The organism is Pseudomonas sp. NEEL19 (assembly GCF_028751975.1).
GTDB classification, from domain to species: Bacteria; Pseudomonadota; Gammaproteobacteria; order Pseudomonadales; family Pseudomonadaceae; genus Aquipseudomonas; species Aquipseudomonas juntendi.
Map to the genome: position 1 here is coordinate 4,932,499 of NZ_CP081491.1, position 57,671 is coordinate 4,990,169.

Below are 57,671 nucleotides of genomic sequence, written 5' to 3' on the forward strand. Positions count from 1 at the left end.
GGGAACGCAACGACATTGAAGGACACTCCTGGGAAGATGAGACAGGCGAGTGGCCTGCAGTGACCTTCGACGTGAAAATCCCTCCTTTGTTCCCTGCCCTGCCCCCCGTACCCCTACACCATTGGTCGGATGGCCACTACTGTGCGATTAATCACAAAGCATTAGTTAACGGCCAATAAAAAAGCCGCCCCTTATAGGGGCGGCCTTGTGTGGCGATGGCCTGCGCAGCAGTGCCCTGCAATCTCAGAACCTGGACCCGGGCTCCAGCAGGAAGTCCATCTCTTCGCTGGTGCTCGGGCGATCCAGCACCAGGTTGCGGTGCGGGAAGCGACCGAACCGAGCGATCACCCGCTGGTGCTGCACGGCGTAGTCGAGGAAGCCTTCGAACAACCGGCGGCTGGCCTCGGGCTGTTCGTCCAGCAGCACCTGAAAGCGCTCGACGCACAGGTTTTGCCAATCCAGCACCTCGGCGTGCTCCAGCACCACCAGCACGAATACCCGCTGGATCGGCAGCAGCTGGTAGTCCCAGTACCTCTGCAGGCCCTGCATGGCCACCACCTGGGCACGCCGGTCACCCTCGAAGGCGCGCGGCGTGTCGCGGTAGATCATGCGTGGCAACTGATCCAGCAGCAGCAGCAGGCCCAACCAGCCCTGCGGGCTTTGCTGCCACTCGTCGAGCCCGCCGGCCAGGGCCTGCTCAACCAGTTCACCGAACTGCGCATGGGCCTCGGCATCGTGGTGCTTGCCGAACCATAGCGTGCTCTTCTCGTCAGCCACGGCCTGGGCACTGGTGCCCCAACCGAACCACCATTCCAGCAACGGCTGCCAAGGTGCGAGCATGACTTACTCCTTGTGGTAGGCGGTAACGCGCTCGACCTCTTCTTTCGAGCCAAGAATGACCGACACACGCTGGTGCAGGCTTTCTGGCTTGATGTCGAGGATGCGATCGTAACCATTGGTAGAGGCGCCACCGGCCTGTTCGATGATGAACGACATCGGGTTGGCTTCGTACATCAGGCGCAGCTTGCCCGGCTTGCTTGGCTCGCGGGCGTCACGTGGGTACATGAACAGGCCGCCACGGGTCAGGATGCGGTGCACGTCGGCCACCATCGAGGCGATCCAGCGCATGTTGTAGTTCTTTTTCAGCGGGCCGGTCTCGCCTGCCAGCAACTCGCCGACGTAGCGCTGCACCGGGGCTTCCCAGTGACGCTGGTTGGACATGTTGATGGCGAACTCGGCGGTGGTTTCCGGCACGCGGATGTTCTCGTGGGTAAGCACGAAGCTGCCCAGCTCGCGGTCCAGGGTGAAGCCCTTCACGCCGTTGCCCAGGGTGAGGATGAGCATGGTCTGCGGGCCGTAGATGGCGTAGCCGGCAGCCACCTGCTGGGTGCCTGGCTGCAGGAAGGCGTTTTCGTTCAGGGTTTCGTTCTGGCTCAGGTACTCGTTAGGGCAACGCAGTACCGAGAAGATGGTGCCGACCGACACGTTGACGTCGATGTTCGACGAACCGTCCAGCGGGTCGAAGACCAGCAGGTAGGCGCCTTTGGGGTACTTGCCCGGAATCTGGTAGGCGTTGTCCATTTCTTCCGAGGCCATGCCGGCCAGGTGGCCGCCCCACTCGTTGGCCTCCAGCAGGATATCGTTGGAAATCACGTCCAGTTTCTTCTGGACTTCGCCCTGCACGTTTTCCGTGCCCATGCTGCCCAGCACACCGCCGAGGGCGCCCTTGGACACGTGATGGCTGATTTCCTTGCACGCACGCGCCACCACTTCGATCAGGAAGCGCAGATCGGCAGGGGTATTGTTGCTGCGGGTCTGCTCAATCAGATAGCGACTCAGGGTAACGCGGGACATGTATGGCTCCGAAAGGATGGGGGAGATGAAAAACCCCCGCAGTTTACAGGGAGAGTTGCAGGCTAGCGAGTGATGAGACTCGCCACGGCACTCTGACGGCACAATAGGTCGGTAGTTCAGCGTGTGCCAGGCCGGTGGTCGGCGCCCGCCTTCTTCACGAGCGAGCCCGTGAAGAAGGCGGTGCAGGCACCTTCAATCCAGCGCTTTCCAGATCTGCGTAGCATATTCGCGAATGGTCCGGTCCGACGAGAACCAGCCCATCCGCGCCGTGTTCAGCACCGCCATGCGCCACCATTGCTCCGGCGCGTGCCACAAGTCCTCGACGCGCTGCTGGGCATCCCAGTAGGCATCGAAATCGGCACATACCAGGAAGCGGTCATAGGCCACCAGCCCATCGATCAAGCCGGTGTAGCGCGAAGGGTCGTCCGGCGAGAACACACCGCTGCGAATCGCCTGCAGTACGTCGTTGAGGCGGTTGGACGCAGCGATTGCCGCCGTGGCGCCAAAATCACCCGCCCGCTTGCGCGCCTCGACCTGCTGGGCGGTCAGGCCGAATATGAACATGTTGTCGGCACCGACCTGCTCGCACATTTCCACGTTGGCCCCATCCAGGGTACCGATGGTCAGTGCGCCGTTCAGGCCGAACTTCATGTTGCTGGTACCCGAGGCTTCGTAACCGGCCGTGGAAATCTGCTCGGAGAGGTCCGCAGCCGGAATGATGCTCTCGGCCAGGCTGACGTTGTAGTTGGGCAGGAACACCACCTTCAACTGGCCACGCACGGTCGGGTCGTTGTTCACCACCCGGGCGATGTCGTTGGTCAGCTTGATGATCAGCTTGGCCTGGTGGTAGCTGGCCGCCGCCTTGCCGGCGAAAATCTTCACCCGCGGCACCCAGTTGGTGCCAGGGTCGTTGCGCATGGCCTGGTACAGGGCCACGGTATGCAGCAGGTTGAGCAACTGGCGCTTGTACTCGTGAATACGCTTGACCTGCACGTCGAACAGCGCTTCGGGGTTGACCGTCACGCCAACGCGATCCTGGATGATGCTGGCCAGGGCACGCTTGCTGTGCAGGCGCTGAGCCGCGAACTGCTTGCGGAAACCCGCCTTGTCGGCGAACGGCACCAAACCGGCCAGGCGCCCCTCCGGGTCGTCCTTGAGCTCCGGCCCCAGCGCCTCCACCAGCATGTCGGTGAGTTGGGGGTTGGACTGGTACAACCAGCGGCGGAAGGTAATGCCGTTGGTCTTGTTGTTGATACGCTGCGGATACAACTTGTGCAGTTCGGCGAACACCGTGCTCTTCATCAGCTGGCTGTGCAACGCCGAAACGCCGTTGACGCTGTGCGAGCCGAGGAATGCCAGGTTGCCCATGCGAACTCGGCGGCCGTTGTCTTCCTCGATCAGCGACACCGCCCGCAGCACGTCGAAGTCGTGCAGGCCTTTGGCACGCAGGCTGTCGATATGGTACGCGTTGATCAGGTAGATGATCTGCATGTGCCGCGGCAGCATGCGCTCCATCAACGCCACCGGCCAGGTTTCCAGCGCTTCGGGCAACAGGGTGTGGTTGGTGTAGGCCAAGGTGCCCACGGTCAGCTCCCAGGCCTTGTCCCATGGGATTTCGTGCTGGTCCACCAGCAAGCGCATCAGCTCCGCCACGGCAATGGACGGGTGCGTGTCGTTGAGCTGAATGGCGGCCGCATCGGGCAGGTTGAGCAGCGAGTCATGCTGGTTCAGGTGGCGGCGCAGCAAGTCCTGCAGTGATGCCGATACGAAGAAATACTCCTGGCGCAGGCGCAGTTCCTGCCCGGCCTCGGTACTGTCCGCCGGGTACAGCACCCGCGAAATGCTTTCGGCACGTGCCACCTCGGCCACTGCGCCCAGGTGGTCACCGGCGTTGAAACGCTCCAGGTGCAGCTCTTCCAGCGCCCGTGCCCGCCACAGGCGCAGGGTGTTGACGCTCGAACCCCGCCAGCCGACCACCGGCGTGTCGTACGCTACCGCACGCACGGTCTCGCCAGGTGACCACACCTGGCGTTGGTTGCCGTGGTTGTCGTGCACCGTTTCGACGCTACCGCCAAAGCTGATCGGGTAGATCACTTCGGCCCGCTCGAACTCCCACGGGTTGCCGAAGTCCAGCCAGTTCTCGGTCTGCTCCTGCTGCCAACCATCGACCAGTGCCTGGCGGAACAAGCCATGCTCGTAGCGGATACCGTAGCCATGGGCGGCAATGCCCAGGGTCGACATGCTTTCCATGAAGCAGGCGGCCAGACGCCCCAGGCCACCGTTGCCCAGTGCGGCATCGGGCTCCAGCAGGCGGATGCGCTCCAGGTCAACGTCCAGGTCTTGCAAGGCCTCTCGGGCGATGTCCAGCAAGCCCAGGTTGCTCAGGCTGTCGTAGAGCAGGCGGCCAATCAGAAACTCCAGGGAAAGGTAGTAGACCCGTTTCTGGCTACGTCGGTAGGCCTGGCGGGTGTGGTCCATCCAGTGGTCGACCATGTGATCGCGCGCGGCCAGGGCGATGGCTTCGAACCAGTCATGGTCGAAGGCGTGCTCCGGGTCCTTGCCAACCGCATAGGTCAGCTTGTTCAGTACGGCAGCGCGAAAATCCGCGACTTCGGCGTCACGAGCTTCAGGTTCCTGGGACATGGGGCATCCTCGGGCAAGTTGACGAAAGCGGAGGGAGAGTGTTCAGACTAGACCCTTCGACAGGGAGAGACAGTTACGGTTCGCAGTTTTCATGCCGACTTGGTGATTCCGGCAAAAGGTTGTTCATAAATTGAACAATTCCGGTATCATCGCGCGCCCCAAGACCGTGATCCGCCCCTTATAAAGATGAAAACGACCCTGATCGCCGCAGCCGAAGTCGACCGCCTGGAGACCTGGCAGCGCTACACCAGCAACATGTGCCATGGCTGCCATTCGACCTGCTGCACCCTGCCGGTGGAGGTGAAGATCAAGGATCTGATCCGCATCGGCGTAGTCGACGAATTCGAGAAAGACGAACCGCCGAAGAACGTGGCCAAGCGTTTGCAGAAAGAAGGCATCATCGAGCGCTTCAACCAGAAGTCAGGCATCTTCACCCTGACCCGGATGAGCAACGACGACTGCATGTATCTGGATCGTAAAAGCCGCCTGTGCACCATTTATGACAAGCGCCCGGACACCTGCCGCAACCACCCCAAGGTTGGCCCGCGGCCGGGGTATTGTGCGTACAAGCCCAAGGTGGTCGGGCGCTAAGCGTTAGCCGTCAAGGGCCTCTTCGCGGGCTTGCCCGCTCCCACAGGATCTGCGCGATCCTCAAGGCCTGTGCAGTACCTGTGGGAGCGGGCAAGCCCGCGAAAAGGGCCAACGCAAATTCTGCAAGCATAAAAAAACGCCCCCGGCCTTTCGACCGGGGGCGCTTTTATTCAGCCTGAGCTAACTCAGTTCTTGGCTTTCTTGGCAGCGCGGGTACGCTCGCCTTCGTCCAGGATCTTCTTGCGCAGACGGATCGACTTAGGCGTGACTTCGCACAGCTCGTCGTCCTGGATGAATTCCAGAGCCTGTTCCAGGGTGTGGCGAACTGGCGGTACCAGGGCGATGACTTCGTCTTTGCCCGAAGCACGCATGTTGTCCAGCTTCTTGCCCTTGGTCGGGTTCACACCCAGGTCGTTGTCACGGCTGTTCAGGCCGATGATCTGACCGTTGTAGATCTCCTGGCCGTGTTCAACGAACAGCTTGCCGCGAGCCTGCAGGGTTTCCAGCGAGTAGGTCAGTGCCTTGCCAGTCTCGACCGAAACCAGAACACCGTTCAGGCGGCCAGACATCTGGCCCGACTTCATGGTGTCGTAGCGATCGAAGATCGAGGTCAGGATGCCTGCACCGTTGGTCAGGGTCAGGAACTGGTTACGGAAGCCGATCAGACCACGGGCTGGAATGTTGTATTCCAGGCGAACACGGCCCTTGCCATCCGGCACCATGTTGGTCAGGTCACCCTTACGCAGGCCCATCTCTTCCATGACCTTGCCCTGGGATTCTTCAGGGATGTCGATGGTGACGTTCTCGAACGGTTCCTGCTTCACGCCGTCGACTTCGCGGATGATCACTTCAGGGCGGCCAACAGCCATCTCGAAGCCTTCACGACGCATGGTTTCGATCAGTACCGACAGGTGCAGCTCGCCACGGCCCGATACCTTGAACTTGTCAGGGGAATCGGTTTCCTGAACGCGCAGGGCCACGTTGTACAGCAGCTCCTTGTCCAGACGGTCCTTGATGTTGCGGCTGGTCACGAACTTGCCTTCTTTACCGCAGAATGGCGAGTCGTTGACCTGGAAGGTCATCGAAACGGTTGGCTCGTCAACGGTCAGCGGCTTCATCGCCTCTACCGCGTCCGGGGCGCACAGGGTGTCGGAGATGAACAGCTCGTCGAAACCGCTGATGCAGACGATGTCGCCAGCCTGGGCTTCTTCGACGTCGACGCGGTGCAGGCCGTGGTGGCCCATCAGTTTCAGGATACGGCCGTTACGCTTCTTGCCGTTGGTGTCGATGGCGACAACCGGGGTGTTCGGCTTGACGCGACCACGGGCGATACGGCCAACGCCGATAACACCGAGGAAGCTGTTGTAGTCCAGTGCGGAGATCTGCATCTGGAACGGGCCGTCACGGTCAACAGACGGTGCTGGTACGTTGTCGACGATCGACTGGTACAGCGCAGTCATGTCTTCGCCCATGGCGGTGTGGTCCAGACCGGCGATGCCGTTCAGGGCCGAGGCGTAGACGACTTTGAAGTCCAGCTGTTCATCGGTGGCACCGAGGTTGTCGAACAGGTCGAAGATCTGGTCCAGAACCCAGTCCGGACGCGCGCCCGGGCGGTCGACCTTGTTGATCACGACGATTGGCTTCAGGCCGGCTTCGAAGGCCTTCTTGGTCACGAAGCGGGTTTGCGGCATCGGGCCGTCCTGGGCGTCGACCAGCAGCAGCACCGAGTCGACCATCGACATTACACGCTCGACCTCGCCACCGAAGTCGGCGTGGCCGGGGGTGTCGACGATGTTGATGTGGTAGCCGTTCCAGTTGATGGCGGTGTTCTTCGCCAGAATGGTAATACCGCGCTCTTTTTCCTGGTCGTTGGAGTCCATGACGCGCTCGTCGTTGAGCTCGTTACGCTCCAGGGTGCCGGACTGACGCAGGAGTTTGTCGACCAGGGTGGTTTTACCATGGTCAACGTGGGCGATGATGGCGATGTTACGCAGATTTTCGATCACAAGTGTATCTCGATCAGAGGATTCGGTTGCCGCCCAGTGTAGGCGGCGAATATGTACTGTTTAAGGCTCAGCGGGCCCGGCGGTCGGGAGGGCGATGGCGGATACTGCCGCCATACAGCCCCGGCGTCTTATGTCGGACGATAAACACGCACATTGGCATGTCCCTCACTGAGCAGGTGGTGTGCGTGCAAACGGCTCATCACACCCTTGTCGCAATACAGCAAGTACTGGCGCGTGGGGTCCAGGTGCTTGAACTTGCTGTTGATGGCATAGAACGGCATGGCCTGGACCTCGATACCTTCCAGTGCCAGAGGCTGATCTTCCTGGGCGTCGGGGTGACGAATGTCGATGACGATCTGGCCTGGCAGCGCCTCGGCCACTTCCTCGATTTCGATGTCCTTGCCCAATTCATCGATCACGTGGTCGATGGAAATGAACTTGGCGCGCTCCAGGGCGCGCTCCAGCACGGCCATGTCGAACTGCTTTTCTTCGTGCTCCATGCGGTGGCGCTTGGCATGGGTGGTCGGGTTCACCGAGATCACGCCACAGTATTCCGGCATGTGCTTGGCGAAGTCGGCGGTGCCGATTTCGGTGGCCTGGTCGATGATGTCCTGCTTGTGCGTGGCCAGCAGCGGGCGCAGCACCAGCTTGTCGGTGGCCGAGTCGATGATCGACAGGTTCGGCAAGGTCTGGCTCGATACCTGGGAAATCGCCTCGCCGGTCACCAATGCGTCGATCTGCAGGCGGTCGGCCATATGCGCGGCGCCGCGCAGCATCATGCGCTTGAGGGTCACGCCCATGTAGCTGTTGTCGACCTTGTTGAGGATTTCGCCAACCACTTCCTCGAACGGCACGCTGATGAACAGCACGCGCTGGCTGCTGCCGTACTTCTTCCACAGGTAATGGGCCACTTCCATCACGCCCAGCTCGTGGGCACGGCCACCAAGGTTGAAGAAGCAGAAATGGGTCATCAGGCCACGGCGCATCATCTGGTAGGCCGCCACGGTGGAGTCGAAGCCACCGGACATCAGCACCAGGGTCTGCTCCAGCGCACCGAGCGGGTAACCGCCAATGCCATTGTGCTGGTTGTGGATCACGTACAGGCGCTGGTTGCGGATTTCGATGCGCACCATCACCTCGGGGTTCTTCAGCGCGATGCCGGCAGCGCCGCATTGCTGGCGCAGCTGGCTGCCGACGTAACGGTCGACGTCCATCGAGGTGAAGTCATGGTGACCACCGCGCTTGCAGCGCACGGCGAAGTGCTTGCCGGCCAGCAGGTGGCCAAAATGGTGCTTGCACTTGGCGACGATATCGTCGAAGTCACCCAGCGGGTATTCCTCTACCTGCAGGAAATGGGTAATACCCGGGGTGCAGGTGAGGCGCTCGATCATCTCGCGCTGGACTTTCTCGTCTTCGACGCGGGTAACCACTTCGAGGTTGTCCCACACACCATCCACCGCAAGCTCAGGGTCGAGGTCCTTGAGCACGTTGCGGATATTCTTGCCGAGCTGGCGGATGAAGCGCTTGCGCACCGGCCGGCTCTTGATGGTGATTTCTGGGAAGACTTTGACGATGAGTTTCATTGGTTAACAGCGCGCGCAGGGCCTGCCGAAAATGAGGGGCGCGAATTATATCGGAAATTGCTCAGGATTTGACCAACTTTTGTACAGAAGGTCGGATTTATATTGCCTGTGCCGCCCTCATCGCCGGCAAGCCGCCGCCCACAGGTCATCGCCAGGCCTCACGTGTTGCGCCCTACCTGTGAGAGATGGCTTGCCGGCGATGAGGCCCTCAAAGCAAGCACACCATCAAACCTGCGCACCATATCGGTGCGTAAATGCCAAAATCCGCATCTAAAGAGTGCACTTTCCCAGCGCAAGCCCCCGCAAAATGCCCGCAAACGCCCCCTTTTATCCCGCCCTCGCCATTTTCGGGCACTGGCATGCAATTTGCTCCCTTGTGAGGCAGGTAAGCTTGGCCGACTATCCGCGCCCGGCAACACCCTTTTTCCAGGGCAGCGGCCCACCGCGCTCTAGACCATCCGGAGGACAACATGTCGAAGTCGGTTCAACTCATCAAAGATCATGACGTCAAGTGGATTGATCTGCGTTTCACGGACACCAAAGGTACTCAGCACCACGTGACCATGCCGGCGCGCGATGCGCTGGACGAAGACTTCTTCGAAGTCGGCAAGATGTTCGACGGTTCCTCCATCGCTGGCTGGAAAGGCATCGAAGCTTCCGACATGATCCTGATGCCGGTTGACGAAACCGCCGTTCTGGACCCGTTTACCGAAGAACCAACCCTGATCATCACCTGCGACATCGTCGACCCGTCGAGCATGCAGGGCTACGACCGCGACCCACGTGCCATCGCCAAGCGTGCCGAAGAGTACCTGAAGAGCACCGGCATCGGTGACACTGTCTTCGCCGGCCCGGAGCCAGAGTTCTTCATCTTCGACGAAGTCAAGTTCCAGTCGGACATCTCCGGCTCGATGTTCAAGATCTTCTCCGAGCAAGGCTCGTGGATGACCGGCGCTGACGTGGAAGGCGGCAACAAAGGCCACCGCCCAGGCGTGAAAGGCGGCTACTTCCCGGTTCCGCCGTTCGACCACGACCACGAAATCCGTACTGCCATGTGCAACGCACTGGAAGAAATGGGTCAGACCGTCGAAGTTCACCACCACGAAGTGGCAACTGCCGGCCAGAACGAAATCGGCGTCAAGTTCAACACCCTGGTGAAGAAGGCTGACGAAGTCCAGGCGCTGAAATACGTTGTGCACAACGTTGCCGACGCCTACGGCCGTACCGCTACCTTCATGCCGAAGCCACTGTACGGCGACAACGGTTCGGGCATGCACGTGCACATGTCGATCTGGAAAGACGGCAAGAACACCTTCTCCGGCGAAGGCTATGCCGGCCTGTCCGACACCGCCCTGTACTTCATCGGCGGTATCATCAAGCACGGTAAGGCCCTGAACGGCTTCACCAACCCGTCGACCAACTCGTACAAGCGTCTGGTTCCAGGTTTCGAGGCCCCGGTGATGCTGGCCTACTCGGCGCGCAACCGTTCCGCTTCGATCCGTATTCCTTACGTTGGCAGCCCTAAAGCCCGCCGTATCGAAGCCCGCTTCCCGGACCCATCGGCCAACCCGTACCTGGCCTTCGCAGCGCTGCTGATGGCTGGCCTGGACGGTATCCAGAACAAGATCCACCCAGGCGACGCGGCCGACAAGAACCTGTACGACCTGCCGCCAGAAGAAGCCAAGAACATCCCGCAAGTGTGCGGCAGCCTGAAAGAAGCTCTGGAAGAGCTGGATAAAGGCCGTGCGTTCCTGACCAAGGGCGGCGTGTTCTCCGACGACTTCATCGACGCCTTCATCGAGCTGAAGAGCGAAGAAGAAATCAAGGTCCGCACCTTCGTGCACCCGCTGGAATACGAGCTGTACTACAGCTGCTGATCTGATCGGCGCCCGGCGCCGGTGAGCTGATCAAACGGCCTCCCTCGGGAGGCCGTTTTCGTTTCTGCCGTCACTATTTTCGGAAGCGTCCTACCCCCGAGGATCAGCCAACACCGCCACACTCGGGCCTTCACCCTACGCTCTGGAGGTCTGTCATGCGTCATTTCCCCTTCGCCGCAGTGGCTGTATTGGCCCTGACCGGTTGCACTGCAGAAGCCCCGCCGGATACGGCGCTGTCCGCGCTGCTCGACAACATCGAACGGCGCCTGGCCCTGGCTGAAGCCGTGGCGCTGCACAAGTGGGACACTGGCCAGCCCGTGCAGGCAACGCTGCGCGAGCAACAGGTGCTGGCCAATGTCCGTGCCGCCGCACCTGGCCACGGCCTGGCACCACAACGCGCCGAGGCGTTTTTCGCCGACCAGATGGAAGCCAACAAGTTGCTGCAATACACCCTGCTGTCCGACTGGCACCGCGAGGGCGCGGCGCCGCACACGCAACGCCGCGACTTGCAGACAGACATCCGCCCGCAACTGGATGACCTGCAGGGCACACTCCTGCAACGGCTGGCAGCCTTCGACCGTGAGCCCGGGGCAGGCTGCAGCACACGGCTGGCCAAGGAACTGGCCGGCCGGTCCGCGCCCCAACCACTGCACCAGGCCTTGGTTCGCGCCACCGGTCAATTGTGCGATAAATCCTGAAAGCTCTATGCTCCTTATTGGTGCATTCTTGCCAGCGACGCCCTTGAATGCACCCCAAAAAAGGTCACAAGAAACGTTAAACCAGAACATTCTGGTGCGAATCTGCGCGATTTCGGGTGCTGATCGGACAATTCCGCTTCTTTTCGGAGCTTTGGTTTGTTTCTTGCATTTTATGCACTGAAACTGGAATCAGCGGATTCACTGCGCCCCGGGTTCTGGCTGCACCCTGCCAGACAAGCGCCAAAAGAGGTCAACGACGCCTTATGACCATCAGCGATGCACAGCACCGTCTGCTTCTGGACAACCTGACCACCGCCACGCTATTGCTCAACGGTGAGCTGCGCCTGGAATACATGAACCCAGCTGCAGAAATGTTGCTGGCGGTCAGTGGCCAGCGCAGTCACGGGCAGTTCATCAGCGAACTGTTCACTGAATCGACCGAGGCACTCAGCTCGTTGCGCCAGGCGGTGGAACAGGCGCACCCGTTTACCAAACGCGAAGCACAACTGACGTCCCTGACCGGGCAGACGATCACGGTCGACTACGCGGTAACGCCAATCCTGCACCAGGGCCAGACCCTGCTGCTGCTGGAGGTGCACCCGCGCGACCGGCTGCTGCGCATCACCAAGGAAGAGGCGCAACTGAGCAAACAGGAAACCACCAAGATGCTGGTGCGGGGCCTGGCTCACGAAATCAAGAACCCCCTCGGAGGCATCCGCGGCGCCGCCCAGCTGCTGGCCCGCGAGCTGCCCGAGGACGGCCTGCGCGACTACACCAATGTGATCATCGAAGAGGCCGACCGCCTGCGCAACCTGGTCGACCGCATGCTGGGCTCGAACAAGCTGCCCTCGCTGGCCATGACCAACATCCATGAAGTACTGGAGCGGGTCTGCAGCCTGGTCGAAGCCGAAAGCCAGGGTTGCATCACATTGGTGCGCGACTACGACCCAAGCCTGCCGGATGTGCTGATCGACCGCGAACAGATGATCCAGGCCGTGCTCAATATCGTGCGCAACGCCATGCAGGCGATCAGTTCGCAGAACGAACTGCGCCTGGGCCGCATCACCTTGCGCAGCCGCGCCTTGCGCCAGTTCACCATCGGCCACGTGCGCCATCGCCTGGTGGCCCGGGTGGAGATCATCGACAACGGCCCGGGCATCCCGCTGGAACTGCAAGACACCCTCTTCTATCCCATGGTCAGCGGTCGCCCGGACGGTACCGGGCTCGGCCTGGCCATTACCCAGAACATCATCAGCCAGCACCAGGGCCTGATCGAGTGTGAAAGCCACGCTGGCCATACCGCCTTCTCGATCTACCTGCCTCTGGAACAAGGAGCCACCGCCTCATGAGCCGAAGTGAAACCGTATGGATCGTCGACGATGATCGCTCCATCCGCTGGGTCCTGGAAAAAGCCCTGCAACAGGAAGGCATGACCACCCAGAGCTTCGATAGCGCAGACGGTGTCATGGGCCGCCTGGCCCGCCAGCAGCCGGACGTGATCATTTCCGACATCCGCATGCCGGGGGCCAGCGGCCTCGACCTGCTGGCGCAGATTCGCGAGCAGCACCCACGCCTGCCGGTCATCATCATGACCGCCCATTCCGACCTGGACAGCGCCGTGGCATCGTACCAAGGCGGTGCTTTCGAGTACCTGCCCAAGCCGTTCGACGTGGACGAGGCGGTTTCGCTGGTCAAGCGGGCCAACCAGCACGCCCAGGAGCAGCAAGGGCTGGACGTGCCACAAAGCCTGGCGCGCACACCGGAGATCATCGGTGAAGCCCCGGCGATGCAGGAGGTGTTCCGCGCCATTGGCCGCCTCAGCCACTCCAACATCACCGTGCTGATCAATGGCGAGTCCGGTACCGGCAAAGAACTGGTAGCCCACGCCCTGCACCGCCACAGCCCGCGCGCGGCGGCACCGTTCATTGCCCTGAACATGGCCGCCATCCCCAAGGACCTGATGGAGTCCGAGCTGTTCGGCCACGAAAAAGGCGCTTTCACTGGCGCCGCCAACCTGCGCCGGGGCCGCTTCGAGCAGGCCGATGGCGGCACCCTGTTCCTCGACGAGATCGGCGACATGCCCGCCGAAACCCAGACCCGCCTGCTGCGGGTGCTGGCAGATGGCGAGTTCTACCGGGTCGGCGGCCACGTGCCGGTCAAGGTGGACGTGCGTATCATCGCCGCTACTCACCAGAACCTCGAGTCACTGGTGCAGGCTGGCAAGTTCCGCGAAGACTTGTTCCACCGCCTGAACGTGATTCGTATCCATATCCCGAGGTTGGCTGACCGGCGCGAAGACATCCCCGCACTCGCCCGCCATTTCCTTGCCCGTGCCGCTCAAGAGCTGGCGGTCGAGCCGAAGGTGCTCAAGCCGGAAACCGAGGAGTTCATCCGCAACCTGCCATGGCCGGGCAACGTGCGGCAGATGGAGAACACCTGCCGCTGGATCACCGTCATGGCCTCCAGCCGCGAGGTACTGATTGGTGACTTGCCGCCGGAGTTGCTGAACCTGCCCCAGGACGCTGCCCCCGTGACCAACTGGGAGCAGGCGCTGCGCCAGTGGGCTGACCAGGCATTGGCGCGTGGGCAATCCAACCTGCTGGACAGCGCGGTGCCAAGCTTTGAGCGGATCATGATCGAGACCGCCCTCAAGCACACCGCCGGCCGGCGCCGCGATGCGGCGCTGTTGCTGGGCTGGGGCCGCAACACCCTGACCCGCAAGATCAAGGAACTGGGGATGAATGTGGCGGGTGGCGATGACGAGGAAGGTGACGAGCACTGAGCGCTAGGTTAACCCTCGAGATCTTTGGGGCTGCTGCGCAGCCCTTTCGCGACACAAGGCCGCTCCTACACGGACCATCTCTGCCTCCGGGCTGATGGGTTACCTGCAGGAGCAACTGTCTTTCCCAAAATTTGAAAAGCTTGCGCTCCTACATCGATTGATGATGCCGGCCCGGCTCCGCAGGACTGCCGGCCACCCCCGCCCATTGTAAGCGGCCTTGTGCCGCGACAGGGCCGCAAAGCGGCCCCAGCTGTTTCAGCCTTCCGATGCACCGTTCCTGTGCCCGCTGCACCTCGCCAAGGCACAACCCCCCTCAAAAACCGGCCGAATCCCCCTCAAAGCCCAGTATTTCCGGGTTTTGCAAAATTGGCACGCCCCCTGCAATAGCTAATACATACCCAGTTTCGGGGGCCCTGGTACAGGCAGGCCGGGTGAACCCCTCTTTTATTAGCAACACCGCCGTTTTTGGGGACCTCGGTACAGGCAGGCCGGGCCATCCCCCCTTTACACGCAGTACGCCGTAGCCCTTTTGGGGACCCTGGTACAGGCAGGCCGGGATATCCCCTCTTTTATTCCTGCAGGCTCACCTGCAGCCGCCAGCGCCCAGCGTCTTCTGCACCGGCCCATTGGCCGTGCAGGGGGCGCGCGGCCACCACCGTCAGCAACAACCCTTCCTGGCTGTTCTGCAGCCGCCAGCTTACCGGTTTGCCGTTCAGGCTCAATTGGCCCTGCCGGGCCGTGCCTTGGGCCTGGAACAGCACAGCCACCGTGCCTTGGACGTTCTCGGCATGCAGCTTGGGTTCTTCGTTGAACCACAGCGCCAGCCCATTCGACAACACCTCTACCTGCTGCAACTGGCGCTCTACAGGGGCGGTCAGGCGGCCGATCATCAGCCCCACCATTACCCCGACGATCGCCAGCGACAGCAGCATGCGCGGCAACGCCTTCGAACGCACATCCGGTTCGGGGGTAGAATGCCCGTCATCCTCTTGCTTGGAGCCGTGCATGTTTCACGTCATCCTTTTTCAACCAGAAATTCCGCCGAATACCGGCAATATCATTCGCCTGTGCGCCAACAGCGGCTGCCACCTGCACCTGATCGAACCCATCAGCTTCGAACTGGATGACAAGCGCCTGCGCCGCGCGGGGCTGGATTACCACGAGTATGCCACGCTCAAGCGCCACCAGAGCCTGGCCGAATGCCTGGAAAGCCTGGGCAACCCACGGCTGTTCGCCTTTACCACCAAAGGCTCGCACTCGTTCCACGAGGTCGCGTACCAGCCGGGTGACGCGTTCCTGTTCGGGCCGGAGAGCCGCGGGCTGCCGGCAGAAGTCCTCGACAGCCTGCCCGCCGAGCAACGCCTGCGCCTGCCCATGCGCCCAGGCTGCCGCAGCCTGAACCTGTCCAACACGGTGGCGGTGACGGTGTATGAGGCCTGGCGGCAGAACGGGTTTGCCGGGAGCTGATGTGTAAGCCTGCACTGGCCCTATCGCCGGCAAGCCGGCTCCCACAGGGACCACGTGCGGCTTCCCACACAGCCAACAAAAAAGCGCCCCTAAAGGCGCTTTTCCGATACCGGCAGCAGTTACTGAACGGTTGGCGCTTCGCCGGCTTCCTGCATACGCTGCATTTCTTGCGCGTACAGGGCGTCGAAGTTGACCGGCGACAGCATCAGCGCCGGGAACGAACCACGGGTTACCAGGCTGTCCAGGGTCTCGCGGGCATACGGGAACAGGATGTTCGGGCAGAACGCACCCAGCGTGTGGCTCATCGAAGCAGCATCGAGGTTGGCGATGAGGAAGATACCCGCCTGCTGCACCTCAGCGATGAACGCGACTTCGTCGCCGTTCTTCACGGTGACCGACAGGGTCAGCACCACCTCATGGAAGTCGCCTTCCAGGGCCTTTTGCTTGGTGTTCAGGTCCAGGGCAACGCTCGGCTCCCAGGTCTGACGGAAGATCTGCGGGCTTTTCGGGGCCTCGAACGACAGGTCGCGCACATAGATGCGCTGCAGGGAGAACTGAGGGCTGTTGTCTTCAGCAGCAGCGCCGTTGGTCTGTTGGTCAGTCATGGCAGATCCTTATCCTAATGTTTTCGAATGCAGTGCAAATCAGGCCGCCAGCAACGCGTCGAGCTTGCCGGCGCGTTCCAGGGCATAGAGGTCATCGCATCCACCGACATGGGTACTGCCGATCCAGATCTGCGGCACCGACGTGCGGCCGGCTTTCTGGGCCATCTCGGCGCGCAGTTGCGGTTTGCCGTCGACCTTGATTTCCTCGAATGCCACGCCCTTGCTCTCGAGCAGGTACTTGGCACGCATGCAGTAGGGGCAGTAGTCGCTGGAATAAACGATGACGGGCTTCATATCACTTCACCAGGGGCAGGTTATCGGCTTTCCAGCTGGAAACGCCACCGCTCAGCTTGGCGGCGTTGTAACCGGCCTTGAGCAGATCGCGGCAAATGCTGCCGGACTGCTGGCCCATCGCGTCGACGACGATCAGGGTCTTCTCTTTGTGCTTGTTCAGCTCGGCCATGCGGTTGGCCAGCTTGTCCTGCGGAATGTTGACCGCACCCACGATGTGACCGGCGGAGTACTCCTTGGCCGGGCGGATATCGATCACCAGCGCCTTGTCGGCATTGACCAGGGCAGTCAGCTGACCGTTGCTCAGGCTCTGCCCGCCACGGCGGATTTCATTGATGAGCAGCAGGGCCAGCAGAATGAAGAAGATCGCAACCAGGATGTAGTGATCTGTCGCGAATTGAATCAGGTGAGCAACCATCAGCGGTGTTCCAGGCGATTGAAAATGCCGGCCAGTATACACAGCACCTTGGTACCACCAAAGCCCGACGGGCCGGCCACCAGACCAGCTTCATGTTGCCAGCGCACGCGCGCCGGTCGGGGGATGGGACGATTATTCGCCGCACGTGGCGTATTTGCCCTAAAATGCGTTTCTTTATCATCTTTGAACAACCGTGAGTTTGATTGATGACGAGTACGCCCAAACCCCTGGTCCTGATCATCCTGGATGGCTTCGGCCACAGCGAAAGCCCTGAATACAACGCCATCTATGCCGCTAACACGCCGGTCTACGACCGCCTGCGCGCCAGCCAGCCGCATGGCCTCATTTCCGGCTCGGGCATGGATGTCGGCCTGCCGGACGGGCAGATGGGCAACTCCGAAGTCGGTCACATGAACCTGGGCGCGGGCCGCGTCGTCTATCAGGACTTCACCCGGGTGACCAAGGCCATCCGCGACGGTGAGTTCTTCCAAAACCCGGTGCTCACCGGTGCGGTGGACAAGGCTGCCGGTGCCGGCAAAGCCGTGCACATCCTTGGCCTGCTGTCCGATGGCGGCGTGCACAGCCACCAGGACCACATCGTTGCCATGGCCGAACTGGCCGCGCAGCGCGGCGCGGAAAAAATCTATCTACACGCCTTCCTCGATGGCCGTGACACCCCGCCACGTAGCGCGCAGTCGTCCATCGAGCTGCTCGACGCCACCTTCGCCAAGCTGGGCAAGGGCCGCATCGCCAGCCTGATCGGCCGCTACTACGCCATGGACCGCGACAACCGCTGGGACCGCGTCAGCGCCGCTTATAACCTGATCGTCGACAGCAGCGCCGAATACACCGCTGACACCGCCGTGGCAGGCCTGCAAGCGGCCTACGCCCGTGACGAGAGCGACGAGTTCGTCAAGGCCACGCGCATTGGCGCAGCAGTCAAGGTCGAAGACGGCGATGCCGTGATCTTCATGAACTTCCGCGCCGACCGCGCTCGCGAGTTGTCGCGCGCCTTCGTCGAGCCCGATTTCACCGAATTCGCCCGTGCACGCCTGCCAAAAATGGCGGCCTACATCGGCCTGACCCAGTATTCGGCGAAAATCCCGGCACCCGCTGCCTTTGCCCCGTCCAGCCTGAACAATGTACTGGGCGAGTACCTGGCAAAGCACGGCAAGACCCAACTGCGTATCGCCGAAACCGAAAAATACGCCCACGTCACCTTCTTCTTCTCCGGTGGCCGCGAAGAGCCATTCGAAGGCGAAGAGCGCATCCTGATCCCATCGCCGAAGGTCGCCACCTACGACCTGCAGCCGGAAATGAGCGCACCGCAAGTGACCGACCGCATTGTCGAAGCCATCGAGCAACAGCGCTTCGACGTGATCGTGGTCAACTACGCCAACGGTGACATGGTCGGCCACACCGGCGTGTTCGAAGCGGCAGTCAAGGCTGTCGAAGCGCTGGACAACTGCGTTGGCCGCATTGTCGAGGCGCTGGACAAGGTCGGTGGCGAGGCGCTGATCACCGCCGACCACGGGAACGTCGAGCAGATGGAAGACGAGTCCACCGGCCAGGCCCACACCGCACACACCACCGAGCCGGTGCCGTTCATCTATGTCGGCAAGCGCAACGTGAAAGTGCGTGATGGCGGCGTGCTGGCCGATGTTGCGCCGACGATGTTGAAGCTGCTGGGGCTGGAAAAGCCTGCCGAAATGACCGGCACTTCGATTCTGGTAGACGCCTGAATCTGCGTATTGGGGCCGCTTTGCGGCCCATCGCGACGCAAGGCCGCTCCTACAGGGCCCCGATAACACCTGAATTCCAGACAAACGCCTCGCGACACTGGCAGCGAGGCGTTTTTTTTGCCCGCCCAGGCGGGCATACTAGGCCAGTCTCCATCCTTGGTACGCCAAACCCCATGCTTCGCGCCCTGATCCTCCTAGCCTTGTCATGCCTGCTCAGCCCGGCCTTCGCCGATGAGCGCGCGCAGACCCAGCAGCAACTGGACGCCACCCGCCAGGACATTGCCGAGCTCAAGAAAACACTGGGCAAGCTCCAGGAAGAAAAAGCCGGTGTGCAAAAGGACCTCAAAGCCACCGAGACCGACATCGGCAACCTCGAAAAGCAGGTGGAGGCACTGCAGCAAGCGCTAAAAAAGACCGAGGGCGAGCTGGAGCGCCTTGAAACCGAGAAAAAAAAACTCCAGACCGCCCGCGTTGAACAGCAACGGCTGATCGCCATTCAAGCCCGCTCGGCCTACCAGAACAACGGTCGCGAGGAATACCTCAAGCTGCTGCTCAACCAGCAGAACCCTGAGAAATTCGCCCGCACCCTGACCTACTACGACTACATGAGCAAGGCGCGCCTGGAGCAGCTGCGCACCTTCAACGAAACCCTCCGCCAGCTGGCCAGTGTCGAGCAGCAAATGTCTGCCCAGCAGCAACAGCTGCTGGCCCAGCGTGCCGACCTCGACAGCCGCCGCCAGGCCCTGGAGAGCGAACGCGGCAAGCGCCAGCAGGTGTTGGCCAAGCTCAACAGCGACCTGAAAGACCGCGACCAGAAGCTCCAGGCCCGTGAACAGGACCAGGCCGACCTGGCCAAAGTCCTCAAGACCATCGAGGAAACCCTGGCACGCCAGGCCCGCGAGGCTGAAGAGGCACGCAAGAAAGCCTTGCTGGCGCAGCAGGAAGCGGAAAAACGCCGGCAGCAAGAGGCCCTGGCCGCCGCTGCGCGCAACCAGGCGCGCGAGCCTGAAGCGCCGGCAGAGCCGCCGAAAAAGGCTCGTATCACCCTCGGGCCGATGGTTTCCAGCGACGGAGCCAACTACGGCGGAGCATTTTCTGCAGCACGGGGCAAACTTCCTTGGCCAGTCAATGGTCGATTGCTGGCACGCTTCGGCGATGCACGCGGCAACGATGCCCGGGCCAAATGGGACGGTGTGATGATCAGCGCCAACCCCGGCACACAAGTGCGCGCCGTGCACGGCGGGCGTGTGGTGTTCGCCGACTGGTTGCGCGGCGCCGGGCTTCTGGTCATTCTCGATCATGGCAACGGTTACCTGAGCCTGTACGGCCATAACCAGAGCCTGCTGAAAAGTGCCGGTGACATCGTCAAGGCCGGTGAAGCCATATCCACCGTCGGCGACAGCGGTGGCCAGGACGCGGCAGGCTTGTACTTCGCCATCCGCCAGCAGGGCCGGCCTACCGACCCTTCGCAGTGGTGCCGGGGTTAGTCAACTTTCTACGGCGCGGCCCAAACGCTGCACCGATGCTCCGCAGGGAGCGCTTACAGGATCAGGAGTCCGTTCGACATGCTGCACTCGCCTCGTCTCACCCAGTTGGCCCTGTCCATCGCCCTGGCGGTCGGCGCGCCCCTGGCCACTGCCGCGGAGCCGGCCAAGGCGGCAGCTGTGCCGGCCACCGAGGTCACTGCCAAGGCGCCACTGCCACTGGAAGAGCTGCGCACCTTCGCCGAAGTCATGGACCGCATCAAGGCGGCCTATGTCGAGCCGGTAGATGACAAGACCCTGCTGGAGAATGCCATCAAGGGCATGCTCAGCAACCTCGACCCACACTCGGCCTACCTAGGCCCCGAGGACTTCCAGGAACTGCAGGAAAGCACCAGCGGCGAGTTCGGCGGGCTGGGTATCGAAGTGGGCCAGGAAGACGGCTTCATCAAGGTGGTCTCGCCGATCGATGACACCCCGGCCTCGCGTGCAGGCGTCCAGGCCGGCGACCTGATCGTCAAGATCAACGGCGCCCCGACCCGCGGCCAGACCATGACCGAAGCGGTGGACAAGATGCGCGGCAAGGTCGGCGACAAAATCACCCTGACCCTGGTCCGCGACGGCGGTAACCCCTTCGACGTGACCCTGGCCCGCGCGGTGATCCAGGTCAAGAGCGTGAAGAGCCAGCTGCTGGAAAACGACTACGGCTATATCCGCATCACCCAGTTCCAGGTCAAGACCGGCGACGAGGTGGGCAAAGCCCTGGCCAAGCTGCGCAAGGACAACGGCAAGAAACTGCGCGGGGTGGTGCTCGACCTGCGCAACAACCCGGGTGGCGTGCTGCAATCGGCCGTGGAAGTGGCCGACCACTTCCTCACCAAGGGCCTGATCGTCTACACCAAGGGCCGCATCGCCAATTCCGAACTGCGCTTCTCGGCCGACCCGGCCGACGCCAGCGAAGGGGTGCCACTGGTGGTGCTGATCAACGGCGGCAGCGCCTCGGCTTCGGAAATTGTAGCGGGCGCACTGCAAGACCAGAAGCGCGCCGTGCTGATGGGCACCGACAGCTTCGGCAAAGGCTCGGTACAAACCGTGCTGCCATTGGCCAATGACCGCGCCCTGAAGCTGACCACCGCACTGTACTTCACCCCCAATGGCCGTTCGATCCAGGCCCAGGGTATCGTCCCCGACATCGAAGTACGTCAGGCCAAGCTCACTGCCGAGGTCGACACCGACAACTTCAAGGAAGCCGACCTGCAGGGCCACCTGGGCAACGGTAACGGCGGCGCCGACCGCCCGACCGGCAGCAGCAAGCGTAAGGAGCGCCCACAGGACGACGACTTCCAACTGAGCCAGGCACTGAGCCTGCTCAAAGGCCTCAACATCACCTCGGGCAAATGATCCAGCCCATGCGGTACCTGCTGTGCCTGGTGTTCTGCCTGTTGGCCGGGGTCGCGCAAGCGGCGCCGGCCGGCAAGGCCTACATGAGCATCATCATCGACGACCTTGGCCAGAGCCCCGAGCGGGACAGCCGCACCTTGGCCCTACCCGGCCCGGTGACCATGGCCATCATGCCCGACACCCCGCATGCAACCGACTTCGCCCGCCAAGCGCACAAGGCTGGCAAAACGGTGATCCTGCACATGCCAATGGACCCGGCCACCGGGCCCTATGCCTGGCACCCCGGCATCGCCGGCGAAGAGCTGGCCCGGCGCCTGGACAGCGCGCTGCTCAAGGTGCCTTACGCGGCCGGCATCAACAACCATATGGGCAGCCGCATGACGGCCCAGCGCGAACCCATGGCCTGGCTGATGGGCGAATTGCAACGTCGCCATCTGTTCTTCGTCGACAGCCGCACCAGTGCCGCCACCGTCGCGGCTGCAGAAGCACAGGCGCAAGGCCTGGCGCATGTCTCGCGGGATGTGTTTCTCGATGACGTGCGCACCACCGAAGCCATTGCCGGGCAGTTGCAACAAGGCGTGGCCCTGGCGCACAAGCAAGGCTCGGCAGTGTTGATCGGCCACCCTTACCCGCAAACGCTGGAGGTGCTGGCCCGCGAACTGCCCCGCCTGAAAAGCCAGGGCATCACGCTGCTGGGTCTGCCACAGATGATTGCCGAGCGCAGCAACCAGGCCATGCCGGCACATGGCCGGCAGGGCCGCTACAGCAACCGATGACCCGAACCTACTGTGCTGTTGGACGATCGAAAGGAATGATCCCCGTGGCTTGCTGTAGTGTCAGCTTGCCGCGGTAAAGCTGCTGCCCTGTATCCCTGGCAACCTGGCTGCTCAGGTAACGCTGGGCCCACACCTTCAGGTGCCCCGAAGTAAAATCCCGGGCGTAGGCAGCCTGCGACCGCAAATGGAAATGCACAGCCCAGAGTTTACGGTTGTTTGACAAGAGCTGGACCAGGTACTCATCGAAAGCGCTACCGTCCGCCATGACATGCCGCTTGAGGTATACGACCTTGATCGCCTTCAAATCGTAAAGAAAGCGCAGGGCTTCGGCAGTGGGGCGGCTGGTGTGGGTGTACAGGGTGGTAAGTTGCACCTCCTTCTCTGCACGCAGCGCATTCACTTCCTGTTCCAAGGTCTTGATCAGCGCATCGTCGCCACCGGCATCGCGCACTACGCTCACTGCCTCGGTCAGTTTGTTCAGCTGAAGATCGTATATCCTGGCCACCAGCGACCCGCTGATATCGATCTCGACATAGGCCTTGGCTGAGGCTCGATGGTCATTGCTCTTATTCAGTAGGGACTGCACCCAACTAGCGAGATCGGCTAGGGGGGCTTCGTCGGATAACGATGGCTGCTGGACCTCGCGCCACTCGCCATCTACTTGTTCAAAGGTGGCCAATACTTTATCGCTGATCTTCTCACGCACCTCAAGCAAGGATTGCCCTTCGATAAGGTTGCCGATGATCAGTTGGCCCTGGGCATTACGCACCAACCGCTGCGGCACGAGGGACGCCGGATAAGGCCTACGCCCGGCCGGTAGAAGGGGGTGATCCTGCTCATCATACGCTATGCCCAGACGTACGTTCACATCGAGCTTGAGTTTGCTGATGTGCTCCCGATAGCGCTCGATCATGGCCGGTTCGATCAACGCCCCACCCTCTCGGCGAACGCGATCGCTGTTGACCAGCGCAGCACTGTATTCGTCCCAGGCTTCGTGCAGGATGACGATCCTGTCCTGCGCCGGCAGGTTGGAGAAGGCCAGCTCGCCGTGGGCTTCGGCCGCGTTGCGCAGGCTTGAGCTGACCAGGGCAGCTCTGTAGCCTGCAATGACGTCTGGCCGGTCGCTTTCCAGGTGCAGCGCCAGCTCGGCCAGATTCACCACCTGGTGGAAACGCAGTTGAACTGTACTGACGCTGCGCTTGGCAATTATGTCTGCGACGGTGCGTTTGGCGTTGCTCCCCCAATCCTTTACCTCGAAATCTTCCGGCGTTTCGGTCAACAATTGATCCAGCTGCTCACTCCCGACCAACATGCGATCCTGCACGTCGATCACGACTTGCTGTTTGACGCGCAACTTCTCATACAAATCCGCGAATTCACGGACTGGCCGCCCATCCAGCGCGTTTTGCATCTCCACAAGTTCGGGGTAATTCGCAAGGCTCCAGAGCTCGGTGAAAGTAATCTCGGCATCGTTGATAGCGCTGTTGCGAACAACTTTAACGTGCTCGGCAAGCACCCCGTCCCAGCCCCCCTTTTCCCGCTCACGGGCAAATTTGTCTTCTCGCATGGTCGCGTGCAGCGCCAGTATTTCAATATCGGCGCCGACCGCAGCTTCCAGCTCCTTCAGCATCCGGTTCATCTGTGTGAAGTGGTTCTGCTCGAACGTAATCTTGCGCTCATCGTAAAGCGCGAGCGTTGTGCGCAACTGCGACTTACCCGCTTCGTCTTCGGCGGGCAACGCTGCCAGCTTTTCCGATGCGGTGGCCCGAAGCTCCCTGAGTTTCAGCAGTTTTTCGCGCAATTCCTGCGCAGCCCTGGCAAAAGGCCCGGCTTGCTCTCTGGCCTCCCGGGCGCGCTTGTCAAGGCGACTTATCTTTTGGTACATGTCGCGAAACCGAACCCCCAGCCGCTCTTGAGTTAATTTTGGCCCCATGCCGCCCCGCAGACCAAGCGCCGTGTCCACACGCCACACGCCGTCGACGAAACGCAGCCAGGGCCCCGCGGCTCCGCCACCATCGACCACCCGTACACCCTCTGGCAACCGCTCCACGCGGTAGGTATCACTGGCCAGGGCTACATAATGATCGCCGTCGATCAGGTACAAGCCCGTCGCCGTACCTTGGTTCAAGGGCTGCACGCCCGCAAGCGAGACCGGTGCACGCATGGCCCTGAGTGCTTCGCGCTGTTCGCGCGGCAACCAGTTGAAGCCACTCTGACCTCGCCATGAAAAATCGAGCCAGCGGCTCGGCAGCGCTTGGCCAGGCGCAGGCGTTTCCTCGATAGGCGCAATTGCAATTTCGGCAAATGCGCCGCGCTGCGCCTCAGGCCCCTCGACCTCCGCCGCACCGGGCAATGCATAGGAGGGAAAGGCTTTGGCGGGTTGCCTGGCATGCAGCAACACCATGCCCAGGTTCAATATCAGGTCAACCGTTGCCGCCGACCGATCAAACTCATTGCCACGCTCCAAGGCCTCAATGTCTTGCTGCAACGCGTTGAGCAATTGCACCAACCAGGCCACCGAGGCCACAGGCCCGCGAAGCGCCAAGGTCACGACATCGAACAACAGCCATGCCCCCTCGCACAATGTCTGCCAGCGGCTCTCGGCGTTGGACACAGACTGTTCATCAGCGAGCGTCAGCAGCAGGTCCCGATTGGCTGTATAAAGTTTCTCGTCAATGTTGCTACGCCAGAATTCGATCGCCAGCCTGGCAGGTTCCGGACGCTCAGGCAGCGCATAGGGGTCGATGCCGATGACACTGATGTGCGGTTCGCGGAAACCACCATGGTCGTAGATAGGCCTGACGCTGGGCTGCATCCAGTCAAGAATACTCTCCTGCAAAATCTCCGATTCACGCACGTGTTCGAGCAAAGCCGAGAGGCTGGAATATTCACGCAGCGTGTCTTTGGCAAACAAAGGCCGGTACAGCAACACCAGCGAGGGTTCCGCGCAAAACAGAATGTACATGCAGCGTACCGGGTCCGTGACCCTGGACGCTGCGCTACGCCTGAACGCCAGCGGAAACAGGATCATGCGCGGCGTGTCGGGGTCGACGTGCCCCGCACAATAGTCGACCACGCATTGCAGGCCTGGCTCTTTGATCTTGCCGTCCATCTTGGCAGTGAGTGCAGCGGCCAGCAGTGCTGCACGCCATTCCCGCCCCAGGCGCGTGACCCGGTCCGCGCGCTTGGCCGGATCGTCCAGTTGCACCGCGACATAGGCAGGATAATGGCTACCGATATCCACTTTGGTCACGAGGGCTCTGGCGGCGTCGGCATCGAGCCATGCCGGTGCCTCGCCCCCGCCACGCAGGTAAATGCGCTCGATCGCCGCCCCCTTGAGCGACGCGAGGTTGCCAATGGCAAATTCGGTGAGCGTCTTGCTCCCGGCGAAGGCCAATGGCTCGCCGCCGCCGGTGCCTGTGCCCGCCCCACCAGGGATCCCACGGGCCAGATAAAGGTCGAATACAAGATCGTCCGGCGAGCTGTCTGCCCCGTGATCCTCGCGGATCTGCCTGGTCAGCCGTTGACGGGCGTAATCGGTCAGCGACTGAACGCCATCCAGTGCTGAGACCCCACCCGAGTCGAGCTGGTAAAGCGCGAGCTGCAGCAAGGCAGCGCTGCAGGCAAAACTGTCCTGCGCACTGGCCATCAACCCAGGGGGAGGTTGCACTGCCGGGGTTTCATCAGGGTACCCCACGAACCACGAAGAAGGGTCGCCAAGCTGGTCAAAACGCTGCTCAAGGGCCGGAACATCCTGGATGTCGGCATAACGCGCAAGCTCGACCCTGGCGAGCACCGTATCGAGCAGCAGCGAGACCTGCTGGGCAAACACATTGCCGGTGGCGGGATAGCGTTGCCAACTCATCCGTTCGAAGGCGTAGCGTTGCGCCAGTTCGTCACGCAAGGCCAGGCCAAACGCGTGCAACGACTCGAAACTGCGTACTATCCCCGAAGGTGCGCACCACAGGATGACCTGACGCTCATCCCACTCGGCGGCTATCAGCATCTGGCATTGCAGTTGATCGTATTGCATGGAGGCACTGGTCAGCCGGGTCTGCACGAAGTACACCGCGGGCTGCTCATCACCGCCGTGCAGCAGGCCGCGGATACAGGCCTGCTCCTGCGGGTCCAGTCCCTGCCAGGGCAAGCTGCGCAGTAGCGCGAGCTTGAGCAGCAACTGCAACCATTCGTCGCGACTCACCCCGGCGCTGCCCTTGCCTCGCCAGAACTCGAGCTGGGCCTCGCAGAAGTGTCGTGGCAAGTCCTCAACCAGCTGGTTCAGGGCAGCTGACAAGTCAGGCAATTGCCGGGTGTCGAACTCGCTCGACGAGCCGGCAAAACGATGGCTGCCGGTGAGCCCGAGGTTGTAATGGCGCCCATCCGCCAGTGGCGCCAGGCTCAACGCCTGAGGGTCGAGCAAGGCTTCCAGAACCCGATCCAAAAAGGGTGTGGTGGTCCAATACGCAGTAGCGGGGTCTGGGCTGTCCAGCATCAGTGGGTCAGCATTTGTCAGGGCTGGCGTGGTGTTGGCCAACCATGGCAGGTGCGGCAGCAGCACCCGCAGTAGCTGCGCACTGGCGACCTGGCGCAGGGTCGGCCGGCCGTCGAACTGCCCGGCCACGGCCTGGCGGAAATCGAAGGGGGGTATCTTGTAACTCGTCATGCTGGGTGCCTCCGCTGAAAAAAACGCAGGCTGCGGTATTCAGGTGCGATACCCGCGCTACATATTGCTCAAAAAAAAGGCCTTGCACGGTGGGCAAGGCCTTTTCTTCATCGCAGCAGCGTCAGCTGTACACTCGCCCCAGCAACTGGCGATGGCTTTCGAACTGGTCCAGCACGTCACGCACGATCTGCTCGGGCGCAAAGCCCATCAGGTCGTACTCCTGGCTGCCGTCGTGCAGGTAAACCTCGGCACGGTAGAAGCGTTGACGGACTTCCGGCTCGCCTTCCACCGGCGCCTCGCTCGGTGCCGCCAGGTAGCCGTCCAGGCTCACTTCGTAGACGAACGGGTTACCCTCTTCCATCATCACCCGCAAGCCCATCATGTCGCGCGCCTGGCCAACACGGGACTCCACGTCGAAGCCCAGGGTCTGCAACTGGGCAGCAGCCTCCTTGAGGGCCGGGCTGACCTGCTTGTCCATGAAGCGCTGCACCACCGCCTGGGTCGGCTGCAGCTCCAGCTGGGTCAGCCGCTCACTGAACCCACGTCGGCCACGGGCAGCCAGTTCGGCGCGCTCCTGCTCTACCGCCACATCCTGTTTCATGGCCTTGTACAGGCCGAACATGAACAGCACCAGCACCACCGAGAACGGCAGGCCCGCCAGCACGACCATGGTTTGCATGGCCTCGAAATTACCGGCGAACAGCAAACCGATGGTCACCAGGGTGATCACCACCGACCAGAACACCACCATCCAGTGCGGGGCATCCTCGTCGACCTTGCCGCCTTTGCAGGACAGGTTGGCCATCATCACCGCACCGGAATCGGCCGGGGTCAGGAACAGCACGAAGCCAACGAACACCGCCACACCAATCACGAGCTTGGCTGCCGGGAAGTATTCCAGCAGTTGGTAGATCGACATCGAGGGTTGTTCCAGCGCAGTCTTGCCCAGCTCGACCGCGCCCTGGTTGATCACCAGGTCCAGCGCGGTGTTACCGAAGATCGACAGCCAGGCCAAGGTGAAGCCCAGCGGGATCAGCAGCACACCCATGACCAGCTGGCGCACGGTGCGGCCTTTGGAAATACGGGCGATGAACATGCCTACGAACGGACCCCAGGAGATCCACCAGGCCCAGTAGAACACGGTCCACAGGCCCAACCAGCGTTCGGACTTGCCAGCCTCGCCCTCATACACGTACAGGTCGAAGGTTTTCAGCACGATCCCGTTGAGGTAATCGCCTACGTTCTGCACGAAGCCGTTCAGCAGGTGCAGGGTTTCGCCGCCCAGCAGGACGAAGATCAGCAAGCCGCTGAACAGCATGATGTTCAGATTGGACAGGCGGCGAATGCCGTTTTCCACACCCGAAACCGCCGCCACGGTAGCCACGCCAGCCATCACCAGGATCACCACCAGCAGGTTGGTCTTGCTGTGGTCCATGCCGAACAGGTACTCCAGCCCGGACGATACCTGCATGGCACCGATGCCCAGGTTGGTGACCAGGCCCAACAGGGTGACGAACATGCCGAAGATGTCCACGGCATTGCCGGCGGCACCCTTGACCCAACGTTCGCCGACCAGGGGGTACAACGCCGAGCGCAGCGCCAGCGGCTGGTTATGCCGGTAGGCGAAGTAGCCCACGGCCAGGCCGACCAGCGCATAGATCGCCCAGCCATGCAGGCCCCAGTGCAGGAAGGTCAGCTGCAGGCCCTGGCGCGCGGCTTCCAGGCTTGCCGGGGTGCCCTCCGGTGGGTTGAAGTAGTGGTCCAGCGGTTCGGAGGCGCCAAAGTACAGCAGCGAAATACCGATGCCCGAGGAGAACAGCATGCCGGCCCAGGCGCCATAGCTGAAGTCGGGCTGGTCGTCCTTGCCGCCGAGCTTGAGGCTGCCGTAATCGGAGAAGGCCAGGTAGACGACGAACAGCAGGTAACCGCAGATCACCAGCATGTAGTACCAGCCAAAGGTGCGCGTCAGCCACTTCTGGGCCACGCCCAGCACCTGGCCGGCAGTTTCGGGTACAGCGATCAGCAAGGCAGTCAGAACAAGGATCATCAGCGCCGAGGTGAAGAACACCACGCGGTTGACCCGTACCCTCTCGGCGGGGGGCTTGGTAAGTGAGGCAGAACTCATTGCACGAATGCTCCGGGCAGTGCGGCTGTGGAGGCTAATCATTCTTTCCCGAGCAATTGGTGGAATATCCCCACTGCATCAGGTGTTATAAAAGCACCCTGGAAACCGTGATCCCGAATCGATACGTTGCAAAAAACAGACAGGTGGTCTGCTGCAAATGCCACGCTTTACCCGCTGGGTGCGCGCATTCGTCACAGATCACCCCGCCCGCTCCAAGGGCCCGCCGCAGGGCCGGGGCCACGTGGCAGAATCTGCATTTCGCATCGCTGATGCCCGTCAACGCCTTGTATTCCGGGGGTTACGCGATTTCCTGGGGTGTCAATTCGTGCCTGCTCGACGACCTGAAAGACTGTCAATGGCACAAATTGTCGCAGAGCTTATTCTTTATTGATTGAACGTTCAATCAAAACAAAATAGACTGGTCTTCGCCGAGTCAGCCGCCTGTCGCCTGCTCGCAGGCCTGAGGAGATAGCAAGATGCCCAAGGTCGGTATGCAACCCATCCGCCGCCAGCAGTTGATCGAAGCCACGTTGCAGGCTGTCGACCAGGTCGGCCTGGGGGACGCCAGCATTGCGCTGATTGCCCGTTTGGCCGGGGTGTCGAACGGCATCATCAGTCACTACTTTCGGGACAAGAACGGCCTGATAGCAGCGACGATGGGTTACATCATGAATATGCTCAACGAAGGCGTTCGAGCACGTCGCCAGGCCCTGACGGACGACAGCCCGCGCGCTCACCTGAAAGTGATCATCGAGGGCAACTTCGATGCCAGCCAGGTGAACGGCCCGGCGATGAAAACCTGGTTGGCCTTTTGGGCTTCCAGCATGCACCAGCCCGATTTGCACAGGTTGCAACGGATCAACGACCACCGTTTGTACTCCAACCTGTGTTGCCAGTTTCGCCGTGCCTTGCCGCTTTACCATGCGCGCAAGGCCGCCCGTGGCCTGGCAGCCCTGATCGACGGTCTGTGGCTGCGCGGTGCCTTGTCGGGCGATGCATTCGACACTGGCCAGGCAGTACGGATTGCTTACGAATACATGGATCTACAACTGGCTAAGCAGCACACCCTGGGCACCAACGACCCGGCTGCTGAACAAGCGCGCACGGCCCTTGCCCACCCGGCAGGAGCGTGACGCAAAGCCAAACCACACACTGCACTTGCGAGGACACTATGGCCCGTTTCGGAACGCAAAAACTCTACATTGATGGCGCTTACGTCGACGCTGGCAGCGATGCCACTTTCGAAGCCATCAACCCGGCTACCGGCGAAGTCCTTGCCCACGTGCAGCGTGCGACCGAGGCTGACGTCGAGAAAGCCGTCGAAAGCGCCGAGCGTGGCCAGAAAGTCTGGGCTGCGATGACCGCCATGCAGCGCTCGCGCATCCTGCGCCGCGCCGTCGACATCCTGCGTGAGCGCAACGACGAGCTGGCCATGCTGGAAACCCTGGACACCGGCAAGTCGTACTCGGAAACCCGCTACGTCGACATCGTCACCGGCGCCGATGTGCTGGAGTACTACGCAGGCCTGGTACCGGCCATCGAGGGCGAGCAGATCCCGCTGCGTGAGTCGTCCTTCGTCTACACCCGCCGCGAGCCGCTGGGCGTGACCGTAGGTATCGGTGCCTGGAACTACCCGATCCAGATCGCCCTGTGGAAATCCGCCCCGGCCCTGGCCGCTGGCAACGCGATGATCTTCAAGCCATCGGAAGTCACGTCGCTGACCACCCTCAAACTGGCCGAGATCTATACCGAAGCCGGCCTGCCCAATGGCGTGTTCAACGTGCTGACCGGCAGCGGCCGTGAAGTCGGTACCTGGCTGACCGAGCACCCCCGCATCGAAAAGGTTTCCTTCACCGGCGGCACCACCACCGGCAAGAAGGTCATGGCCAGCGCCTCGAGCTCGTCGCTCAAGGAAGTCACCATGGAACTGGGCGGCAAGTCGCCGCTGATCATCTGCGCCGATGCCGACTTGGACAAGGCCGCCGACATCGCCATGATGGCCAACTTCTACAGCTCGGGCCAGGTATGCACCAACGGTACCCGCGTGTTCATCCCGGCTGAAATGAAGGCTGCCTTCGAAGCCAAGATCGCCGAGCGCGTTGCGCGCATCCGTGTTGGCAACCCGGAAGACGAAAACACCAACTTCGGCCCGCTGGTCAGCTTCCAGCACATGGAAAGCGTGCTGGGCTACATCGCCAAGGGCAAAGAGGAAGGTGCCCGCCTGCTGTGCGGCGGCGAGCGTCTGACCACCGGTGAGTTCGCCAAAGGCGCCTTCGTGGCCCCGACCGTGTTCACCGACTGCAGCGACGACATGACCATCGTCAAGGAAGAGATCTTCGGCCCTGTGATGAGCATCCTCACCTATGAAACCGAGGAAGAAGTGATCCGCCGTGCCAACGACACCGACTACGGCCTGGCCGCCGGTGTCTGCACCAACGACATCACCCGCGCCCACCGCATCATCCACAAGCTCGAAGCCGGTATCTGCTGGATCAACGCCTGGGGTGAATCGCCGGCCGAGATGCCGGTCGGTGGCTACAAGCAGTCGGGCGTAGGCCGTGAAAACGGCGTCAGCTCACTGGCCCAATACACCCGTATCAAGTCGGTTCAGGTCGAACTGGGCGGCTACGCGTCGGTCTTCTGACCAACAGCTGCAAGTAGCTAGGCTCAAGCTGCAAGAAAGAGCCGGTAGGCGTATGCCACCGGCCCTTGCAAGTCTCATCCATTCGCGAGCTTCACACGGCTGCCTTTTCTTGCAGCTTGTAGCATGAAGCTTGCCGCTCAAATGGGAGAAACCCATGGAATACGATTACATCATCGTCGGTGCCGGCTCCGCCGGTAACACCCTGGCCACCCGCCTGACCGAAGATGCCGGCGTCACCGTACTGCTGCTGGAAGCCGGCGGCCCCGACTACCGCTTCGACTTCCGCACCCAGATGCCAGCAGCCCTGGCCTTCCCGCTGCAAGGCCGCCGCTACAACTGGGCCTACGAGACCGACCCGGAGCCGTTCATGGACGGCCGCCGCATGGAGTGTGGCCGCGGCAAGGGCCTGGGTGGTTCGTCGTTAATCAACGGCATGTGCTACATCCGCGGCAACGCCATGGACTTCGACGGCTGGGCGGAACTGCCAGGCCTGGAAGACTGGACCTACCTCGACTGCCTGCCGTACTTCCGCAAGGCCGAAACCCGCGACATCGGCCCCAACGACTACCACGGCGGTGACGGCCCGCTCAGCGTCGCCACGCCCAAAGCAGGCAACAACCCGCTGTTCAACGCAATGGTCGAAGCCGGTGTACAGGCCGGTTACCCGCGTACCGAAGACCTCAACGGCTACCAGCAGGAAGGCTTTGGCCCGATGGACCGTTCGGTGACGAAGAACGGCCGCCGCTCCAGCACCGCCCGTGGCTACCTGGACCAGGCCAAGAAACGCCCGAACCTGACCATCGTGACCCACGCCCTCAGCGACCGTGTGCTGTTCGAAGGCAAGCGCGCGGTTGGCGTCACTTACCTGGTGGGCGACAGCGAAGAGCGCGTAGAAGCCCGTGCCCGCAAGGAAGTGATCGTCAGCTCCGGCGCCATCGCTTCGCCGCAGCTGCTGCAGCGCTCCGGCGTCGGCCCGCGTGCCCTGCTGGAAAGCCTCGACATTCCGGTGGTGCACGACCTGCCGGGCGTGGGTGAAAACCTGCAGGACCACCTGGAGCTTTACCTGCAGTACGCCTGCACCCAGCCGGTGTCGCTGTATCCGTCGCTGCTGTGGTGGAACCAGCCGGCCATTGGTGCCGAGTGGCTGTTCAACGGCACCGGCATTGGCGCCAGCAACCAGTTCGAGGCTGGCGGTTTCATTCGCAGCCGCCCTGAATTCAAGTGGCCGAACATCCAGTACCACTTCCTGCCGGTGGCGATCAATTACAACGGTTCCAATGGCGTGAAGGAGCATGGCTTCCAGGCGCACATGGGTTCGATGCGCTCCCCTTCCCGCGGCCGCATCCAGGCCAAGTCGAAAGACCCGCGCCAGCACCCGAGCATCCTGTTCAACTACATGTCCTCCGAGCAGGACTGGCAGGAATTCCGTGACGGCATCCGCCTGACCCGCGAAATCATGGCCCAGCCGGCACTGGACCCATACCGTGGCCGCGAAATCAGCCCTGGCGCGCATGTGCAAACCGATGAAGAGCTGGACAAGTTCATCCGCGAGCACGCCGAAACCGCCTTCCACCCGTCCTGCTCGTGCAAGATGGGCACCGACGACATGGCGGTGGTCGATGGCGAAGGCCGTGTGCACGGCATGCAGGGCCTGCGCGTAGTGGATGCCTCGATCATGCCGTTGATCATCACCGGCAACCTCAACGCCACCACGATCATGATCGCCGAGAAAATCTCGGACAAGATCCGTGGTCGCAAGCCGTTGCCACGCAGCACCGCCGAGTACTACGTGGCTGGTGATGCCCCGGTCAAAGGCAAGCCGATGCGTGAAGTGAAGCAGGCGTAAGCCTGCACCGGCCGCATCGCCGGCAAGCCGCCTGCCACAGGTTGAGCACCGGCAACATGACAAAAGGCACCCACCGCGGTGCCTTTTGCACATCTGCAGAAACGCTTTACATGCTGCCAATTCATCAGGTTAGAATCGATTGGCACGCGACTTGCCAGTCATTCCCCTTTCCAGCGTTATCCCGGAGTACCTGCCTTTGGATGCCAGCACCATCAACAGCCTGTTCCTGATCGGCGCATTACTGGTGGGCGCGAGTATTCTGGTCAGTTCGCTGTCGTCGCGCCTGGGCATCCCTATTCTGGTCATCATTCTCGCCGTGGGCATGGTCGCCGGTGTCGATGGTGGCGGCATCATCTTCAACAACTACCCGACCGCCTACCTGGTGGGCAACCTCGCCCTGGCGGTGATCCTGCTCGACGGCGGCCTGCGCACACGGGTGGCGAGCTTTCGCGTAGCGCTATGGCCGGCACTGTCGCTGGCCACGGTCGGGGTCATGATCACCACAGCCCTGACCGGCCTTGTTGCTGCCTGGCTGTTCAACCTGAGCCTGATCCAGGGCTTGCTGATCGGCGCCATCGTCGGCTCCACCGACGCCGCAGCGGTGTTTTCGCTGCTGGGCGGCAAGGGCCTGAACGAACGGGTTACCGCCACCCTGGAGATCGAGTCGGGCAGCAACGACCCGATGGCGGTCTTCCTGACAGTTACGCTGATCGACATGATTGCCAGCGGCCAGACCGGCCTGCACTGGAGCCTGCTCACCCACCTGCTGCGCGAGTTCGGCATCGGCGGGTTGCTGGGCCTGGGCGGCGGCTGGCTGATGCTGCAACTGGTCAACCGGATCAACCTGGCCGGTGGCCTCTACCCCATTCTGGTGGTGGCCGGTGGCCTGGTGGTGTTCTCGCTGACCAACGCCCTGCACGGCAGCGGCTTCCTGGCTGTGTACCTGTGCGGCCTGGTGCTGGGCAACAAGCCGATCCGCAGCCGCCATGGCATCCTGCACATGCTCGACGGCATGGCCTGGCTGGCGCAGATCGGCATGTTCCTGGTACTGGGGCTGCTGGTGACACCGCACGACCTGCTGCCCATTGCCCTGCCGGCACTGGGCCTGGCGTTGTGGATGATCCTGGTGGCGCGGCCTCTGTCGGTGGTGGCGGCATTGCTGCCGTTCAAGGCCTTCCACGGCCGCGAAAAAGGCTTCATCTCGTGGGTTGGCCTGCGCGGCGCGGTGCCGATCATTCTCGCGGTGTTCCCGCTGATGGCCGGCCTGCCGGACGCCCAGCTGTTCTTCAACCTGGCTTTCTTCATCGTGCTGGTGTCGCTGCTGGTGCAAGGCACCAGCCTGCCGTGGATGGCCAAGCTGCTGAAGGTGACGGTACCACCGGATCCGGCGCCCATCTCCCGCTCTGCGCTGGAGGTGCACATCACCAGCGAGTGGGAAATGTTCGTCTACCGCCTGGGCAAGGAGAAGTGGTGCATCGGCGCCGCCCTGCGCGAGCTGAAGATGCCAGAAGGCACACGCATCGCCGCCCTGTTCCGCGGCGAGCAGTTGCTGCACCCCTCTGGCAGCACCGTGCTGGAGGTCGACGACATGCTCTGCGTGATCGGCCACGAACACAACCTGCCGGCGCTGGGCAAACTGTTCAGCCAGGCGCCGCAGCGTGGCCTGGACCTGCGCTTCTTCGGCGACTTCGTTCTCGAGGGCGATGCCGAACTGGGTGCGGTGGCCGCACTGTATGGCCTGAAACTCGATGGCCTGGACGCGAAAATGCCGCTGGCGCAGTTCATCCGACAGAAGGTCGGAGGCGCTCCAGTAGTAGGTGACCAGGTGGAATGGCACGGCACGATCTGGACCGTGGCGACCATGGTCGGGAACAAGATCCAGAAAGTGGGCGTCAGATTCCCCGAAGGAACGCGACCCGGACCAGGATTGTTCCTCTAAACTTCGTTTCTGCCGGATCCACAAGTAGTCTGCCTATGTCCCTGCGCGCATACCTTCGCACAGCCCTGCTCGGGCTGTGCCTGTCCCTTTCCTTCGCGGCCACCGCGGCAGAACCGCCAACGGCTGCCAGCATTCAGAACAGCCTCGACAAGATTGCCGAGCGCAAGCTGCCCGAGGCCGACCAGAAAGCCTTGCAGCAGGTACTGGAACAGACCCTGAGCCTGCTGGCCAGCAAGGACGACAACGAGAAGAAGCTGGCCGCCCTCAAGCAGCAACTCAGTGCGGCACCCAAGGAAACCGACGACAGCCAGAAAGAGCTGGCCCGGCTCAAGCAAACCAAGGTTCAGCCGGTTGCCCAGCGCTATGCCAACCTCAACGTGCAGCAGCTCGAACAGATGCTCAGCGAGCGCAACACCCAGCAGGGTGAGCTGCAGAAGTCGCTGTCCGACGCCAACAGCCTGATCATCAACTCGCAGACCCGCCCCGAGCGTGCCCAGGCCGAAATCAGCAGCAACCAGACCCGCGCCCAGCAGATCAACACCATCCTCAAGACCGGCAAGGACGGTGGCAAGTCGATCAACGCCGACCAGCGCAACCAGCTGAACGCAGAACTGGCTTCGCTCAACGCGCTGACCCTGCTGCGCCGCCAGGAACTGGCCGGCAACAGCGTGCTGCAGGACCTTGGCAACGCCCGCCATGACCTGCTGATCGAGCGTGCCGCGCGCCTTGAGCAGGAAATCCAGGACCTGCAGACGCTGATCAACGACAAGCGCCTGGCCCAGTCCCAGGAAACGGTCACCCAGCAATCGATCGAGGCGCAGAAGGCGGGCGGCAGCAGCCTGCTGGCCACCGAAAGCGCAGCTAACCTGAAGCTGTCCGACTACCTGCTCAAAAGCACCGACCGCCTCAATGAGCTGACCCAGCAGAACCTGCGCACCAAGCAGCAACTGGACAGCCTGACCCAGGCCGACCAGGCGCTGGACGAGCAGATCAACGTGCTCAAGGGCAGCCTGCTGCTGTCCAAGATCCTCTACAAACAGAAACAGACCCTGCCACACCTGAAACTCGACCGTGACCTGGCCGACCAGATCGCCGACACCCGCCTGTACCAGTTCGAGGTCAGCCAGCAGCGCGAGGTGATGAGCAGCCCGGTGACCTATGTCGACAAGCTGCTGGCAGCCCAACCGCAGGAACAGGTAACCCCGCAGCTGCGCAAGGCCCTGCTGGAGCTGGCGATCACCCGCAGCGACCTGCTGGAGCGTTTGAACCGCGAGCTTTCGGCGCTGCTCAACGAATCGATCACCCTGCAGCTCAACCAGAAACAATTGCTGGGCACTGCCCAGAGCCTGCGCACCACCCTCGACGAACAGATGTTCTGGATCCCCAGCAACAAGCCCCTGGACTGGGACTGGCTGCGCACCGTGCCGCAACGGCTGGCCGACCAGGTCGCCAACCTGCCGTGGGCCTCCAGCCTGAGCGAGCTGACCGACGGCCTCAGCCACCGGCCGCTGCTGTTCCTGCCGCTGTTGCTGGTGATCGGCGCTCTGTTGTGGCGGCGCAAGTACCTGTACCAACGGCTGGGCAAGGTGCACCAGGACATTGGCCATTTCCGCCGCGACAGCCAGTGGCATACGCCACAGGCGATTCTTATCAATATCCTGCTGGCGATGCCGGTCAGCCTTGTCCTGGCGTTGTGCAGCTACGCCCTGCAAATCGACGCCCGCGGGCAGAACGCCAACCTCGGCGCGGCCCTGTGGCAACTGGCCCAGGCGTGGCTGGTGTTCTATACCGCCTACCGCATCCTTGCACCCGGCGGCGTGGCGGAAGTGCATTTCCGCTGGTACAAACCCCAGGTCGAGTTCCTGCGGGGCTGGGTACGCCGCCTGGGCACCGTGGTGCTGGCCCTGGTCGGGGTAGTGGCGGTGGCCGAGCACCAGCCGTCGGCGCTGGCCGACGATGTACTGGGTATTGGCGTGGTGCTGGCCTGCTATGCGCTGATGGCCTGGCTGCTCAGCCGCCTGCTGCTCAGCAGCCCGGCGCACCGTGACACTTCGCTGTTCCGCAAGGCGGTCGGCGTGGCGTTCACTGCGCTGCCTATCGCCCTGTTCGTCGCGGTGTGCTTCGGCTACTACTACACCGCCCTGAAACTCACCGACCGGCTGATCTACACCCTCTACCTGCTGCTGTTCTGGCTGGTGATCGAGGCCGCTTTCGTGCGCGGCCTGTCGGTTGCGGCCCGCCGCCTGGCCTACCAACGGGCACTGAGCAAGCGCGCGGCGGCCAAGGAAGGGCTGGACGGCGAAGTGGTCGTCGAAGAGCCGACCCTGGACATCGAGCAGGTCAACCAGCAATCGCTGCGCCTGATCCGCCTGGCCCTGCTGGGCGGTTTCATCGCTGGCCTGTACTGGGTATGGGCCGACCTGCTCTCGGTGTTCGCCTACCTCAACAACTTCGTGCTGTACGAATACACCAGCGGCACCGGCGCCGCTGCCAGCATGGTGCCCATCAGCCTGGGCGACCTGTTGGGGGCACTGGTGATCGTCGGTATCACCTTCGCCCTGGCCGGCAACCTGCCAGGCCTGCTGGAGGTGCTGGTGCTGTCACGCCTGAACCTTGCCCAGGGCAGCGCCTACGCCACCACCACCCTGTTGTCGTACACCATCGTCGGCGTGGGTATCGTCAGCACCCTGTCGACCCTGGGGGTCAGCTGGGACAAGCTGCAATGGCTGGTGGCGGCGCTGTCGGTGGGCCTGGGCTTCGGCATGCAGGAAATCTTCGCCAACTTCATCTCCGGCATCATGATCCTGTTCGAGCGCCCGGTACGCATCGGCGACACCATCACCATCGGCAACCTGTCGGGCACGGTGAGCAAGATCCGCATCCGCGCCACCACCATCACCGACTTCGACCGCAAGGACATCATCGTCCCCAACAAGACCTTCATCACCGGCCAACTGATCAACTGGTCGCTGACCGACACGGTCACCCGGGTCACGCTGAAGCTGGGCATCGACTATGGCTCCGACCTCGACCTGGTGCGCGAGCTGCTGCTCAAGGGCGCGCATGAAAACCCACGGGTGCTCAAGGACCCGGAACCGATCGTGTACTTCCTCAACTTCGGCGAAAGCTCGCTGGACCACGAACTGCGCATGCACGTGCGCGACCTGGGTGACCGCAACCCGACGCTGGATGAACTCAACCGCTTCATCAGCCGCGAGTTCAAGGCGCACGACATCAAGATCTCGGTACGCCAGGTCGAGGTGTTCCTGATGGACGCAGCCGGCGGCAAGCAGCAGCTGATACCGATGGAGCAGCCCAAACCCGATGGCACCCAACCTGTGTGAGTGGACGCCATAGGGCATGAACGCCCAGAATGCCTGCGAGGGCTTGGCCCTCGATCGCCGGCAAGCCAGCCCCCACAGCTGGGCCCCGCAAAGCGGCCCCAATGGCACCGACTTCCAGGAGCAGCCCGTGAAAGCCCTCGACCAACTCACTTTCGACAACCGCTTCGCCCGCCTGGGCGATGCGTTTTCTACCCAGGTGCTGCCCGAGCCCATCGCCGAGCCCCGCCTGGTGGTGGCGAGCGAGTCGGCCATGGCGCTGCTGGACCTCGACCCGGCCCAGGCCGACCTGCCTCTGTTCGCCGAACTGTTCAGCGGCCACAAGCTGTGGGACCAGGCCGACCCAAGGGCGATGGTGTACTCCGGCCACCAATTCGGCTCGTACAACCCGCGCCTGGGCGATGGCCGCGGCCTGTTGCTGGCCGAGGTCCTGAACGACGCCAATCAGCACTGGGACCTGCACCTCAAGGGGGCCGGCCAGACGCCGTACTCGCGCATGGGCGACGGCCGCGCCGTGCTGCGCTCATCGATCCGCGAGTTCCTCGCCTCCGAAGCCCTGCATGCCCTGCACATTCCCACTAGCCGCGCGCTGTGCGTCATCGGCTCGAGCACCCCGGTATGGCGCGAAACACGTGAAAGCGCGGCCATGCTCACCCGCGTGGCGCAGAGCCACGTACGCTTCGGTCATTTCGAGTATTTCTACTATACCAAGCAGCCTGAGCAGCAGCGGGTGCTGCTCGACCACGTCTTGCAACAGCACTACGCCGAGTGCGGCACCGCCGAGCAACCTTACCTGGCGATGTTCCGCACCATCGTCGAGCGCAATGCCGACCTGATCGCCCGCTGGCAGGCCTATGGCTTCTGCCACGGGGTCATGAATACCGACAACATGTCGATCCTCGGCATTACCTTCGACTTCGGCCCGTACGCCTTCCTCGACGACTTCGACGCCAATTTCATCTGCAACCACTCCGACGACCGTGGTCGTTACAGCTACGCCAACCAGGTGCCCATCGCCCACTGGAACCTTAGCGCGCTGGCCCAGGCGCTGACCACGGTGGTCGAGGTGGAGCCGTTGAAGCAGGCGTTGAGCCTGTTCCTGCCACTGTACCAGGCCCATTACCTGGACCTGATGCGCAGGCGCCTGGGCCTGACCACGGCCGAGGATGACGACATGGCGCTGGTCGAGCGCCTGCTGCAGTGCATGCAGCGCGGTGGTGTGGACTACAACCTGTTCTTCCGCCGGCTGGGCGAGCAACCGGTGGCCGAAGCGTTGAAGGTGGTTCGCAATGACTTCATCGACCTGGCCGGCTTCGATGCCTGGGGCGCCGATTACCTGGCCCGGTGCGAGCGTGAAGCCGGTAATGCCGAGGGGCGCCGCGAACGCATGCACGCAGTGAACCCGTTGTACGTGCTGCGCAACTACCTGGCGCAGAAAGCCATCGAGGCAGCTGAAGCGGGGGATTACAGTGAAGTGCGGCGGCTGCACCAGGTGCTGAGCAACCCCTTCGAGGAGCAACCCGGGATGCAGGCCTACGCCGAGCGCCCACCGGAATGGGGCAAGCACCTGGAAATCAGCTGCTCTTCCTGATTGGCGCTTTACCCCTGTGGGAGCGGCCTTGTGTCGCGATGGGCTGCCAAGCAGCCCCAATAACCTCGAGGAACCAACATGTCCGAACCACTGGTCATCCCCTGCCCCCACTGCAACGGCCTCAACCGCTTGCCTGCCGAGCGCCTGGGCGACGCGCCGAAATGCGGCCGCTGCAAACAGCAGGTCCTGCTGAGCGCCCCTTTCGAACTCACCGAAGCCAGCTACGCCAGGCAAATCAAAGGCGACCTACCGCTGCTGGTGGATGTCTGGGCCGACTGGTGCGGCCCGTGCAAATCGTTCGCCCCCACCTTCGAACAAGCCGCCCGCCAACTGTCCGGCCGCTGCCGCCTGGCCAAGCTCGACAGCGAAGCCAACCGCAACCTGGCCGGGCAACTGGGCATCCGCTCGATCCCCAGCCTGCTGCTGTTCAAGAACGGCCGCGAAGTCAGCCGTCAGGCCGGGGCGTTTCCACTCCAGGCGTTGTTGGAGTGGGTGCGCAGCCAGGGGGTTTAGTTTTCAAGCGCTTGCCAGCAGCGACTCATAGGGAATGCGAAGGCCATCATGCAGGCGCTTGATCATGGAAAGGCTCAGCCCGCGCTTCCCGCTCAGTACTTCCGAAACTCGCCCGCTTGGACCGATGTACGGTTCAAGATCTCTTGGCGTGAGCCCCTGCTGATCCATACAAAACTTGATAGCTTCGATGGGATTGGCGGGGTGAATGGGATAGTGCCTGTTCTCGTACACTTCGATCAGTGTCACAAGCACTTCCATTTCATCAGCCTCAGGCGTGCCCGCTTCAGACTGAAATATGGCTTCGAGGCGCTGGAATGCTGCTCGAAGATCGTCCTCGTTACGAATCGGCTTAATATTCACAGATTGTCTCCACGTCAATCTCGTCATAGCGCTTGTGCGTACCGACGAACTTCACCCAGGCGATACCGGCGCGGTATTGCATCTCAACCACAAGCCGGTACTTGTTACCCCCAATGTTGAAGACCACGCGGTTGTTGCCACAGATGCTCGCGTTGCCAATCTGGTCCTTTACATCCTGCGGCGTTCGCCAGACGGCCTTGATCGCTATATCGTGCCAACTTTCCAAAGGGGCCTTGGCATCCTCGTATCCGGGCAGCTCCCAGAACTTCACCAAGGTGCTTTTGGCTATGACGCGCATGCAAGCAAATCTCCCGTTTTGGGAGATTATGCGTCGGAATCAGAGGTGGTGCAAGGAAGCGGGCTAGATGCCTACTCGCTGCGCTCCAGCAAATCATGCAACTCGACAAACTGCTGCGTCAGCTTGTGCCTGGGCTCCAGGTGAATCAGCGGCAGGCTGGCGTGGTGCGATTCACGCATCTTCACCGAGCTGCCAAGGTACACCGGCAGCACCGGCAGCCCTTCGGCCAGCAGTTCGTCGAGCATCTGCTGCGGCAGGCTGGCACGCGACTGGAACTGGTTGACCACGATGCCTTCGACTACGAGGTCTTCGTTATGGTCTTCCTTGAGGTCTTCAATTTCGGCCAGCAGGCCGTACAGGGCCTGGCGCGAAAAGCTGTCGCAGTCGAAGGGGATCAGCACACGGTCAGCCGCGATCAGCGCCGAAACCGCATAAAAATTAAGCGCCGGCGGGGTGTCGATGTAGATCCGCTCGTAATCCTCGTCCAGCTCATCGAGCAGCTTACGCAGCTTGTTGATCTTGTGCTTGGCCTCGAGCTTGGGCTGCAGGTCGGCCAGTTCAGGCGTTGCAGTCACCACATGCAGGTTGTCGAACGGGGTTTCATAGATATCCACCCTGTTCTTCTTGCTGAATGGCCCGCTGGACAGACTCTGCTTGAAGAAATCGGCGATACCCATGGGGATATCCTCACCCGTCAGCCCGGTGAGGTACTGTGTCGAGTTGGCCTGGGCATCCAGGTCGATCAGCAGGGTCCGGTAGCCTTCATTGGCACTGACCGCCGCCAGGTTGCAGGCGATGCTCGACTTGCCCACGCCACCTTTCTGATTGAACACCACGCGCCGCATGGTTGACCTCCGTGTTTCAACGAATGCCCGAGTATGTGGCGGTGTCGCCGCCATGGCCAGTGCCATTCGCCTGAAGCAGCTGCGCAAACGCCTTGGCCATGGCCGACCCGCCGCCTTCGCGCTGCACCAGCCACACCGCGGTCATCGCCCCCTCGTCGAGCAAGGTGCGGTACACCACCCCTTCGATACGCATGCGCTGGAACGAGGCCGGCAGCACCGACACCCCCAACCCCGCCGACACCAGGCCGATGATGGTCATCGCCTCCCCTGCCTCCTGGGCAAAATGCGGGCTGAACCCGGCCTGCCGCGCCAGGCTCAGCAACTGCGCATGCAAGCCGCTGCCATAGCTGCGCGGGAAGAATACGAACGGCTCATGGGCCAGCGCCGCCATGTGCACGCCTTGCCCGCTGGCTTCGGCCAGCGGGTGTGAGGCATTGATCACCGCCACCAGTGGCTCGCGAAACAGCTCGGTGGCCAGCAACCCTTCCGGCAGCGGCATTGGCCGCATCAGGCCGACTTCGATGGACTCATCGAACACCCCTTCGGCAACATCGCGGCTGCTCATTTCCTTGAGGTTCAGGTGCACTGCGGGGAAGCGCTGGCGAAAGGCATGAATGGCCTTGGGGATCTTCGATGTGAACGGGGCCGAGGAGGTAAAGCCGATCTTCATCTCGCCCAATTCACCCAGTTGTGCACGCCGCGCCACATCCGCCGCCTTCTCCACCTGCGCCAGCACCTGGCGCGCCTCGCCCAGGAACAGCCGGCCTGCCTCGCTCAGCTCGACCCGGCGGTTGGTGCGCTCGAACAAGCGCGCCCCCAGCTCCTGTTCCAGCGCCTGGATCTGCTGGCTCAGCGGCGGTTGCGAAATGCCCAGTTGCTGGGCGGCGCGGCCGAAGTGCAGCTCTTCTGCCACGGCAATGAAATAACGCAGATGGCGCAGTTCCATGGGTTGCTCCAAACAAGTCGCAAAACATCTCAAATAGGTCGAACAATATATTGGATCTAATCATTAGCCAGCTATATGCTTTTTTCATTGCACCAGAGGTACCCGCCGTGAAAACTGCTGTAGCCGCGCAGCCCATCGAACTCGAACCTGCCACCTTGACCGACATGTGGATCGAAAAAGGCACCCCCGCCTTCATGAAGACCGTGCTGGCCCTGTTCAGCGGCGGCTTCGCCACCTTCGCCCTGCTGTATTGCGTACAGCCGATGATGCCGTTGCTGTCTAAAGAATTCGCCATCAACGCCGCACAGAGCAGCCTGGTGCTGTCGGTGTCGACCGCGATGCTGGCGTTCGGCCTGCTTGTCACCGGCCCGATCTCGGACCGCATCGGCCGTAAGCCGGTGATGGTGTTCGCCCTGGTGTGCGCCGCGCTCTCCACCCTGGCCAGCGCGGTGATGCCGAGCTGGGAACTGGTGCTGGCCACCCGCGCGCTGGTCGGCCTGTCGCTGAGCGGCCTGGCAGCAGTGGCCATGACCTACCTGAGCGAAGAGATCCACCCCCAGCACATTGGCCTGGCCATGGGCTTGTACATCGGCGGCAACGCCATTGGCGGCATGAGCGGGCGGCTGATCACTGGCGTGTTGATCGACTTCGTTAGCTGGCACACAGCCATGCTGACCATCGGTGGCCTGGCCCTGGGCGCCGCCTTGGTGTTCTGGAAGGTGCTGCCGGAGTCACGCAATTTCCGCCCGCAAACGATGAGCCCGCGCAGCCTGCTGGACGGGTTCGTCATGCATTTCAAGGATGCCGGCCTGCCCTGGCTGTTCCTGGAGGCCTTCCTGCTGATGGGTGCCTTCGTCACCCTGTTCAACTACATCGGCTACCGCCTGCTGGCCGAGCCCTACCACATGAACCAGGCGCTGGTCGGCTTGCTGTCGGTGGTGTACCTGTCCGGCATCTACAGCTCGGCGCAGGTCGGCGCCTTGGCGGACAAGCTGGGCCGACGCAAGGTGTTCTGGGCCAGCATCGTGGTCATGGCGTGTGGTTTGCTGATGACCCTGGCCAGCCCACTGGCCATGGTGATCGTGGGCATGCTGGTGTTCACCTTCGGCTTCTTTGGCGCGCACTCGGTGGCCAGTAGCTGGATCGGCCGGCGGGCGCTGAAGGCCAAGGGGCAGGCGTCGTCGCTGTACCTGTTCAGCTATTACGCCGGCTCGAGCGTGGCCGGTACGGCGGGCGGGGTGTTCTGGCACCAATGGGGCTGGAATGGCATCGGCCTGTTCATAGGCAGCTTGCTGGCAGTGGCGTTGCTGGTGGCGCTACACCTGAGCAAGTTGCCACCGAAGTCGGGGTGAGGCATTCGCGGGCACGCCCGCGAACTGGCCCGGGGATCAGTTGATGATTTCGACGATATCCACATCCACTTCACGGCTCATCAGGTGTTTCTCCACCTCACCGGTCAGCTTGACCTTGGTCTTGTCGTTGAACGGCGTCGGTGGCAGGTCTTCATCATCGATTTCCACGGTGATGGTGCCGGTGTTGTCCTTGAATTCGTATTTGTCGTCGTTGTTGATCTTCTTGGTGACGAAGCCCTGCAGCACCACCGGCGTGTCATCGGCGGCATCGTTCGCAGCGGCCACGGTGGTTACTGCTTGCGCACCCGGGCCGGTATAGCCGGCAGCCAGGGCAGCAGTGCTGAACAGCGGGGCGAGGATCAGGGCAAGGTAACGGGTTTTCATGGAGGCAGGTCCTGTTTCGGTTTGGATGGGAACAGCCTACCGAAGCTGGCTGAATCCAATCTTAATCGCCCCAGGCTTCGTACAGTTCCAGCGCCAGCTGCACCTGCAACTGCTCGCCAGTCACCTGTAGCTGCACACTGCGCAGCTGTGCGCCGTCACGTTCCAGCGTGTGTAGCCAGCTCAGCACTGCCGTGGGCTGGCCTTCGAGGCTGACGTCGAGCTGCGTGGCCCGAGCCTGCAGCCCGAGAACGCGCAACCCGGCGGCCAAGGCACGCTCATTGAGCGCGGCGGGCGTCAGTGCCCGCACCGCTTCGCGCCCCCCGACCGGCGCTGACGCCACCTGCTGCAACTGCCCGGCCAGCTCCAGCGCCTGCCCATGGGCAAGCTCGGCCTGCAGCGAACGCTGCTTGCCAGGCACCCAGGCCAGTTGCCAGAGCACCAGCATGGCCACACCCCATAGGGTGACCCTGATCAGTGCCCGGCGAGTGGCAGGTAGCGTTTGCCATTGGCGCACAAGGGCCTGCTCAAACCTGCGCTTCATCGAGTCCCGCTCCAGGTCAGGGTTGCCCGCACCCCTTGGGCGGTCTGCCGGGCCTGGTCCATCAGCACGGCAGGGGCCAGCAGGCGCAAGCGCTCGAGGTCATCGAACCCTAGGGCCAGCACATCCATACGCCACCCTTGCGCCGGACTGAACGCGGCCCGCTCGAGGGTGATGTTCCCGGTTTCCACCAGCGGCTGCGCGACGGCCGCCAGGCCTTCCATGCGGGTGGTCGCACGAGGGCCGGCCTGCAACGCCCTGACGCGCACCGCCAGGTCACCGGTGACGGGCTGCCCGGGCGCCCACCGCTGGAATGCCTGAACGTTTTCGGCATGCTGTTGAGCCACGCGTTGCAACAGCCCCTCGACACGCCAATGATCGGCCACGCACAGCATGGCGAAGCCTAGCAGCACTGCGCCCGACAACGCCGACCAGGGTAACGCCAGGCGCTGACGGCGGAATGGCCCCTGGCGCAGGTCCAGCGCCTTGGCTCGCCCTTGCAGCAAGGTCTGGAAGGCATTGTCGACCCTGTGGTTGACCAGCGGTTGCCCGCCATCGGCAGCGGCGGCCTGCCAGGCCATCGGCGGCAATTGCCGCGCCACGATTTCGGCTGCCTGGGGCGTGGCGACCAGCCACGGCCCACCTCCGCCGCCCACCAGCCAGCGCCCATCAAGCCACAGTGCACTGGGCTGCTTGCCACCCAGCAGGTCGGCATCGACATGGATCGCGACCGGGTCGATACCCAGCGTTTGCAACAGGGTCAAAACATTGCGCAGCACCTGACGCTCTATCACCAGCGCACGGCGGTGCCCTTGCATATCTGCTGCGGCAAAAACCAGGTGCACCGATTCCAGCGCCGCTGCCAACTGCTCTTCGGCGGCGTAGGCCAATGCTTCAGGCTTCGGCCGCTTGCCTGGCACGGGGCCGATTTCGCAACTGCCGAGCATTTCCATCGGCAAGACAAGGATCACAGGGCCGGCCAGGGTCGCCCCGAGCGCGTCCAGACGCGTCTTGCGCACGCTGCCATCGCCTGCTCGCAGCCACACCGGCCACTGCGCATCGGCCGCCGCAACGCCCGCGGGCAATAGGTACAGCCAGGTTTCACTCATCTGCTCTTCGCTCCCGCATTGCAGTAAATACACGCCGCACCACACGAACCTGGTGCGTGTTCAAATCGATCTCCAGGTCGCTGTACAGGTACATGCGCCTACCCGCCTGCTGTGCCTGCACCTCAAGGCGAAACCAGCGGCTGGTCACGGCAAGCCCGCGCCGGTTCACGCCCACGCCGTCCAATTGCGCAGAGGCCAGAAAACGCTCCACTGTCGGGTAGCCCGCCTCGGGGCGTTGCCGTACCAGGTCGGCAGCCACCGCTGGCGACAACTCGGCCAGTGCTGCCAACAGACGTGCCGGGGCCGTATTGATGTTGAGCCGCGCCTCCTTGGGCAACACCACTACCCAAGGCTGCAAACGCGCCATCACCTCGGCAGTGACGCCCGGCAGGGCCCGCAACTGGGTAGGGTCCAGCAGCGGCTGGCCCGCCAGCGCCTCCAAGGCCGGCGGCGCCACCTGCAGTGCATGGCACAGGCGCTGCCAACGCTCGAGCAGCAAGGGGTCGGGGGTTTTACCTGCGGTCAGGGCGCCGAGGTTGAAGCGCCCTGCGAGGTCCTCCAGCTGTAGTTGCACCCGGCCTTCGCCCAAGGTCAACACACGGGGTTGGCCCCAGCCCTGCCGCCCGTGGGTCACCTGCAGGATCTCCCCTACCTCACCCCGCAGCCTCGCAAGCGCCTGTTGTTCGCCGGCTTGCGCCAGGCGCAACAGGCGCGTGGCATCGAGCTGCTGGGCAACACCGCCAAGCAGCAGGCGATGGCTGTGCAACATGCCGGCTACCAATAACGTCAGCAGCGCCATCACCAGCAGCACGGTAATCAGCGCCAGCCCCTTCTGCCGTTGACGCTTCACTGGCTGGCCCCGCCAAGCGGCAGTACCCGCCGAATCTGCGCCAAGCGCCGGGTGGACAGGGTCACCTCCAGCGCCTGCGGTGGCAGGGCCCGCCGCTGGGCCATTGGCCAATGCGCCTGCCAGCCGCTACCGGGTACATGCAGGCGCCACTGCAGTTCGCCCACACCTTCGAGCAAACGCTGCGGGCGCGGCTGGCCCTGCCCCTGGGTGCGCCGCTGGCGCCACAGCACGCCGTCGGCGAGCCAGTATTCGACCACCCTCAGTTCGCTGCGCTTGAGCGCCTGGTGGTCGGGTTCGCGGGTCAGCCAATGGGCCCGGTCGCCGTTCAGCAGGATGCCGTAACCGCCCTTGCCCAGGCTCGCCGGCAGATACCCTTGCAAGGCATCGCGCTGGATCAGGCTCATGGCCCTGCCCAGCGCATGCAACTGCTCGGCCTGGGCCTGGCGCGCACGCTCGGCCCGCATGACCACATCCAGCACACGCGCACTGCCCACCGCCAACAAGGCGAAGAGGGCCATGGCCAGCAGCAGTTCGATCAAGGTGAAACCGCGCTGGCGGGGCCTAGCGTGACGCATCGCTGCCCCCCTGCCACCCGGTGGCCTGGTGCAACACCTGGCGATCGGCCGCAAGGCCCACGCGCACCTGAACCTCCAGCAGGCCAGCCGCGCCCAGCCGTTGCCGGCTTTCCTGCAGCGTCCAGCGACGCTGGCCGAACATCACCTCCACACTGCGCTGGCCGGGCGCCAGGGCCGGTTGCAGGCGCATTTCCAGCAGGTGGTTGTCGGCGACCCAGCTGGCAAAAAGACGGTCCTGCAACCCCTGCGACTGCACCAGTATGCGCTGGCTGGCCGTGCTCACCGCCACGGCCAGCACCGCGAAGATCGCCAGCGCCACCAATACCTCGAGCAGGGTGAAGCCGCGTTCAGGGCTGGAACTGCGGGGCATTGAGACCATCGCTCGACAGGGAGACCAGGCGCACGGTGTCGGCCTCGAAATACAGGGAAAACGGCGTGTGCTCGTCATTGCCGTACATCACCAGTTGCGGCGCCTTGCCAGGCACGGCGGGTGGCACTGGCAGCCCATCGATCTGCAGGCGCAGGTCCAGGCCAATATCGCGCTGCTGGCCCGCGGGCTCCCAGCTGTCACCGCGGGCCTTCAGCAGTTGATAGCCTTGCGGGTCGATTCGGATACCCAGCGCCACGCCCTCCAGCACAGCCTGTTGCCGTGCGTGTTGCACCAGTTGCAAAAACAGGTTGGCCTCCTGGCTGGCCAGGCGCTGCGGGTCGCGCCCGATACCGAACCCCGCCATCCCCATGACGATGCTCAGCAGCAGCAGGACCAGCAGCAGTTCCAGCAGTGTGAAGCCTTGCGCGCGTGGCCGTTTCATTCAGACCAGTTACCGATATCGGCATCCATCTGTTCGCCGCCCGGCTGCCCGTCGGCACCCAGCGAGTAAAGGTCATACCCCTGGTTCGATCGGCTGCCCGGGTTCACGTACTGGTAAGGCGAGCCCCAAGGGTCGGTAGGCGTACGCTTCAGATAGCCCTGGGCACTCCAGTTGCGCGGCAATGGCGCCACGCTGGGGCGTGTTACCAAGGCGTCCAGGCCTTGCGCGGACGTTGGATAACGGCCGTTGTCCAACCGATAGATTTCCAGCGCGGTGGCGATCGACTGCAGGTCGGTGCGGGCCGCGGTCAGCTTGGCATGGTCGGGACGGCTCATCACGTTGGGCAGCACCAGTGCGCCAAGCACGCCCAGGATGATGACCACCACCATGATTTCGATGAGTGTGAAGCCACGTTGCGCGTGGCGTGTAGAACGAAGGGACATGTCAGTTGACCAGTTGGTTGAGGTTGAGGATCGGCAGCAGGATGGCCAGCACGATGAACAGCACGATGCCCCCCATCACCAGCAGCATCAGGGGTTCGCAGAGGCTCACCAGCAGCGCGATACGCCCTGCCAGTTGCCTGGCCTGGAGGTCTGCAGCACGTTCAAGCATGGTGTCCAGTTCACCGGCGCGTTCACCGCTGGCGATCATGTGCAGCATCAGCGGTGGCAGGGTGTCGCTGCGTGTCAGGCAACTGGCCAAGGCGCTGCCCTCGGCCAGCTCGCGGGCGGCCTGCAGCAGACGCTCGCGCAGGGTGAGGTTGCCGATCACCGCCGCAGCGATGTTCATCGCTTCTACCAAGGCCACGCCGCTGCGCCCCAGGATCGCCAGGGTGCTGATGAACCGCGCCGCCTCGCTGGCCCGCGCGAATTCGCCATAACCTGGCAGGCGCAGTGCCAAGGCATGCCACCGGCTACGCCATGGCGGTTGTTGCAGGGCCCACGCGCCCAGAGCAATGCCGGCCAGCAGCAGCGTGAGCGCTGCCAGGCCGTACTGGTTGGCGGCATCGCTCAGGGCAATCAGCACTTGCGTGGCCAACGGCAGGCGCGCCTGGTCGCGGGAGAATGCCTGCACCACATCAGGCACGACATAGCCCAGCAGAAACCCCACCACCAGCAACGAGACGGCCAGCAGAATCACCGGGTAGACCATGGCCAGCTGCACTTTCTGCCGCAAGGCTTGCTCGTCCTCGCCATGCGCGGCCAAACGTTCGAGCACGTCCCCCAAGCGCCCGGAGCGCTCCGCTGCGGCCACGGTGGCCCGGTAGATGACCGGGAACGCCCGCGGGTAATGGGCCAACGCCTGGGCCAGGGCATGGCCTTCGGCAACCCGCTCTGCCACGCCGCGCAACACCTGCCGCTCCTGGCGCCGGGTGCCTTGCTCGGCAACCGCCTGCAAGGCTTCGGTCAACGGCAGCCCGGCCTGCAGCAGAGTCGCCAGCTGGCGGGTCAGCAGCGAGCGCCGGGCCAGGCTCAAACCGCTGCGGTTCAGCACGCCCGCCAGCAGTGACCGCGGTACGGGGCGCAGTTTCAGCACCTGCCAGCCTTGCTCGCGCAAGGTTTGCCGAGCCTGACGCGCCCCCGGCGCTTCCAGCGTACCGCGCTGGCGGGCGCCCTTGGCATCCTGGGCCTGATAGCGAAACAGCGGCATGTCAGTCCTGCCCGGTCACGCGCAGCAGTTCTGCCACGCTGGTCTGCCCTTGGCAGACACGCTGAACACCGTGCTGGAACAGGCTCGGCGTGTCCTGGCGAATCAGTTCATGCATGGCGGCCTGGGATGCCTGGGTGTGGATCGCCTGAGCCAGTGCGGGCTTGACCACCACCATCTCGTGCAAGGCCAGGCGCCCACTGTAGCCCGCCTGGCATTCACTGCAGCCCTGCGCCTGGTAAAGCTGCGCGGGCAGCCCGGCAGGGTTGCCCAAGGCGCTGGCCATGGCCTGGTCCACCTCGCAGGCCACCTTGCAGTGCGGGCAGAGCCGGCGTACCAGGCGCTGGGCCATCACCCCGGCCAGCGACGAAGCCAGCAGGCAGGTATCGATGCCCATGTCGGCAAGCCGCGTGATTGCCCCCAGCGCGCTGTTGGTGTGCAGGGTGGAAAGCACCAGGTGGCCCGTCAGCGACGCCTGCACCGCGATGTTGGCGGTTTCCTTGTCGCGGATTTCGCCCACCATGACCACGTCCGGGTCCTGACGCAGAATGGCGCGCAGGCCACGGGCGAAGGTCATGTCGACCTTGGGGTTGACCTGGGTTTGCCCGATGCCCGCCAGGTGGTACTCGATCGGGTCCTCCACGGTGAGGATATTGCGCGACTCCTGGTTCAGGTACGCAAGCGCGGTGTACAAGGTGGTGGTCTTGCCCGAGCCGGTTGGGCCGGTGACCAGGAAAATGCCGTGTGGCTTTTCCAGCATGCTCATGAAGCCAGCACGCACAGCCGCCGGCATCTGCATGTGGTCGATGTCCAGGCGCACGGCTTGCTTGTCCAGCAACCGCAGCACCACCCGCTCGCCATGGGTGGCAGGCAAAGTCGATACGCGCACGTCGACTTCATGGCCAGCCAGGCGCAGGCTGATGCGACCGTCCTGGGGCACGCGCTTCTCGGCGATGTCCAGGCGCGCCATGACCTTGATGCGCGAAACCAGCAGGGCAGACAGTTCCCGCGGGGGTGACAGCACTTCGCGCATGACGCCGTCGATGCGCATGCGCACGCGCAGCTGATGCTCGAAGGTTTCCAGGTGGATATCCGAGGCCCGCGAGCGCACCGCTTCGCTGAACAGGGCATTGAGCAGGCGGATGATCGGCGCATCGTCTTGCTGCTCGAGCAGGTCGCTGGTTTGCGGCAAGGCCTCGGCCAGCCGTGGCAGGTCGATTTCCTGGTCCAGGCTCTGAACGATCGATTGCGCGGCATCCTCACCCAGGCCGTAGCAACTGGCCAGGCGCTCGGCGAAGTCGGCTTCGCTCACCTGGCGCAGCGGCCAGGTATTGCCCAGCAAGCGGCAGGCTTCGGCCAGGGCGGCCAGAGAGGCGCCTTCTCGCATCATCAGCACCGGCTCGGGCGCCTGGCGGTCGAGCAGGATCCCGTGACGCCGGGCGAAGACGAATGGCAGCTCAGGGCTCATGGCTGTGGCACTTGCGCGCTTGGCAAGCGACGCGGCTCGAACAGCCGCTGGGCATCAGCCGGCAAAGGCGAATCATCGGCGGCGCGCACCCCGTCGTAGGCCCTGCGCCCTACCTCGACCCGCTCCGCCTGGCTACGCAGAATGGTCGGGCGCAGGAAGACCATCAGGTTGGTTTTCTCCTGAATGTCGCTGCGCCAGCGGAACAGACCGCCAAGCCACGGAATGCGGCTGAGCAACGGTACCCCACGCTCGACCTTGCGCATGCTGTCCTTGATCAGGCCGCCAATCACGATGATCTCGCCGTCGGAGGCCAGGATGGTGCTCTTGAGCGTACGCTTGTTGGTGATCAGGTCGTTCTCGGCCGTGCTCGGCGCGATCTCGGAGCTTTCCTGCTCGACCTCCAAGCGCAGGCTTTGCCCCTCATTGATGTGCGGGCGCACCTTCAGGCTGATACCGATATCCTTGCGTTCGACCGTGGTGAACGGGTTCTCCGAACCACTGCCGGGGGTAACGTAGGAGCCGGTCTTGAAGGCGACGTTCTGCCCCACCAGGATATTCGCCTCCTGGTTGTCCAGGGTCAACAGGCTTGGCGTGGACAACAGGTTGCTGCGGCTGCTGCTGGCCAAGGCCGATATCAGCGCGGCAAAACGGTCCGTGCCAATGGCCAGGGCAGCACCACCCGGCAGCTTGGCCTCCTTGCCCAGCAGGTCAGCCAGCCCGGTGCCACTTTCGCTGAACGTGACCCCGCCGTTGAGCCCGCCGGTGCCCACGCCCCACTGCACACCCAAGGCTTCATCGATGCTGCCGCTGACTTCGACGATTGCCGCATGGATGAGTACCTGCGCCCGTGGCTGGTCCAATTGCTGGATGATCTGCTCGACGCTGCCCAGTGTCTGCGGCTCGCCCAGCAGCACCAGCGCGTTCTGGTCGGCATCGGCCTTGACCACGGCGTCGCCAGTGAGGTTGGCGCCCAAGTCACGGGTGCCGGGCGCGCCATCCAGGCGCTTGCCCACCTCACCCAGCACGTCGGCAAGCTGCTCGGCGTTACTGTGCTGCAAGCGCACCACACGCCAGTTCTGCGCGGTGGCGGGTGCCGCCACATCCAGCGAACGGGTCAGTTGTGCCAGGCGCTGCCTGGACTTGACCGGGCCGAGGATCAGCAGGCGGTTACCGTTGGCGTCGGCCACCACCTGCACACCGCTGTCCGGCCCCCCGGCGGCCGCCTCGACCACGGCGAACACGGCCTCGGTCTGGGCGTTATGCAGGGTCACCAGCTCATAGTCGTGCCGCTGGCCGCTGTCCAGCTGCAAGACCAGGCTCTCCAGGCGTTCAAGGTTGGCTGCAGAGTCGGTCACCACCAAGGCGTTGGCCGAGCTGGAGGGGCCAATGTAGCCGCTGCTGGACACCAACGGCCGCAACAGGCCGGCCAGGTCGGCAGCGACGCTGCCCGACAAGGTAAAGACGCGCGTGGTGAACGCGGCCGGTATGGCCTCCACCTGTTGGTTGGCCCAGGCCTTGGCTTCGCTGGCCGGCAGCACCAGCAAACGGTCGCCATCATTCACCGCGGCAAAGCCCTGGGCATTGAGCACCGAGTAGAACAGCCGGCGTATGCCTTCGCGGTCCAGGGCTTCGTTAGAAAGCACGGTGATGCGCCCCTGCACGCGGGGGTCGAGGATGATGGTCTGGTCGAGGATTTCCCCCACCTCACGCACCACCTCGCGTACGTCGGCATCGCTCATCGCCAGTTGCCAGGTGGGCATTTCAGCCAGCGCCAGGGAACAGCACAGGGTCAAACAGGCGCCGAACGAGGCGCCTTGCAAATATCGCGTGAAAGTCATTGCACCTCCCGCAATAGGCGGGATGAAGGATCAGAAACCGGGCGCGGGCGAGGGGCCGCCCCCATGGGCAGAAAAACGCTGGGGCCAGGGGTAGCCAACGCCACGACTTCCTCGCGGCCGTCGACCCACAGCACGATGGAGCGCACATCGATACGGCGCAGCACACCGTGGCCCGCAATCCGCTCACCCACCCGGTAGACAGCCTCGCCCCCAGCGCTTTTCACCAACGCCCGCGCCCCGCCCTGGCTGGATACGAAGCAGGCCTTGAGCGTGATGTCCGCCCGGCTAGACCGCTGGCGCTCAGGCTGAAAGCCGAATGCCAAGGCCAGGGCGGTCGTCGAGAACGGTTGCTCCGGGGCGGCTGCCGTGACCAGCGCCGGAGCCGGCAGCAGCGGGGGCGCAGTTAACGGATACAGCCGTTCCCGCGCTATCAGCCCGGCAAGCGTTACCAGCACCAGCGCCAGCCAGATCACATGCGATGAGCGCCTCATCCGAATCAGGGCAGCATGCGCCGCAGTACACGGCGCCCGGCCAGCTCATGCAGCACCACGGCGCCAATGTGCACCGACACGCCCAGGGCCAGCAGCAGGCACGCGCAGATGTGGACCTTGAACCACAGGCCGTGCCAGAACGGTTCGCTCAACAGCGGCGCGAGGGTGAACCAGCCGAACACGTCGATGGGCCGGTCCATCATCAATACGCCGGACAGCAGCACGATCGCGGTGGTCCAGTACAAACCCTCATGGACAAGATGGGCGATCCGCTCGCCCCTGGCTGCACCCTCCAGGCTGCCGGGTTTGAACAGGGTCCGCCGCAGCAGCCAACGCACCAGGAATATCGGGATGAACAGGGTGGTCATGGCCACGTTGACGAACGCAACCAAGTGAAACGTGGTCGGGGTGACATTCAGGTGCGCCACGTAGAAGCCGCTGAGCAGTACCCAAATGATGACCAAGGCAGAGACCCAGTGCAGGAGGATCTGCTGCCAGGCATATTTTCGTGCTTGCATAAACAGTACTCGAAGGGCCTGGCCCCCCGTCGAGGGGCCAGGTGTGCTGCATTACTTCTCGGTCCAGGCCATGTTCCAGTGAGAGCCGGTACCTGGCTCGAACTGGGCGGCATTGGCGGAGTACTGCACGCAGTAACCCGAGTTCGGGAAGGGCTGGCACTCGTAGACCTTGCCATTCTTGGGCTGCAGTACCTTGGTGCCGGCCTGGTAGCTCGACAGCGACTCCGGGAAGACAAAGTCGTACGACCCGTCACCCGACGCCTTGAGCTGGACCGTGCGCTCATCCTGCAGCAGCTCGCGCTCGCGCTTGTCCACGCCGACGACCTTGAGGGTGTGCTCACCCGGCACGCTGGCGACGTTCAAGGCGAACGGCGCGCTGCCGTTGACCAGTTGCCGTGCGTAGGCGACCTGCTTGTTGCTGGCGTCGAACAGCCGCGCCGATACGGTCAAGGCCTTGTTGGTCATGACGGTAAAGTCCACGCTACCCTGGCCATCAGCGATGGTGTACTCAGGTTTGACATCATGCAGGTGCAGGGTGGCGGGCTCACCGGCAGCGGCCTTGAAGTCGAGGATGTAGTTGGTCAGGCCACTTTCGGCTTTGGCGAAGATGCTGTTGGAGCCCTGGACGGGCTCGATGTTGCCGTCGGCATCCATTTGCCCGGCACGGACCAGCGTCTGGGTTTCGTTGATCTGCCTGGCGAGCTTGTAAGCCCAGTTGGCAGCGATACCTTCTTCGGCGTTGTCGATGGTGACGCTCACATGGTGCGACGGACGCTCGCCATTGGCATCGAATGCGCGGGCCGTCACCTGGTCGCCCACTTCAAGGTCTCGGCTGGCGCTGATCTCGGCCAGGCGCGGCCATTCGGGCGCAGGCCCGCCGTCAAGTTGAATATCGACGTCAGCCACGCTATGGAAGGCCTTGTCGGTATCCCCCACTTTCCAGACACCCAGGATCACGTGCTGGCCTGCACGATCGGCTGGCAAGGTGCAGCTATGCTTGGGGTTAGTGCCAGTGCCGCTGGCAGGCACCTGGTTGTTGCCATCGACTACACAGAACGGCGTGTCGTCGAACGAGGCGCGGCTCAGTGCGGTATTGGGGTTCCAGTCGGCTTTGGTTATGAAGTATTCCCACGTGGTTACCGGGTGCGGCGCCTGGTAATGCCAGTCGAACTGAATGTTCCGGTCAACGATGGGGGTCAGATGCCAGCGGTTGGCCGACTGCTCGTCGAGGGCACCGAAATCGCCACGGACACCACCGCTGGCAATTTTCCCGTCAACAGGGCCGGCCGCCGGGAAACGCCCAATGGCCTCACCGACCGACCACGGTTCGTACTGAGCGCCGCCACAGTTGCTGTTCAGGTTCTTGTGGTTGGCATGGCACAGCGCTGCACGTGAAGGCGGGTCAGCCAGATGGCCGTGTGCCTGGGCAACCTGAACCTGCAAACCTGCACCTGCGATAGCCATCCACACACCGGTGGCAACAACGCTTCTGCGCAGGGTTTTTCTTGTATTCATCACGAACTCCGAAGGTTGAATGCAAAAGGGCACATTCACTTGCGGCGAATGTGCCCTCTGCTCAAGGGAGGTCGGACATTAGAAGAAACATCTGTGCCTATATGTAGGAATACGGCTGAACGTTCGACACATTTTCGGAAATGCACGGCAGCGGCAGCCACAGGCTCCCCAAACCCTGGTTCGGGGAGCCTGGAAACTCAAACGTGGTATTGCGCCGACAGCTCGTGCACCGCGTTGATGAACACGCCTGCGTGCGCCGGGTCGACTTCCGGGGTGATGCCATGGCCCAGGTTGAACACGTGGCCGTTGCCGTGGCCGTAGCTGGCCAGGATGCGCGCCACTTCCTGGCGGATGGCCTCTGGCTTGGCGTACAGCACGGTCGGGTCCATGTTGCCCTGCAAGGCCACCTTGTCGCCCACACGGCGACGGGCGTCGCCAATGTCACAGGTCCAGTCCAGGCCCAGGGCATCGGCACCGGCCTCGGCGATGCTTTCAAGCCACAGCCCACCGTTCTTGGTGAACAGGATGACCGGCACCTTGCGCCCTTCATGCTCGCGGATCAGGCCGCTGACGATCTTGCGCATGTAGGCGAGGGAGAACTCCTGGTAGGCCGCCGCTGACAGGTTGCCGCCCCAGGTGTCGAAGATCTGCACGGCCTGGGCACCGGCAAGGATCTGCCCGTTGAGGTAGCTGGTCACCGACTGGGCCAACTTGTCCAGCAGCAGGTGCAGCGCTTGCGGGTTGTCATAGGCCATGGCCTTGGTCTTGCGGAAGTCCTTCGACGACCCGCCTTCGACCATGTAGGTGGCCAGGGTCCAGGGGCTACCGGAAAAACCGATGAGCGGAACGCGGCCGTTGAGTTCGCGGCGGATGGTGCTGACCGCATCCATCACGTAGCCCAGGTCTTTTTGCGGGTCGGGAACCGGCAGGGCTTCGATATCGGCCGGGGTACTGACGACCTTCCTGAAACGCGGGCCTTCGCCGGTTTCGAAGTACAGGCCCAGGCCCATGGCATCGGGGATGGTAAGGATGTCGGAGAACAGGATCGCAGCGTCCAGCGGATAGCGGTCCAGCGGCTGCAAGGTAACCTCGCAGGCGAACTGCGGGTTCATGCACAGGCTCATGAAATCGCCTGCCTTGGCACGGCTGGCGCGGTACTCCGGCAGGTAGCGCCCGGCCTGGCGCATCATCCACACCGGGGTGACGTCTACGGGTTGCTTGAGCAGTGCACGCAGGAAACGATCGTTC

Annotated in this window: 48 protein-coding genes and 1 pseudogene (2 of these 49 only partly in view); 18 read left to right on the forward strand and 31 right to left on the reverse strand. The window is 63.0% G+C overall.

Annotation, left to right across the window (positions count from 1 at the left end; translation table 11 throughout):
- The 4 genes from bamE to K4A76_RS21920 form a co-directional block, all read right to left on the reverse strand.
- On the reverse strand, nt 1-16 hold the 5' end (the start) of the coding sequence (gene bamE, locus K4A76_RS21905; RefSeq protein ID WP_009681214.1) for an outer membrane protein assembly factor BamE domain-containing protein. The gene continues 239 nt to the left of window position 1, outside the view; only the first 16 of its 255 coding nucleotides appear in the window; its start codon is at nt 14-16; its stop codon lies off the left edge, out of view.
- Between the two features lie 227 nt (nt 17-243).
- Complete coding sequence (locus K4A76_RS21910) at nt 244-840, reverse strand: DUF924 family protein (protein WP_274411131.1); 597 nt, start codon at nt 838-840, stop codon at nt 244-246.
- Nucleotides 841-843: 3 nt separating this feature from the next.
- Entirely contained in the window at nt 844-1,854 is a 1,011-nt protein-coding gene (locus tag K4A76_RS21915; protein WP_009681216.1) for a class 1 fructose-bisphosphatase, read from the reverse strand.
- A 192-nt stretch (nt 1,855-2,046) separates the two neighbouring features.
- A complete protein-coding gene (locus K4A76_RS21920) occupies nt 2,047-4,497 on the reverse strand; it encodes a glycogen/starch/alpha-glucan phosphorylase (protein ID WP_274411132.1) in 2,451 nt (816 codons plus the stop codon).
- Nucleotides 4,498-4,683: 186 nt separating this feature from the next.
- On the opposite strand from K4A76_RS21920, the gene K4A76_RS21925 reads away from it, so the two are divergent.
- A complete protein-coding gene (locus K4A76_RS21925) occupies nt 4,684-5,088 on the forward strand; it encodes a YkgJ family cysteine cluster protein (protein WP_003249225.1) in 405 nt (134 codons plus the stop codon).
- A gap of 185 nt (nt 5,089-5,273) precedes the next feature.
- Here K4A76_RS21925 and typA read toward each other — a convergent pair whose 3' ends face one another.
- Nucleotides 5,274-7,094 (reverse strand): translational GTPase TypA, encoded by a 1,821-nt coding sequence (gene typA / locus K4A76_RS21930; RefSeq protein WP_009681218.1) that lies wholly within the window; start codon nt 7,092-7,094, stop codon nt 5,274-5,276.
- Between the two features lie 128 nt (nt 7,095-7,222).
- Nucleotides 7,223-8,677, reverse strand: coding sequence for a tRNA uracil 4-sulfurtransferase ThiI (gene thiI / locus K4A76_RS21935; RefSeq protein ID WP_182389456.1), 1,455 nt, complete (start codon nt 8,675-8,677; stop codon nt 7,223-7,225).
- 470 nt (nt 8,678-9,147) lie between these two features.
- Between thiI and glnA the strand changes: the two genes are divergently transcribed.
- The 4 genes from glnA to ntrC all read left to right on the forward strand — a co-directional run bounded on the left by glnA (nt 9,148) and on the right by ntrC (nt 14,034).
- Entirely contained in the window at nt 9,148-10,554 is a 1,407-nt protein-coding gene (gene glnA, locus K4A76_RS21940) for a type I glutamate--ammonia ligase (protein WP_009685006.1), read from the forward strand.
- A 155-nt stretch (nt 10,555-10,709) separates the two neighbouring features.
- Nucleotides 10,710-11,252 carry a chorismate mutase gene (locus K4A76_RS21945; RefSeq protein ID WP_182389455.1) on the forward strand — a complete coding sequence of 181 codons (543 nt, stop codon included), beginning with the start codon at nt 10,710-10,712 and terminating at the stop codon, nt 11,250-11,252.
- Nucleotides 11,253-11,515: 263 nt separating this feature from the next.
- Nucleotides 11,516-12,601 (forward strand): nitrogen regulation protein NR(II), encoded by a 1,086-nt coding sequence (gene glnL / locus K4A76_RS21950; RefSeq protein ID WP_009685004.1) that lies wholly within the window; start codon nt 11,516-11,518, stop codon nt 12,599-12,601.
- Nucleotides 12,598-14,034: a nitrogen regulation protein NR(I) gene (gene ntrC, locus K4A76_RS21955; protein WP_009685003.1), complete on the forward strand. Its 1,437-nt coding sequence runs from the start codon at nt 12,598-12,600 to the stop codon at nt 14,032-14,034. The genes glnL and ntrC overlap by 4 nt, the downstream gene beginning before the upstream one ends.
- Nucleotides 14,035-14,603: 569 nt before the next feature.
- Here the strand turns inward: ntrC and K4A76_RS21960 are convergent.
- Nucleotides 14,604-15,041 carry a hypothetical protein gene (locus tag K4A76_RS21960; protein WP_009685002.1) on the reverse strand — a complete coding sequence of 146 codons (438 nt, stop codon included), beginning with the start codon at nt 15,039-15,041 and terminating at the stop codon, nt 14,604-14,606.
- On the opposite strand from K4A76_RS21960, the gene trmL reads away from it, so the two are divergent.
- The gene (trmL, locus tag K4A76_RS21965) at nt 15,040-15,501 is read left to right on the forward strand and encodes a tRNA (uridine(34)/cytosine(34)/5-carboxymethylaminomethyluridine(34)-2'-O)-methyltransferase TrmL (RefSeq protein ID WP_054913836.1); all 462 of its coding nucleotides are present in this window, start codon (nt 15,040-15,042) and stop codon (nt 15,499-15,501) included. The two genes, K4A76_RS21960 and trmL, sit on opposite strands and share 2 nt — an antisense overlap.
- 119 nt (nt 15,502-15,620) lie before the next feature.
- Here trmL and secB read toward each other — a convergent pair whose 3' ends face one another.
- The 3 genes from secB to K4A76_RS21980 are packed head-to-tail and all read right to left on the reverse strand — an operon-like array spanning nt 15,621 to nt 16,815.
- On the reverse strand, nt 15,621-16,106 hold the full coding sequence (gene secB / locus K4A76_RS21970; protein ID WP_009685000.1) for a protein-export chaperone SecB: 486 nt from the start codon (nt 16,104-16,106) through the stop codon (nt 15,621-15,623).
- A 39-nt stretch (nt 16,107-16,145) separates the two neighbouring features.
- Nucleotides 16,146-16,400 carry a glutaredoxin 3 gene (gene grxC / locus K4A76_RS21975; RefSeq protein ID WP_029886544.1) on the reverse strand — a complete coding sequence of 85 codons (255 nt, stop codon included), beginning with the start codon at nt 16,398-16,400 and terminating at the stop codon, nt 16,146-16,148.
- A gap of 1 nt (nt 16,401) precedes the next feature.
- Nucleotides 16,402-16,815 carry a rhodanese-like domain-containing protein gene (locus K4A76_RS21980; protein WP_274411133.1) on the reverse strand — a complete coding sequence of 138 codons (414 nt, stop codon included), beginning with the start codon at nt 16,813-16,815 and terminating at the stop codon, nt 16,402-16,404.
- A 206-nt stretch (nt 16,816-17,021) separates the two neighbouring features.
- On the opposite strand from K4A76_RS21980, the gene gpmM reads away from it, so the two are divergent.
- The 4 genes from gpmM (at nt 17,022) to K4A76_RS22000 (ending at nt 22,215) form a co-directional block, all read left to right on the forward strand.
- Nucleotides 17,022-18,557, forward strand: coding sequence for a 2,3-bisphosphoglycerate-independent phosphoglycerate mutase (gene gpmM, locus K4A76_RS21985; RefSeq protein ID WP_054905876.1), 1,536 nt, complete (start codon nt 17,022-17,024; stop codon nt 18,555-18,557).
- Between the two features lie 173 nt (nt 18,558-18,730).
- The gene (locus tag K4A76_RS21990; protein WP_274411134.1) at nt 18,731-20,044 is read left to right on the forward strand and encodes a murein hydrolase activator EnvC family protein; all 1,314 of its coding nucleotides are present in this window, start codon (nt 18,731-18,733) and stop codon (nt 20,042-20,044) included.
- A 78-nt stretch (nt 20,045-20,122) separates the two neighbouring features.
- Nucleotides 20,123-21,439: a S41 family peptidase gene (locus K4A76_RS21995; protein WP_009684994.1), complete on the forward strand. Its 1,317-nt coding sequence runs from the start codon at nt 20,123-20,125 to the stop codon at nt 21,437-21,439.
- A gap of 8 nt (nt 21,440-21,447) precedes the next feature.
- Nucleotides 21,448-22,215 (forward strand): divergent polysaccharide deacetylase family protein, encoded by a 768-nt coding sequence (locus K4A76_RS22000; RefSeq protein ID WP_054912237.1) that lies wholly within the window; start codon nt 21,448-21,450, stop codon nt 22,213-22,215.
- A 7-nt stretch (nt 22,216-22,222) separates the two neighbouring features.
- Here the strand turns inward: K4A76_RS22000 and K4A76_RS22005 are convergent, their stop codons facing one another.
- The gene (locus K4A76_RS22005) at nt 22,223-26,878 is read right to left on the reverse strand and encodes a dermonecrotic toxin domain-containing protein (RefSeq protein WP_274411135.1); all 4,656 of its coding nucleotides are present in this window, start codon (nt 26,876-26,878) and stop codon (nt 22,223-22,225) included.
- Between the two features lie 530 nt (nt 26,879-27,408).
- Nucleotides 27,409-28,946, reverse strand: a pseudogene (locus K4A76_RS22010) (BCCT family transporter).
- A gap of 533 nt (nt 28,947-29,479) precedes the next feature.
- Between K4A76_RS22010 and betI the strand changes: the two are divergent.
- The 7 genes from betI to trxC all read left to right on the forward strand — a co-directional run bounded on the left by betI (nt 29,480) and on the right by trxC (nt 40,877).
- Entirely contained in the window at nt 29,480-30,136 is a 657-nt protein-coding gene (betI, locus tag K4A76_RS22015; protein ID WP_009684989.1) for a transcriptional regulator BetI, read from the forward strand.
- A 38-nt stretch (nt 30,137-30,174) separates the two neighbouring features.
- Entirely contained in the window at nt 30,175-31,647 is a 1,473-nt protein-coding gene (betB, locus tag K4A76_RS22020; RefSeq protein ID WP_274411136.1) for a betaine-aldehyde dehydrogenase, read from the forward strand.
- Nucleotides 31,648-31,801: 154 nt separating this feature from the next.
- Nucleotides 31,802-33,493 carry a choline dehydrogenase gene (gene betA / locus K4A76_RS22025; protein WP_054912240.1) on the forward strand — a complete coding sequence of 564 codons (1,692 nt, stop codon included), beginning with the start codon at nt 31,802-31,804 and terminating at the stop codon, nt 33,491-33,493.
- A 196-nt stretch (nt 33,494-33,689) separates the two neighbouring features.
- Nucleotides 33,690-35,432, forward strand: a complete 1,743-nt coding sequence (locus K4A76_RS22030; protein WP_054912241.1) for a potassium/proton antiporter — start codon at nt 33,690-33,692, stop codon at nt 35,430-35,432.
- A 35-nt stretch (nt 35,433-35,467) separates the two neighbouring features.
- Entirely contained in the window at nt 35,468-38,776 is a 3,309-nt protein-coding gene (gene mscK / locus K4A76_RS22035; RefSeq protein ID WP_110677603.1) for a mechanosensitive channel MscK, read from the forward strand.
- Nucleotides 38,777-38,903: 127 nt separating this feature from the next.
- Nucleotides 38,904-40,364 (forward strand): protein adenylyltransferase SelO, encoded by a 1,461-nt coding sequence (selO, locus tag K4A76_RS22040; protein WP_274412318.1) that lies wholly within the window; start codon nt 38,904-38,906, stop codon nt 40,362-40,364.
- Between the two features lie 78 nt (nt 40,365-40,442).
- Nucleotides 40,443-40,877: a thioredoxin TrxC gene (gene trxC / locus K4A76_RS22045; RefSeq protein WP_274411137.1), complete on the forward strand. Its 435-nt coding sequence runs from the start codon at nt 40,443-40,445 to the stop codon at nt 40,875-40,877.
- 3 nt (nt 40,878-40,880) lie between these two features.
- Here the strand turns inward: trxC and K4A76_RS22050 are convergent, their stop codons facing one another.
- From K4A76_RS22050 to K4A76_RS22065, 4 genes are all read right to left on the reverse strand, one after another.
- A complete protein-coding gene (locus K4A76_RS22050) occupies nt 40,881-41,237 on the reverse strand; it encodes a helix-turn-helix domain-containing protein (RefSeq protein WP_009684982.1) in 357 nt (118 codons plus the stop codon).
- Nucleotides 41,227-41,535 (reverse strand): type II toxin-antitoxin system HigB family toxin, encoded by a 309-nt coding sequence (locus tag K4A76_RS22055; RefSeq protein WP_274411138.1) that lies wholly within the window; start codon nt 41,533-41,535, stop codon nt 41,227-41,229. Before K4A76_RS22055 ends, K4A76_RS22050 begins: the two co-directional genes overlap by 11 nt.
- Before the next feature lie 71 nt (nt 41,536-41,606).
- Nucleotides 41,607-42,380 carry a ParA family protein gene (locus K4A76_RS22060; RefSeq protein WP_110677605.1) on the reverse strand — a complete coding sequence of 258 codons (774 nt, stop codon included), beginning with the start codon at nt 42,378-42,380 and terminating at the stop codon, nt 41,607-41,609.
- 16 nt (nt 42,381-42,396) lie between these two features.
- Complete coding sequence (locus tag K4A76_RS22065) at nt 42,397-43,326, reverse strand: LysR family transcriptional regulator (RefSeq protein WP_054912246.1); 930 nt, start codon at nt 43,324-43,326, stop codon at nt 42,397-42,399.
- Between the two features lie 107 nt (nt 43,327-43,433).
- On the opposite strand from K4A76_RS22065, the gene K4A76_RS22070 reads away from it, so the two are divergent.
- A complete protein-coding gene (locus tag K4A76_RS22070; protein WP_029885849.1) occupies nt 43,434-44,678 on the forward strand; it encodes an MFS transporter in 1,245 nt (414 codons plus the stop codon).
- A gap of 36 nt (nt 44,679-44,714) precedes the next feature.
- On the opposite strand, the gene K4A76_RS22075 is transcribed toward K4A76_RS22070, so the two are convergent.
- The 15 genes from K4A76_RS22075 to hemE form a co-directional block, all read right to left on the reverse strand.
- Nucleotides 44,715-45,062, reverse strand: a complete 348-nt coding sequence (locus K4A76_RS22075; RefSeq protein ID WP_047149598.1) for a YgiW/YdeI family stress tolerance OB fold protein — start codon at nt 45,060-45,062, stop codon at nt 44,715-44,717.
- A 61-nt stretch (nt 45,063-45,123) separates the two neighbouring features.
- Nucleotides 45,124-45,603 (reverse strand): hypothetical protein, encoded by a 480-nt coding sequence (locus K4A76_RS22080; RefSeq protein ID WP_274411139.1) that lies wholly within the window; start codon nt 45,601-45,603, stop codon nt 45,124-45,126.
- A complete protein-coding gene (gene gspL / locus K4A76_RS22085) occupies nt 45,600-46,709 on the reverse strand; it encodes a type II secretion system protein GspL (protein ID WP_274411140.1) in 1,110 nt (369 codons plus the stop codon). The genes K4A76_RS22080 and gspL overlap by 4 nt, the downstream gene beginning before the upstream one ends.
- Entirely contained in the window at nt 46,702-47,559 is an 858-nt protein-coding gene (locus K4A76_RS22090) for a general secretion pathway protein GspK (protein ID WP_274411141.1), read from the reverse strand. The genes gspL and K4A76_RS22090 overlap by 8 nt, the downstream gene beginning before the upstream one ends.
- Nucleotides 47,556-48,134: a type II secretion system minor pseudopilin GspJ gene (gspJ, locus tag K4A76_RS22095; protein ID WP_054912250.1), complete on the reverse strand. Its 579-nt coding sequence runs from the start codon at nt 48,132-48,134 to the stop codon at nt 47,556-47,558. Before gspJ ends, K4A76_RS22090 begins: the two co-directional genes overlap by 4 nt.
- Nucleotides 48,121-48,504: a type II secretion system minor pseudopilin GspI gene (gene gspI, locus K4A76_RS22100; protein WP_173891399.1), complete on the reverse strand. Its 384-nt coding sequence runs from the start codon at nt 48,502-48,504 to the stop codon at nt 48,121-48,123. The genes gspJ and gspI overlap by 14 nt, the downstream gene beginning before the upstream one ends.
- Entirely contained in the window at nt 48,482-48,946 is a 465-nt protein-coding gene (gene gspH / locus K4A76_RS22105; protein WP_274411142.1) for a type II secretion system minor pseudopilin GspH, read from the reverse strand. Before gspH ends, gspI begins: the two co-directional genes overlap by 23 nt.
- Nucleotides 48,943-49,389 carry a type II secretion system major pseudopilin GspG gene (gene gspG, locus K4A76_RS22110; RefSeq protein ID WP_054912252.1) on the reverse strand — a complete coding sequence of 149 codons (447 nt, stop codon included), beginning with the start codon at nt 49,387-49,389 and terminating at the stop codon, nt 48,943-48,945. Before gspG ends, gspH begins: the two co-directional genes overlap by 4 nt.
- Nucleotide 49,390: 1 nt before the next feature.
- Nucleotides 49,391-50,596: a type II secretion system inner membrane protein GspF gene (gene gspF, locus K4A76_RS22115; protein ID WP_274411143.1), complete on the reverse strand. Its 1,206-nt coding sequence runs from the start codon at nt 50,594-50,596 to the stop codon at nt 49,391-49,393.
- Nucleotide 50,597: 1 nt separating this feature from the next.
- On the reverse strand, nt 50,598-52,061 hold the full coding sequence (gspE, locus tag K4A76_RS22120) for a type II secretion system ATPase GspE (protein WP_274411144.1): 1,464 nt from the start codon (nt 52,059-52,061) through the stop codon (nt 50,598-50,600).
- Entirely contained in the window at nt 52,058-53,899 is a 1,842-nt protein-coding gene (gene gspD / locus K4A76_RS22125) for a type II secretion system secretin GspD (protein WP_274411145.1), read from the reverse strand. The genes gspE and gspD overlap by 4 nt, the downstream gene beginning before the upstream one ends.
- Nucleotides 53,896-54,390 (reverse strand): type II secretion system protein N, encoded by a 495-nt coding sequence (locus K4A76_RS22130; protein ID WP_182389447.1) that lies wholly within the window; start codon nt 54,388-54,390, stop codon nt 53,896-53,898. The genes gspD and K4A76_RS22130 overlap by 4 nt, the downstream gene beginning before the upstream one ends.
- 5 nt (nt 54,391-54,395) lie before the next feature.
- Nucleotides 54,396-54,908, reverse strand: coding sequence for a cytochrome b (locus K4A76_RS22135; protein ID WP_173891405.1), 513 nt, complete (start codon nt 54,906-54,908; stop codon nt 54,396-54,398).
- Between the two features lie 51 nt (nt 54,909-54,959).
- Nucleotides 54,960-56,423: an N-acetylglucosamine-binding protein GbpA gene (gene gbpA, locus K4A76_RS22140; RefSeq protein WP_274411146.1), complete on the reverse strand. Its 1,464-nt coding sequence runs from the start codon at nt 56,421-56,423 to the stop codon at nt 54,960-54,962.
- 197 nt (nt 56,424-56,620) lie between these two features.
- Nucleotides 56,621-57,671 carry the 3' portion of a uroporphyrinogen decarboxylase gene (gene hemE / locus K4A76_RS22145; protein ID WP_009684960.1) on the reverse strand. 14 nt of this gene lie beyond the right edge of the window, so 1,051 of the gene's 1,065 nt are visible here — the last part of the coding sequence; its start codon lies off the right edge, out of view; the stop codon is at nt 56,621-56,623.

Excerpts from the sequence above, each read along its gene's own strand:
- K4A76_RS21910 (WP_274411131.1), bottom strand. The coding sequence starts at position 840 with ATGCTCGCACCTTGGCAGCCGTTGCTGGAATGGTGGTTCGGTTGGGGC.
- K4A76_RS21915 (WP_009681216.1), bottom strand. The coding sequence starts at position 1,854 with ATGTCCCGCGTTACCCTGAGTCGCTATCTGATTGAGCAGACCCGCAGC.
- K4A76_RS21920 (WP_274411132.1), bottom strand. The coding sequence starts at position 4,497 with ATGTCCCAGGAACCTGAAGCTCGTGACGCCGAAGTCGCGGATTTTCGC.
- K4A76_RS21925 (WP_003249225.1), top strand. The coding sequence starts at position 4,684 with ATGAAAACGACCCTGATCGCCGCAGCCGAAGTCGACCGCCTGGAGACC.
- thiI (WP_182389456.1), bottom strand. The coding sequence starts at position 8,677 with ATGAAACTCATCGTCAAAGTCTTCCCAGAAATCACCATCAAGAGCCGG.
- glnA (WP_009685006.1), top strand. The coding sequence starts at position 9,148 with ATGTCGAAGTCGGTTCAACTCATCAAAGATCATGACGTCAAGTGGATT.
- K4A76_RS21945 (WP_182389455.1), top strand. The coding sequence starts at position 10,710 with ATGCGTCATTTCCCCTTCGCCGCAGTGGCTGTATTGGCCCTGACCGGT.
- glnL (WP_009685004.1), top strand. The coding sequence starts at position 11,516 with ATGACCATCAGCGATGCACAGCACCGTCTGCTTCTGGACAACCTGACC.
- ntrC (WP_009685003.1), top strand. The coding sequence starts at position 12,598 with ATGAGCCGAAGTGAAACCGTATGGATCGTCGACGATGATCGCTCCATC.
- trmL (WP_054913836.1), top strand. The coding sequence starts at position 15,040 with ATGTTTCACGTCATCCTTTTTCAACCAGAAATTCCGCCGAATACCGGC.
- K4A76_RS21960 (WP_009685002.1), bottom strand. The coding sequence starts at position 15,041 with ATGCACGGCTCCAAGCAAGAGGATGACGGGCATTCTACCCCCGAACCG.
- secB (WP_009685000.1), bottom strand. The coding sequence starts at position 16,106 with ATGACTGACCAACAGACCAACGGCGCTGCTGCTGAAGACAACAGCCCT.
- grxC (WP_029886544.1), bottom strand. The coding sequence starts at position 16,400 with ATGAAGCCCGTCATCGTTTATTCCAGCGACTACTGCCCCTACTGCATG.
- K4A76_RS21980 (WP_274411133.1), bottom strand. The coding sequence starts at position 16,815 with ATGGTTGCTCACCTGATTCAATTCGCGACAGATCACTACATCCTGGTT.
- gpmM (WP_054905876.1), top strand. The coding sequence starts at position 17,022 with ATGACGAGTACGCCCAAACCCCTGGTCCTGATCATCCTGGATGGCTTC.
- K4A76_RS21990 (WP_274411134.1), top strand. The coding sequence starts at position 18,731 with ATGCTTCGCGCCCTGATCCTCCTAGCCTTGTCATGCCTGCTCAGCCCG.
- K4A76_RS21995 (WP_009684994.1), top strand. The coding sequence starts at position 20,123 with ATGCTGCACTCGCCTCGTCTCACCCAGTTGGCCCTGTCCATCGCCCTG.
- K4A76_RS22000 (WP_054912237.1), top strand. The coding sequence starts at position 21,448 with ATGCGGTACCTGCTGTGCCTGGTGTTCTGCCTGTTGGCCGGGGTCGCG.
- K4A76_RS22005 (WP_274411135.1), bottom strand. The coding sequence starts at position 26,878 with ATGACGAGTTACAAGATACCCCCCTTCGATTTCCGCCAGGCCGTGGCC.
- betI (WP_009684989.1), top strand. The coding sequence starts at position 29,480 with ATGCCCAAGGTCGGTATGCAACCCATCCGCCGCCAGCAGTTGATCGAA.
- betB (WP_274411136.1), top strand. The coding sequence starts at position 30,175 with ATGGCCCGTTTCGGAACGCAAAAACTCTACATTGATGGCGCTTACGTC.
- betA (WP_054912240.1), top strand. The coding sequence starts at position 31,802 with ATGGAATACGATTACATCATCGTCGGTGCCGGCTCCGCCGGTAACACC.
- mscK (WP_110677603.1), top strand. The coding sequence starts at position 35,468 with ATGTCCCTGCGCGCATACCTTCGCACAGCCCTGCTCGGGCTGTGCCTG.
- trxC (WP_274411137.1), top strand. The coding sequence starts at position 40,443 with ATGTCCGAACCACTGGTCATCCCCTGCCCCCACTGCAACGGCCTCAAC.
- K4A76_RS22055 (WP_274411138.1), bottom strand. The coding sequence starts at position 41,535 with ATGCGCGTCATAGCCAAAAGCACCTTGGTGAAGTTCTGGGAGCTGCCC.
- K4A76_RS22060 (WP_110677605.1), bottom strand. The coding sequence starts at position 42,380 with ATGCGGCGCGTGGTGTTCAATCAGAAAGGTGGCGTGGGCAAGTCGAGC.
- K4A76_RS22065 (WP_054912246.1), bottom strand. The coding sequence starts at position 43,326 with ATGGAACTGCGCCATCTGCGTTATTTCATTGCCGTGGCAGAAGAGCTG.
- K4A76_RS22075 (WP_047149598.1), bottom strand. The coding sequence starts at position 45,062 with ATGAAAACCCGTTACCTTGCCCTGATCCTCGCCCCGCTGTTCAGCACT.
- K4A76_RS22080 (WP_274411139.1), bottom strand. The coding sequence starts at position 45,603 with ATGAAGCGCAGGTTTGAGCAGGCCCTTGTGCGCCAATGGCAAACGCTA.
- gspL (WP_274411140.1), bottom strand. The coding sequence starts at position 46,709 with ATGAGTGAAACCTGGCTGTACCTATTGCCCGCGGGCGTTGCGGCGGCC.
- gspJ (WP_054912250.1), bottom strand. The coding sequence starts at position 48,134 with ATGCGTCACGCTAGGCCCCGCCAGCGCGGTTTCACCTTGATCGAACTG.
- gspI (WP_173891399.1), bottom strand. The coding sequence starts at position 48,504 with ATGCCCCGCAGTTCCAGCCCTGAACGCGGCTTCACCCTGCTCGAGGTA.
- gspH (WP_274411142.1), bottom strand. The coding sequence starts at position 48,946 with ATGAAACGGCCACGCGCGCAAGGCTTCACACTGCTGGAACTGCTGCTG.
- gspG (WP_054912252.1), bottom strand. The coding sequence starts at position 49,389 with ATGTCCCTTCGTTCTACACGCCACGCGCAACGTGGCTTCACACTCATC.
- gspF (WP_274411143.1), bottom strand. The coding sequence starts at position 50,596 with ATGCCGCTGTTTCGCTATCAGGCCCAGGATGCCAAGGGCGCCCGCCAG.
- gspE (WP_274411144.1), bottom strand. The coding sequence starts at position 52,061 with ATGAGCCCTGAGCTGCCATTCGTCTTCGCCCGGCGTCACGGGATCCTG.
- gspD (WP_274411145.1), bottom strand. The coding sequence starts at position 53,899 with ATGACTTTCACGCGATATTTGCAAGGCGCCTCGTTCGGCGCCTGTTTG.
- K4A76_RS22130 (WP_182389447.1), bottom strand. The coding sequence starts at position 54,390 with ATGAGGCGCTCATCGCATGTGATCTGGCTGGCGCTGGTGCTGGTAACG.
- K4A76_RS22135 (WP_173891405.1), bottom strand. The coding sequence starts at position 54,908 with ATGCAAGCACGAAAATATGCCTGGCAGCAGATCCTCCTGCACTGGGTC.
- gbpA (WP_274411146.1), bottom strand. The coding sequence starts at position 56,423 with ATGAATACAAGAAAAACCCTGCGCAGAAGCGTTGTTGCCACCGGTGTG.